The organism is Enterobacter sp. UPMP2060 (assembly GCF_053709655.1).
In genome coordinates this window covers 1019369-1075281 of sequence record NZ_JBSKJQ010000001.1, presented here as the reverse complement: position 1 = coordinate 1075281, position 55913 = coordinate 1019369, and the positions used below count along the sequence as shown (strand labels likewise).

General features: G+C 55.8%; 56 protein-coding genes and 2 pseudogenes (2 of these 58 running past the window's edge). 26 read left to right on the top strand and 32 right to left on the bottom strand.

Annotated elements, in window-relative coordinates; translation table 11 throughout:
- The 4 genes from urtB to ACWKXN_RS05215 all read right to left on the bottom strand — a co-directional run.
- Positions 1–213: the start of an urea ABC transporter permease subunit UrtB gene (gene urtB / locus ACWKXN_RS05230; protein ID WP_454543417.1), read on the bottom strand. The gene continues 1362 nt to the left of window position 1, outside the view; only the first 213 of its 1575 coding nucleotides appear in the window; the start codon lies at positions 211–213; its stop codon lies beyond the left edge, outside the window.
- A 22-nt stretch (positions 214–235) separates the two neighbouring features.
- Complete coding sequence (urtA, locus tag ACWKXN_RS05225; protein WP_033145526.1) at positions 236–1507, bottom strand: urea ABC transporter substrate-binding protein; 1272 nt, start codon at positions 1505–1507, stop codon at positions 236–238.
- 202 nt (positions 1508–1709) lie between these two features.
- On the bottom strand, positions 1710–2813 hold the full coding sequence (locus tag ACWKXN_RS05220) for a cobalamin-independent methionine synthase II family protein (RefSeq protein ID WP_033145525.1): 1104 nt from the start codon (positions 2811–2813) through the stop codon (positions 1710–1712).
- A 156-nt stretch (positions 2814–2969) separates the two neighbouring features.
- A complete protein-coding gene (locus ACWKXN_RS05215) occupies positions 2970–3383 on the bottom strand; it encodes a rhodanese-like domain-containing protein (RefSeq protein WP_047060853.1) in 414 nt (137 codons plus the stop codon).
- A 73-nt stretch (positions 3384–3456) separates the two neighbouring features.
- On the opposite strand from ACWKXN_RS05215, the gene ftrA reads away from it, so the two are divergent.
- Entirely contained in the window at positions 3457–4464 is a 1008-nt protein-coding gene (gene ftrA / locus ACWKXN_RS05210; RefSeq protein ID WP_211438041.1) for a transcriptional regulator FtrA, read from the top strand.
- A gap of 40 nt (positions 4465–4504) precedes the next feature.
- Complete coding sequence (locus ACWKXN_RS05205; protein WP_454543416.1) at positions 4505–5041, top strand: dihydrofolate reductase family protein; 537 nt, start codon at positions 4505–4507, stop codon at positions 5039–5041.
- Positions 5042–5205: 164 nt separating this feature from the next.
- On the opposite strand, the gene ACWKXN_RS05200 is transcribed toward ACWKXN_RS05205, so the two are convergent.
- The gene (locus ACWKXN_RS05200; protein ID WP_039262500.1) at positions 5206–5568 is read right to left on the bottom strand and encodes a hypothetical protein; all 363 of its coding nucleotides are present in this window, start codon (positions 5566–5568) and stop codon (positions 5206–5208) included.
- A gap of 245 nt (positions 5569–5813) precedes the next feature.
- On the opposite strand from ACWKXN_RS05200, the gene ACWKXN_RS05195 reads away from it, so the two are divergent.
- Positions 5814–6044: a DUF2554 family protein gene (locus ACWKXN_RS05195; RefSeq protein ID WP_039262502.1), complete on the top strand. Its 231-nt coding sequence runs from the start codon at positions 5814–5816 to the stop codon at positions 6042–6044.
- Here the strand turns inward: ACWKXN_RS05195 and ACWKXN_RS05190 are convergent, their stop codons facing one another.
- A complete protein-coding gene (locus ACWKXN_RS05190) occupies positions 6045–8009 on the bottom strand; it encodes a peptidase U32 family protein (protein WP_454543415.1) in 1965 nt (654 codons plus the stop codon). It lies immediately after the preceding gene.
- An 80-nt stretch (positions 8010–8089) separates the two neighbouring features.
- Positions 8090–8617, bottom strand: a complete 528-nt coding sequence (locus ACWKXN_RS05185) for a helix-turn-helix domain-containing protein (protein ID WP_454543414.1) — start codon at positions 8615–8617, stop codon at positions 8090–8092.
- Between the two features lie 92 nt (positions 8618–8709).
- Here ACWKXN_RS05185 and ACWKXN_RS05180 point away from each other — a divergent pair, with 92 nt between their 5' ends.
- Positions 8710–9876, top strand: coding sequence for a benzoate/H(+) symporter BenE family transporter (locus ACWKXN_RS05180; RefSeq protein ID WP_224978888.1), 1167 nt, complete (start codon positions 8710–8712; stop codon positions 9874–9876).
- Here the strand turns inward: ACWKXN_RS05180 and ACWKXN_RS05175 are convergent.
- On the bottom strand, positions 9856–10728 hold the full coding sequence (locus ACWKXN_RS05175) for a helix-turn-helix transcriptional regulator (RefSeq protein WP_454543413.1): 873 nt from the start codon (positions 10726–10728) through the stop codon (positions 9856–9858). The genes ACWKXN_RS05180 and ACWKXN_RS05175 overlap by 21 nt on opposite strands.
- Before the next feature lie 173 nt (positions 10729–10901).
- Here ACWKXN_RS05175 and ACWKXN_RS05170 point away from each other — a divergent pair, with 173 nt between their 5' ends.
- A complete protein-coding gene (locus ACWKXN_RS05170) occupies positions 10902–11798 on the top strand; it encodes a DMT family transporter (RefSeq protein ID WP_048974714.1) in 897 nt (298 codons plus the stop codon).
- 34 nt (positions 11799–11832) lie between these two features.
- On the opposite strand, the gene ACWKXN_RS05165 is transcribed toward ACWKXN_RS05170, so the two are convergent.
- On the bottom strand, positions 11833–12507 hold the full coding sequence (locus ACWKXN_RS05165) for a DUF3313 domain-containing protein (RefSeq protein WP_454543412.1): 675 nt from the start codon (positions 12505–12507) through the stop codon (positions 11833–11835).
- Positions 12508–12642: 135 nt separating this feature from the next.
- Positions 12643–14238, bottom strand: a pseudogene (locus tag ACWKXN_RS05160) (ABC transporter substrate-binding protein).
- Positions 14239–14349: 111 nt separating this feature from the next.
- Between ACWKXN_RS05160 and pepT the strand changes: the two are divergent.
- Positions 14350–15579, top strand: coding sequence for a peptidase T (pepT, locus tag ACWKXN_RS05155; RefSeq protein ID WP_182072348.1), 1230 nt, complete (start codon positions 14350–14352; stop codon positions 15577–15579).
- On the opposite strand, the gene tehB is transcribed toward pepT, so the two are convergent.
- Positions 15576–16172 carry a tellurite resistance methyltransferase TehB gene (tehB, locus tag ACWKXN_RS05150; RefSeq protein ID WP_155739938.1) on the bottom strand — a complete coding sequence of 199 codons (597 nt, stop codon included), beginning with the start codon at positions 16170–16172 and terminating at the stop codon, positions 15576–15578. The genes pepT and tehB overlap by 4 nt on opposite strands.
- Before the next feature lie 132 nt (positions 16173–16304).
- Between tehB and ydcK the strand changes: the two genes are divergently transcribed.
- Entirely contained in the window at positions 16305–17285 is a 981-nt protein-coding gene (ydcK, locus tag ACWKXN_RS05145; RefSeq protein ID WP_454543411.1) for a YdcK family protein, read from the top strand.
- Here ydcK and rimL read toward each other — a convergent pair.
- The 4 genes from rimL to ACWKXN_RS05125 form a co-directional block, all read right to left on the bottom strand.
- Positions 17280–17828, bottom strand: a complete 549-nt coding sequence (gene rimL, locus ACWKXN_RS05140) for a 50S ribosomal protein L7/L12-serine acetyltransferase (protein ID WP_196354404.1) — start codon at positions 17826–17828, stop codon at positions 17280–17282. The two genes, ydcK and rimL, sit on opposite strands and share 6 nt — an antisense overlap.
- A gap of 45 nt (positions 17829–17873) precedes the next feature.
- Entirely contained in the window at positions 17874–19529 is a 1656-nt protein-coding gene (locus tag ACWKXN_RS05135; RefSeq protein ID WP_033145508.1) for a glucan biosynthesis protein D, read from the bottom strand.
- Positions 19530–19885: 356 nt separating this feature from the next.
- The gene (locus tag ACWKXN_RS05130) at positions 19886–20659 is read right to left on the bottom strand and encodes a transporter substrate-binding domain-containing protein (RefSeq protein WP_025756391.1); all 774 of its coding nucleotides are present in this window, start codon (positions 20657–20659) and stop codon (positions 19886–19888) included.
- Positions 20660–20669: 10 nt separating this feature from the next.
- Positions 20670–21839, bottom strand: a complete 1170-nt coding sequence (locus ACWKXN_RS05125) for a pyridoxal phosphate-dependent aminotransferase (protein ID WP_039262516.1) — start codon at positions 21837–21839, stop codon at positions 20670–20672.
- A 115-nt stretch (positions 21840–21954) separates the two neighbouring features.
- On the opposite strand from ACWKXN_RS05125, the gene ACWKXN_RS05120 reads away from it, so the two are divergent.
- The gene (locus tag ACWKXN_RS05120) at positions 21955–22797 is read left to right on the top strand and encodes a LysR family transcriptional regulator (protein ID WP_039262517.1); all 843 of its coding nucleotides are present in this window, start codon (positions 21955–21957) and stop codon (positions 22795–22797) included.
- Here ACWKXN_RS05120 and ACWKXN_RS05115 read toward each other — a convergent pair.
- Together ACWKXN_RS05115 and hglS are read right to left on the bottom strand one after the other, a co-directional pair.
- On the bottom strand, positions 22784–24289 hold the full coding sequence (locus ACWKXN_RS05115; RefSeq protein ID WP_454543410.1) for a carboxylesterase/lipase family protein: 1506 nt from the start codon (positions 24287–24289) through the stop codon (positions 22784–22786). The genes ACWKXN_RS05120 and ACWKXN_RS05115 overlap by 14 nt on opposite strands.
- A gap of 43 nt (positions 24290–24332) precedes the next feature.
- Positions 24333–25676, bottom strand: coding sequence for a 2-oxoadipate dioxygenase/decarboxylase HglS (gene hglS / locus ACWKXN_RS05110; RefSeq protein WP_454543409.1), 1344 nt, complete (start codon positions 25674–25676; stop codon positions 24333–24335).
- A 529-nt stretch (positions 25677–26205) separates the two neighbouring features.
- Between hglS and ACWKXN_RS05105 the strand changes: the two genes are divergently transcribed.
- The 8 genes from ACWKXN_RS05105 (at position 26206) to ACWKXN_RS05070 (ending at position 32743) form a co-directional block, all read left to right on the top strand.
- Positions 26206–26391 (top strand): con-10 family general stress protein, encoded by a 186-nt coding sequence (locus ACWKXN_RS05105; protein ID WP_004150795.1) that lies wholly within the window; start codon positions 26206–26208, stop codon positions 26389–26391.
- A gap of 94 nt (positions 26392–26485) precedes the next feature.
- A complete protein-coding gene (locus tag ACWKXN_RS05100; protein WP_008502272.1) occupies positions 26486–26980 on the top strand; it encodes a YciE/YciF ferroxidase family protein in 495 nt (164 codons plus the stop codon).
- Between the two features lie 23 nt (positions 26981–27003).
- Positions 27004–27207: a hypothetical protein gene (locus tag ACWKXN_RS05095; protein WP_008502273.1), complete on the top strand. Its 204-nt coding sequence runs from the start codon at positions 27004–27006 to the stop codon at positions 27205–27207.
- Positions 27208–27232: 25 nt separating this feature from the next.
- Positions 27233–27739, top strand: a complete 507-nt coding sequence (locus ACWKXN_RS05090) for a ferritin-like domain-containing protein (protein ID WP_014831871.1) — start codon at positions 27233–27235, stop codon at positions 27737–27739.
- Between the two features lie 15 nt (positions 27740–27754).
- A complete protein-coding gene (locus tag ACWKXN_RS05085) occupies positions 27755–28627 on the top strand; it encodes a manganese catalase family protein (RefSeq protein ID WP_008502274.1) in 873 nt (290 codons plus the stop codon).
- Positions 28628–28695: 68 nt separating this feature from the next.
- On the top strand, positions 28696–30099 hold the full coding sequence (locus tag ACWKXN_RS05080) for a cytochrome ubiquinol oxidase subunit I (protein WP_033145500.1): 1404 nt from the start codon (positions 28696–28698) through the stop codon (positions 30097–30099).
- A complete protein-coding gene (gene cydB / locus ACWKXN_RS05075) occupies positions 30099–31109 on the top strand; it encodes a cytochrome d ubiquinol oxidase subunit II (protein ID WP_454543408.1) in 1011 nt (336 codons plus the stop codon). The genes ACWKXN_RS05080 and cydB overlap by 1 nt, the downstream gene beginning before the upstream one ends.
- Before the next feature lie 8 nt (positions 31110–31117).
- Positions 31118–32743, top strand: a complete 1626-nt coding sequence (locus ACWKXN_RS05070; protein WP_454543407.1) for an alpha-amylase family protein — start codon at positions 31118–31120, stop codon at positions 32741–32743.
- Here the strand turns inward: ACWKXN_RS05070 and ACWKXN_RS05065 are convergent, their stop codons facing one another.
- From ACWKXN_RS05065 to ACWKXN_RS05050, 4 genes are read right to left on the bottom strand one after another with little or no spacing between them, the layout of a single operon-like run.
- The gene (locus ACWKXN_RS05065; protein ID WP_454543406.1) at positions 32744–33730 is read right to left on the bottom strand and encodes an SDR family oxidoreductase; all 987 of its coding nucleotides are present in this window, start codon (positions 33728–33730) and stop codon (positions 32744–32746) included. It abuts the gene before it with no gap.
- A gap of 17 nt (positions 33731–33747) precedes the next feature.
- Positions 33748–34266 (bottom strand): 2-oxo-tetronate isomerase, encoded by a 519-nt coding sequence (locus ACWKXN_RS05060; RefSeq protein ID WP_045888406.1) that lies wholly within the window; start codon positions 34264–34266, stop codon positions 33748–33750.
- A gap of 11 nt (positions 34267–34277) precedes the next feature.
- Entirely contained in the window at positions 34278–34724 is a 447-nt protein-coding gene (locus ACWKXN_RS05055) for a DUF421 domain-containing protein (protein ID WP_023311671.1), read from the bottom strand.
- Between the two features lie 9 nt (positions 34725–34733).
- Complete coding sequence (locus ACWKXN_RS05050) at positions 34734–35237, bottom strand: hypothetical protein (RefSeq protein ID WP_240608459.1); 504 nt, start codon at positions 35235–35237, stop codon at positions 34734–34736.
- Between the two features lie 139 nt (positions 35238–35376).
- Between ACWKXN_RS05050 and ACWKXN_RS05045 the strand changes: the two genes are divergently transcribed.
- The 4 genes from ACWKXN_RS05045 (at position 35377) to ACWKXN_RS05030 (ending at position 40913) form a co-directional block, all read left to right on the top strand.
- A complete protein-coding gene (locus ACWKXN_RS05045; protein WP_039262530.1) occupies positions 35377–35766 on the top strand; it encodes a YdeI family stress tolerance OB fold protein in 390 nt (129 codons plus the stop codon).
- A gap of 64 nt (positions 35767–35830) precedes the next feature.
- Positions 35831–36715 carry an SDR family oxidoreductase gene (locus ACWKXN_RS05040; RefSeq protein ID WP_023311668.1) on the top strand — a complete coding sequence of 295 codons (885 nt, stop codon included), beginning with the start codon at positions 35831–35833 and terminating at the stop codon, positions 36713–36715.
- Between the two features lie 181 nt (positions 36716–36896).
- Positions 36897–37820, top strand: coding sequence for a LysR substrate-binding domain-containing protein (locus ACWKXN_RS05035; protein ID WP_033145495.1), 924 nt, complete (start codon positions 36897–36899; stop codon positions 37818–37820).
- A gap of 711 nt (positions 37821–38531) precedes the next feature.
- A complete protein-coding gene (locus ACWKXN_RS05030) occupies positions 38532–40913 on the top strand; it encodes a glucose/quinate/shikimate family membrane-bound PQQ-dependent dehydrogenase (RefSeq protein ID WP_454543405.1) in 2382 nt (793 codons plus the stop codon).
- A 49-nt stretch (positions 40914–40962) separates the two neighbouring features.
- Here ACWKXN_RS05030 and ACWKXN_RS05025 read toward each other — a convergent pair whose 3' ends face one another.
- The 7 genes from ACWKXN_RS05025 to ACWKXN_RS04995 form a co-directional block, all read right to left on the bottom strand.
- On the bottom strand, positions 40963–42654 hold the full coding sequence (locus ACWKXN_RS05025) for a methyl-accepting chemotaxis protein (protein WP_454543404.1): 1692 nt from the start codon (positions 42652–42654) through the stop codon (positions 40963–40965).
- A gap of 160 nt (positions 42655–42814) precedes the next feature.
- Positions 42815–43933 (bottom strand): S-(hydroxymethyl)glutathione dehydrogenase/class III alcohol dehydrogenase, encoded by a 1119-nt coding sequence (locus tag ACWKXN_RS05020; protein WP_167819251.1) that lies wholly within the window; start codon positions 43931–43933, stop codon positions 42815–42817.
- A 31-nt stretch (positions 43934–43964) separates the two neighbouring features.
- Positions 43965–44240: a metal/formaldehyde-sensitive transcriptional repressor gene (locus ACWKXN_RS05015; protein ID WP_182932021.1), complete on the bottom strand. Its 276-nt coding sequence runs from the start codon at positions 44238–44240 to the stop codon at positions 43965–43967.
- 101 nt (positions 44241–44341) lie between these two features.
- Positions 44342–44527 (bottom strand): hypothetical protein, encoded by a 186-nt coding sequence (locus ACWKXN_RS05010; RefSeq protein WP_454543403.1) that lies wholly within the window; start codon positions 44525–44527, stop codon positions 44342–44344.
- The gene (locus tag ACWKXN_RS05005; protein WP_454543402.1) at positions 44481–45113 is read right to left on the bottom strand and encodes an SDR family NAD(P)-dependent oxidoreductase; all 633 of its coding nucleotides are present in this window, start codon (positions 45111–45113) and stop codon (positions 44481–44483) included. Before ACWKXN_RS05005 ends, ACWKXN_RS05010 begins: the two co-directional genes overlap by 47 nt.
- Before the next feature lie 55 nt (positions 45114–45168).
- Positions 45169–46368 carry an arabinose transporter gene (locus tag ACWKXN_RS05000; protein WP_454543401.1) on the bottom strand — a complete coding sequence of 400 codons (1200 nt, stop codon included), beginning with the start codon at positions 46366–46368 and terminating at the stop codon, positions 45169–45171.
- A gap of 66 nt (positions 46369–46434) precedes the next feature.
- A complete protein-coding gene (locus ACWKXN_RS04995; RefSeq protein WP_454543400.1) occupies positions 46435–47757 on the bottom strand; it encodes an amidohydrolase family protein in 1323 nt (440 codons plus the stop codon).
- A 169-nt stretch (positions 47758–47926) separates the two neighbouring features.
- On the opposite strand from ACWKXN_RS04995, the gene ACWKXN_RS04990 reads away from it, so the two are divergent.
- Positions 47927–48841: a LysR family transcriptional regulator gene (locus ACWKXN_RS04990; protein WP_033145490.1), complete on the top strand. Its 915-nt coding sequence runs from the start codon at positions 47927–47929 to the stop codon at positions 48839–48841.
- A 120-nt stretch (positions 48842–48961) separates the two neighbouring features.
- Here the strand turns inward: ACWKXN_RS04990 and ACWKXN_RS04985 are convergent, their stop codons facing one another.
- The gene (locus tag ACWKXN_RS04985) at positions 48962–49267 is read right to left on the bottom strand and encodes a hypothetical protein (RefSeq protein WP_033145489.1); all 306 of its coding nucleotides are present in this window, start codon (positions 49265–49267) and stop codon (positions 48962–48964) included.
- A gap of 224 nt (positions 49268–49491) precedes the next feature.
- Here ACWKXN_RS04985 and ACWKXN_RS04980 point away from each other — a divergent pair, with 224 nt between their 5' ends.
- Positions 49492–50358 carry an AraC family transcriptional regulator gene (locus ACWKXN_RS04980; protein ID WP_454543399.1) on the top strand — a complete coding sequence of 289 codons (867 nt, stop codon included), beginning with the start codon at positions 49492–49494 and terminating at the stop codon, positions 50356–50358.
- A gap of 51 nt (positions 50359–50409) precedes the next feature.
- Here ACWKXN_RS04980 and ACWKXN_RS04975 read toward each other — a convergent pair whose 3' ends face one another.
- Entirely contained in the window at positions 50410–51336 is a 927-nt protein-coding gene (locus ACWKXN_RS04975) for a LysR family transcriptional regulator (protein WP_320735422.1), read from the bottom strand.
- A gap of 93 nt (positions 51337–51429) precedes the next feature.
- Here ACWKXN_RS04975 and ACWKXN_RS04970 point away from each other — a divergent pair, with 93 nt between their 5' ends.
- From ACWKXN_RS04970 to ACWKXN_RS04960, 3 genes are all read left to right on the top strand, one after another.
- The gene (locus tag ACWKXN_RS04970; protein ID WP_033145486.1) at positions 51430–51906 is read left to right on the top strand and encodes a GNAT family N-acetyltransferase; all 477 of its coding nucleotides are present in this window, start codon (positions 51430–51432) and stop codon (positions 51904–51906) included.
- 124 nt (positions 51907–52030) lie between these two features.
- A complete protein-coding gene (locus ACWKXN_RS04965; RefSeq protein ID WP_454543398.1) occupies positions 52031–52699 on the top strand; it encodes an epoxyqueuosine reductase QueH in 669 nt (222 codons plus the stop codon).
- A 119-nt stretch (positions 52700–52818) separates the two neighbouring features.
- Entirely contained in the window at positions 52819–53091 is a 273-nt protein-coding gene (locus ACWKXN_RS04960) for a DUF883 family protein (protein ID WP_033145484.1), read from the top strand.
- A 28-nt stretch (positions 53092–53119) separates the two neighbouring features.
- Here ACWKXN_RS04960 and ACWKXN_RS04955 read toward each other — a convergent pair whose 3' ends face one another.
- Positions 53120–54583: an EAL domain-containing protein gene (locus ACWKXN_RS04955; protein ID WP_048978817.1), complete on the bottom strand. Its 1464-nt coding sequence runs from the start codon at positions 54581–54583 to the stop codon at positions 53120–53122.
- Positions 54584–54859: 276 nt separating this feature from the next.
- On the opposite strand from ACWKXN_RS04955, the pseudogene ACWKXN_RS04950 reads away from it, so the two are divergent.
- Positions 54860–55745, top strand: a pseudogene (locus ACWKXN_RS04950) (MarR family transcriptional regulator).
- Between the two features lie 35 nt (positions 55746–55780).
- Here the strand turns inward: ACWKXN_RS04950 and ACWKXN_RS04945 are convergent.
- Positions 55781–55913, bottom strand: partial view of an HlyD family type I secretion periplasmic adaptor subunit gene (locus tag ACWKXN_RS04945; protein WP_029740549.1) — the 3' end only. The gene runs 1043 nt beyond the window's last position; only the last 133 of its 1176 coding nucleotides appear in the window; its start codon lies beyond the right edge, outside the window; its stop codon occupies positions 55781–55783.

Here is a 55913-nt window from a genome sequence, read left to right as displayed (position 1 = left end):
GTGCTTTTGGCTGTCGGTATAGAGGTTTTCTTTTTGCAGTGCCTGCAGCAGCGGCAGCCTCGCGGCGTCCGGCGCTTCGGCCCACTGCGTCAGCAACTCCGCCTGCTGGCTGCGGCTGGCGGCAACAAAACGATCGGCATCCGATGCCTGCGCCATCCCTGGCAGCAGTCCGGAAAGCCATACAAGAGCGATGAACATGCGCATGGCGTTCATGACGTTTCTCCCTGGTGATGGCTTAGTTGCTGGCGGTTTTCATCGGCTGGTCGGGCTTTTTATCGTTACCGGCGATGAACGGGCTCCACGGCTGGGCGCGTACCGGCTGTTCCGTCTGCCACACCACGTTGAACTGACCGTTGCCTTCGATTTCACCGATCATGACCGGCTTATGCAGATGGTGGTTGGTGGCATCCATGGTGAGCGTAAAGCCTGACGGCGCCTTAAAGGACTGGCCGGCCATCGCCGCACGCACTTTATCCACGTCGGTTGTGCCCGCTTTTTCCACCGCCTGCGCCCACATATGGATCCCCACGTAGGTCGCTTCCATCGGGTCGTTGGTCACCACGGTATCGGCGTTCGGCAGCTTGTGCGCCTTCGCATAGGCTTTGTAATCCGCCACGAAGGCCTGGTTGGTCGGGTTATCCACGGATTCAAAGTAGTTCCACGCCGCGAGGTTGCCGACCAGCGGTTTGGTGTCGATCCCGCGCAGCTCTTCTTCTCCTACGGAGAACGCCACCACCGGCACGTCGGTCGCCTTCAGCCCCTGGTTAGCCAGCTCTTTGTAGAACGGAACGTTGGAATCGCCGTTGATGGTCGACACCACGGCGGTTTTGCCGCCCGCGGAGAATTTCTTGATGTTAGCGACAATGGTCTGGTAGTCGCTATGACCGAACGGGGTATAAACCTCCTCGATGTCCTTATCCTCCACCCCTTTCGAATGCAGGAACGCGCGCAGGATCTTGTTGGTGGTGCGCGGGTAAACATAGTCCGTGCCCAGCAGGAAGAAGCGCTTCGCCGCGCCGCCGTCTTCGCTCATCAGGTATTCCACCGCCGGGATGGCCTGCTGGTTCGGTGCGGCGCCGGTATAGAAGACGTTTGGCGACATCTCTTCGCCTTCATACTGCACCGGATAAAACAGCAGACCGTTCAGCTCCTCGAAGACCGGCAGCACGGATTTGCGCGATACCGACGTCCAGCAGCCGAATACCACCGCCACTTTATCCTGACTTAACAGCTGGCGCGCCTTCTCGGCAAACAGCGGCCAGTTTGAGGCGGGATCCACCACCACCGGCTCCAGTTTTTTACCCAGCACGCCGCCTTTCGCGTTGATCTCGTCGATGGTCATCAGCGCGACGTCTTTCAGCGGCGTTTCGGAGATGGCCATGGTGCCGGAAAGAGAATGCATGATTCCCACTTTGATGGTATCGGCCGCCTGCACGCCAAAACTCATTCCCATCGTCACGACGGACGCGGATAACGCAAAGGCTTTTAATAAGGTACGACGCTGCATATTTTCACTCCTGAAAAAGAACGCTGTGCGAAAACGTCCGTTACGGCGTGGACGCGGAAAAAAATGTGTCAGCGAAGCAGGAGCAAAAAGGATGCCAGAATGGAGGAAGCGCTATTTCAGGAAGGGGAACGCAGGATGTAAAGAGAACGTCTCAGAATGGCACAGCGCTGCACTTTTATAATGCAGCGCTGTGGATGAGGCTTTACCAGACTTCGCTGGCGATCTGCGTGACCAGACGGACTTTGTCCCACTGCTGGGATTCGCTCAGGCTGTTGCCCTCTTCGGTAGAGGCAAAGCCGCACTGCGGGCTGAGGCAAATTTGCTCTTTTGCCACGTATTTCGCCGCCTCTTCCAGACGGGCTTTAATCCCCTCCGGGTTCTCCAGCTCGCCGTTTTTCGTGGTGATCAGGCCCAGCACCACCTGCTGCTTGCCCGGGCGAATGAAGCGCAATGGCGCGAAATCCCCGCTGCGGTCGTTGTCGTATTCAAGGAAGAACGCGTCAACGTTGACCGTCCCGAACAGCACTTCCGCCACCGGCTCATAGCCGCCTTCGGAAATCCAGGTTGAACGGAAGTTACCGCGGCAGACGTGCAGCCCGATGGTCAGATCGTCCGGCTTGCCTTCCAGCGCCTTGTTCAGGACGCGGGCATAGATGCGTGCCAGCTCATCGGCATCGTCACCGCGCTCGCGGATCTGACGGCGCTGATCGTCCGAACAGAGATAGGCCCAGACGGTATCGTCCAGCTGCAGGTAACGGCAGCCCGCGTCGTAAAATGCGCGGATGGCGTCGCGCCAGGTGGTCGCCAGATCGTCGAAATAGTCATTCAGATCCGGGTAGACCGTCGCATCGATGTCTTTACGGCCGCCGCGGAAATGGAGCACGCTCGGGCTGGGAATGGTCATCTTCGGCTGAGCATTGCCGCTGATGCTTTTCAGGTAACGGAAATCTTCGAGCATCGGGTGGTCGCCAAAGCCCAGCTTGCCGGTGACGCGCACGCCGTGGGCTTTGGTTTGTACCCCGTTGAACTGGATCCCCTGCTGTGAATCGTAACGCTCAACGCCCTGCAGACCGTCAAAGAAGTCGAAGTGCCACCAGGCACGGCGAAATTCACCGTCGGTGACCACATGCAGGCCGCACGCACACTGCTGCTCAACGACGTGGCGAATGGCATCATCCTCTACCGCGCGAAGCTGTCCGGCGTCAATTTCGCCGCTGGCGAACTTCAGGCGAGCCTCTTTGATGGCATCCGGGCGTAAAAAACTGCCGACTACATCGGCGCGGTACGGGGCGTGCTGTCGTTGCATGGAAATCTCCTCAGTCTGCCGGCGATAATTGCCAGCAGTGATAATTCATCATTTGAATCTTTAGACTTCTGGATGTCTAAATGTCCAAAAAAGATGTCATACCTGTCCTGTTCCGGCAAACGAGAAAATTTCACGGGTGTTGAAAAAAATTCATCTTCACAGGGCGACGGCGGTTTCGCTGCTGGCAAAGGCGAACTTTTCATCCTCCCAGCCGGTGATCCCCCCGAGCATGATTTTGACCGGCAGCCCGAGGCGCGCCAGCTTCAGCGCGGCTCTGTCCGCGCCGTTACAGTGCGGCCCTGCGCAGTAAACGACGAACAGCGTGCCTTCAGGCCATTGGGCCATGCGCTCGGCGGTCATCTGGCTCCGCGGCAGGTGCAGTGCGCCGGGCACGTGACGGCGGGCAAACTGCTCCGGGCTGCCCACCACGTGCAGCAGCACGAAGTCCTGCTCATTATTGGCGATGGCGTGATGCACATCCGCGCAGTCGGTTTCAACGCTCAGGCGGCGCAGAAAATGGGTAACGGCTTCCTGCGGCTCGGCAGCCGGAAATTCAGTAACATAGCTCATGATCCTTCCTCATCTTTGGCGTTTGTGTTAACACTACTCTATCCACAAATTCAGCCCGTGAATGCGTTCGTTTATGCCAGAAAACAGCAAAAAGATGACAAACTTAAGACAAATTGCCCGCCCGCAGGTGGTCGTGCTGGCGTATGACGGTCTGTGTACCTTTGAGTTTGGCGTAGCGGTGGAGATCTTCGGCCTGCCGCGTCCCGAGCTTGGCGATGAATGGTATCGTTTTGCGGTGGCGAGCGTGGACAGCGGTGAACTTCGGGCAACTGGCGGGATCCGCATCGTTACCGATGGTGATTTAAGCCTGCTTGCGTCTGCGGACCTGATTGTGGTTCCCGGCTGGCGGGGGCTGGATTCACCGGTTCCGGACGCGCTCTGCGAGGCACTACGCCAGGCCAGCGCGCGAGGATGCCGGCTGCTCTCCATCTGTTCGGGGGTGTTTGTGCTGGCCGCTACGGGGCTGCTGAACGGCCGCAAAGCCACAACCCACTGGCGCTACATCGACGCGCTTAAAGCCCGTTATCCAGACATCGACGTGGTTGAGGATGTGCTCTACCAGGACGAAGGCGATATTCTGACGTCCGCCGGCAGCGCGGCGGGAATCGATCTCTGTCTGCACGTTGTGCGGCGGGATTATGGCATGGAAACCGCCAACAGCGTGGCGCGTCGGCTGGTCATTCCCCCTCACCGGGATGGTTCACAGCCACAACAGCTGAGCCACCCGGTAGCCCAGCTGCGGGAAAGCCAGCGTCTCGGCCAGCTGTTTGACTTTCTGCACACGCATCTTATCGAGGCGCACAGCGTCGACTCCCTGGCGCGTCGGGTCGGAATGAGCCAGCGCACCTTCCTTCGTCGTTTCGAGGCGGCAACGGGGACGACGCCCGCACGCTGGTTAATCAATGAACGCCTGCTGAGAGCAAAAGATTATCTGGAAAGCAGCAGGTTGAGCATCGACAGCATCGCTGAACAGACCGGGTTTGGTCAGGCGTCGACACTGCGTCATCATTTTCGCCAGCAGTTCGCGCTTTCCCCGGCTCAGTATCGCAAACAATTTTCACGTCCGGGTACTGCCCGCTGAGGCGTTATTTTTATGGCTACACTGGCATACGGAGCACCTGATGGTCACTACACACGTTTTTATCGCGGTTAGTCTTGATGGCTACATCGCCCGACAGAATGACGATATCGACTGGCTGCTGCAGCGCGACGATCCCACAGAAGACCATGGCTATGAGGCGTTCATCGCGGACAAAGAGTGGATCGTGATGGGCCGGGGTAGCTATGAAAAGGTACTGACCTTTGACGCATGGCCTTATGAACGGCCCGTGCTGGTACTCTCCCGACAGCTGGCCGGTACGCCCGTGCCGGAGGCGCTGAAGGGAAAAGTGCAGTTCTCTTGCCGCACGCCAAAGGAGGTGCTGGACGATCTCGCTGCGCAGAACGTTCATCGGGTCTATCTCGATGGCGGACAGGTGATCCAGTCATTCCTGCGCGAAGGGCTGGTGGCCGATATGGTGATCACGACCGTTCCTGTCCTGCTCGGAGCGGGAAAACAGCTTTTCGGAACCCTTCCTCAGGATATCGATTTAACGCTTGTATCAAGCCGCAGTTTCCCTTCGGGTCTGGTGCAGTCACATTATCGGCTGAGGCCATAAAACCATCGCGATGGCCTGCGCAAAAAAAAACCGCCAATAACTGGCGGTAAATGCTTGCATGGATAGATTTGTGTTTTGGTCTCTACGTCCCGACACTCCGTGGCCGGGCTGCGGATCCCTTACAACCTAACACCTGTTGTCTTAACGAACGCTAAACAACCTTATTAACCTGCATGGGTATTGATCTGCAAATAACGCATAAGCCCCTGCTCAGCGCTCTGTTTTGCGTCGTCATTAAGGGCTTCAAGATAAAAGGAGCGAGCGACACCATAAGGTGCTTTTTCAGAGGGATACACCGCAAACTGGAATGTTTTTCCTCTTGCCTGATGAGTACAATCTAATTCCCAGCGCCGATCGTTTATTTTTTTGCTGGAGCAGGCAACGCCACCATAATCGCTGGTTAAATAGGAACCCACGCGAATTTCCGCAGAACGAATATATTCTGGTTCGTCATTAGCTGCATAACGAATCCCCGCAGCGGCCACAACAGCAACCGCCAGAAGCGCAAGCGCTATTATTTTTTTCATTTAGAAATGACCTGTTCCTTAGCCAGAGACTTACTATTATATAAGGTTTATCCTTAATGCAAATATCTAATTGAGGTCCAGAAATGGTACTTTACAAAGCGTCATGGTTTTTTTAGGAAATATCTTAACCGTAATTCCGAACCCACATTATTTGACATTTTCTTTTCGCTAATTTTAATTTTTGAATAATAACCCTAAAAAATAATCGACATGATTATCCCGCATTCTTTTTCAGCGGTGAATCCATGATTAAAAAAGGGTTATCTTTCGTCATGCTTATCTGTGCGCTGTTTTCCGGCCAGCTTATGGCCGGGCACAAAGGACACGAATATTTATGGGTCAAGAATGTGGCGCATCAGCTTCGTCATGAAGCCGACAGCGATGAGTTGCGAAGCGCTGCGGAAGAGTCGGCGGAGGGTTTGCGCGAGCACCACCTGTGGCAGAAGTCGCGCAAACCGGACACGCACGTTCGGTAATTAGCTGCCCTTGCGTTTCGGCAGCGTTTTCATCAGATCGTCCGGACTGACGGACGCCACGATACTGCCGGGCTGCGGCATTTTGAAGATGTGGTTTTTCATCTTACCAATCACATGCATTTCACAAGGACGGCAGTCGAACTTGAGGGTCAGAACCTCATCGCCGTTTACCAGCTGCATGGGGGTGGCCTTCCAGCTCTTAATGTTCCCTTTCGCCTGCTTAGGACACAGGTTAAACGCAAAGCGCAGGCAGTGCTTGGTGATCATCACCGGCACATCGCCCTTCTCTTCATGCGCTTCATAGGCTGCGTCGATCAGCTGCACGCCGTGGCGATGATAGAATTCACGCGCTTTATGGTTGTAAACGTTGGCGAGGAAGGATAAATGGGTGTCCGGGTAGACTGGCGCAGGTACGGTTTCCGCTTTACGGCTTCCGCGCGGATACTGCGCCAGGCGCGCGGCATCCAGCATCTCTGCCGTTTCACGGCGGAACTGGTTAAGCAGGCTGTTTGGCACGAACAGCGCGTCCGGCAGCGCCACGCCGATCGCACGCGCGTAATAAATCGTCTGGCCCAGCTTCGCCACGCCATCCTTCAGGCTGTTAAGCGCTTTTTCGGCATTGTTTGCCACCTCGAAATGACCATCGAGCGTATGCGTCACGCTGATGCCGTCTTCGCAGGTCATGGTCAGAATCAGCTGCTCTTCCCAGCCGCCCAGCTCAATGTCCACGGCGATACGACGTTCGCTGGAGGTTTTCAGCAGCGCCTGCTGCCAGTTATGATCGAGATTACGGTTAAGCGCCGCGTTCGGCCGCGCCTTGTAGAGATCGGCGGGCATTTCATTCGGCCAGACGCGGTAGCGGTTCTCGCCGGTTTTCTCGACCGTATTGGCACGGAAGCCTACGACCTCACGCTTAATCATCACGTTAAGGCCATCTCCGTTCGCCAGCGGTTCCGTCACTTCAACATCAAGGTGATCCTTCGCCACTTTCAGCACTTCGCCCACCGGTAAACCGATAAACTTCGGTGAGTCAAACGCGCCGATATCCCCTTTACGGGCATTCACAAAATAGTCCGTGCTGCCGCGGTGGAACGTTTTGTCCGTCGACGGAATAAAGAAATGCTCGGTGCGGCCGGCCGACGCGCGCGCCAGGTCGCCGCGATCTTCGATGATGGCGTCCAGCATCTGGCGATAGTGCGCGGTGATGTTCTTCACGTAGCTCATATCTTTGTAGCGCCCTTCAATCTTGAAGGAACGCACGCCCGCGTCGATCAGCGCGCCCAGGTTGGCCGTCTGATCGTTATCCTTCATGGAGAGCAGGTGTTTTTCGAACGCCACGACGCGGCCCCGATCGTCTTTCAGGGTATACGGCAGGCGGCAGGCCTGAGAACAGTCGCCGCGGTTGGCGCTGCGGCCCGTCTGCGCGTGGGAAATATTGCACTGACCGGAGTAAGCCACGCACAGCGCGCCGTGGATAAAGAATTCGATCGTCGCGTCTGTCGCCTGGTGAATATCGCGGATCTGATTCAGGTTCAGCTCGCGCGCCAGAACGATCTGCGAAAAGCCGACGTCGGAGAGAAACTTGGCCTTCTCGACCGTGCGGATATCGCACTGGGTACTGGCATGCAGTTCAATGGGCGGAATATCCAGCTCCAGAACGCCCATATCCTGAACGATCAGGGCATCAATGCCGGCCTGGTAGAGATCGGTAATCAGACGTCGTGCAGGCTCCAGCTCATCATCATGAAGAATGGTGTTCAGGGTCACGAACACTTTCGCCCCGAAACGGTGGGCGAACGGCACCAGTTCAGCAATATCGCTCAGGCTGTTGCTGGCGTTATGGCGGGCACCGAAGCCCGGGCCGCCAATGTAGACGGCATCAGCACCATGAAGGATCGCTTCACGGGCAATGGCGGCGTCGCGGGCCGGGCTTAAAAGTTCAAGATGATGGGATTGCAGGCGCATACTTCGTCGTTATCCGTTATGGTCAAAATGGCGGCTATTGTAGTCAGAAGTATGCGTCAGCGAAACAGTTTTGCGTAGCGTCAGCGGGGATAATGAATCAGGGAGTGAAAATGCACCGTCCGGTCGCTGCTGTTGCGGTAGGCGTGCGGTTTATCGCCGGCGAAACGGACGCCCGAATCGGCAGAAATCGTCTGCCACGTGCCCTCAATCTTCATATCCAGCTCGCCGCTGACCACCACCACATGTTCAATCACCCCGGCCTCATGCGGCGTGGATTCACTCAGCGCGCCGGGTGCCAGCGTGATGGAGAAATAATCAAACCCGAGCGTCTCGTCCCACGGAAAAAGCGGTTTGACCACCATCGCCTGCTGCTGCGGGTCAAACACCGCCTGCCGGTCCGCCTCTGGCGTGATGAACGCGGAAAACGGCACGTTCAGCCCGGTGGCAATTTTCCACAGCGTCGACACCGTCGGGCTGGATTCATTGCGCTCGATTTGCCCCAGCATCGCTTTTGACACGCCGGTCTCGTCCGCGAGCTTCGATAAACTCCAGCCGCGCGTCTGGCGCAGCGTTTTCAGCGTTGTTGCAAGGTGTAGTGTGATGTCCATAGTCCCTCCTGATGGCGATCAGCATACCACTTGTACGCTATAGCGCACAGTGTTACCTTATATCGGACGTTATAACGCACAACGGAGTTTTCATGCGCCCTTCCTCTCACCTTGTTCCAGTCGCCCTGGCTGGTTTTGTCGCCGTGCTGGTCGGTTACGCCAGCTCGGCCGCCATCATCTGGCAGGCCGCCGCGGCGGCTGGTGCCAGCGCGCAGCAGATCGCAGGCTGGATGACCGCGCTGGGGATTGGGATGGGCGTCAGCACGCTGGCGCTTTCCTGGTGGTACAAAGCGCCGGTGCTGACCGCCTGGTCAACGCCCGGCGCGGCGCTGCTCGCCACCAGCCTGCACGGCGTAACGCTGCCGGAAACGATCGGCGTGTTCATCTTTGCTAACGCGCTCATTTTACTTTGCGGCATCACCGGGCTCTTCGCCCGTCTGATGAGACTGATCCCCCATTCGCTTGCTGCCGCCATGCTGGCAGGCGTGTTGCTGCAGTTTGGCCTGCACGCGTTTGCGCACCTTGAGGGGCACTTTCTGCTGTGCGGCAGCATGATTGCGGCGTGGCTGATCGCAAAAGCGCTGGCACCGCGCTACGCCATCGTGGTCACGCTGCTGGTCGGCGGTATCGTGGCATGGGCCGGCGGTGACGTTGTCACTGACAAGGTTACCCTATCTCTGGTAATGCCTGAATTTATTGCGCCTACGTTCACCTTCACCAGCCTGGTGAGTATTGGCGTGCCCTTCTTCCTGGTGACTATGGCCTCACAAAACGCGCCGGGGTTCGCCACGATGAAGGCCTCCGGTTACCCGCTGGCGGTCTCGCCGCTCATCATCGTTACGGGAGCGCTGGCGCTGCTGTTTTCCCCTTTTGGTGTCTTTTCTATCTGTATCGCGGCCATTACTGCCGCCATTTGTCAAAGCCCGGATGCGCATCCGGATGCCGGTAAACGCTGGCTGGCGGCCACCGCAGCCGGAGGATTTTATCTGCTGGCGGGGATTTTCGGCGGCTCGATTACCGGGCTGATGGCCGCTCTGCCGCTCAGCTGGATCCAGACGCTCGCAGGTCTGGCGCTGCTGGGAACTATCAGCGGGAGTTTATATCAGGCACTGAGCCACGAGGCGGAGCGCGACGCGGCCATCGTCACGTTCCTGATGACCGCGAGCGGCGTCACGATCCTCGGCATCGGTTCGGCATTCTGGGGGCTGGTGCTGGGCGGCGTGTGCTATGCCCTGTTTTCACGCGCTCGCCGCGCGTAGCTGCGAAGGCGTCATGCCCGTCGCGCTGCGAAAGCGGTTGCTGAAGTGGCTGGCGGAGTTAAACCCGCAGGCAAGCGCGATGTCCGTTAGCGGCGTCGCCGTGTTCTGCACAAGGGCCTTCGCTTTTTCCATTCGCCTCTGCATCACGTACTGATGCGGCGCCAGCCCCGTCGACTGGCGGAACATGCGGGCAAAATGGTATTCGCTAAGGGCGGCCTGCGCCGCCAGTTCAGCCAGCGTCAGGGGTTGCCCGAGGTTCTCTTCGATAAAGGCCAGCACGTTACGCAGTACGAATGGCGATAGCCCGCCGGTGACGACCGGCAGCTTCCACTGAACGTTAGAGTAGTTTTGCAGCAGATGGGTCAGGAGCAGCGTAGAGGCCGTACTCAGGGTGAGCTGGTTGGCGTGCTGCTGCCAGTCGCAGCCGAGCAAAAACTGGCGATACAGCGCGGTGATCTTCGGAGCGCTACCAAAAATGCGCTCGTCGAGCGTCAGCGAAAGCGGGCGCTTGTCCCAGATCTTTTCCCCCACGTCGCGCAGGTGTTCATCGGTGCAGTAGAGATGCACAAACGACAGGTCATCACGGATATCCCACGTCGATTCGCTCTCTTTTGGCATCAAGCAGAAGCGGTCCGGCCCCCCGCCGTTCTTCCAGCCGCCCGGCGTTTTTTGGTAGCTTTCGTAGCCGTCCGCCACGTACAGGCTCAGAGTATGGTGGTTACTTTTTACCGTTATCGTATCGTGCTTGTTGTACCACGCTGCCAGCTGAATGCCCGAATTCAGCGAGACGGTTTCCCGCAGGACCGCATTCTGTTGGCAAAGCGTTTCAAAGGTATCGTAAGCGTGAGACATGACCGTAAGCGCGTGATTGACTGGAATATCAGTCTAAGAAGAGTTGTCTCCCGTTGCCAGCCCCCGGGAAAGAAAAAAGCGCAAGATTTTGCAAGTCGACCGCAAGCCGGTGAAAGCCCCTGACCGATCTCAGCGGCATACTGCGGGCTTCCGTGGTTTGAGAAGAGAAAAATATGAACGCATTATTATACGGACTGGTGGTGGTCATCTGGGGAACCACCTGGATTGCGATTTTCCTGCAGCAGGGTCCCGTAGCGGCGCCCGTCTCTATTTTCTGGCGTTTCGCCGTCGCCAGCCTCACGATGATGGTGGTATTAATCGCCCTGCGCCGCCTGCGCAAGCTGGCGCTGCGGGATCACCTTTTTTGTATGCTCCAGGGATGCTGCGTTTTCTGCTTTAACTTCTGGTGTTTTTACGCCGCAGCCTCGCACATCAACACCGGGCTGGAATCGGTGATCTTCTCCATGGCCGTACTCTATAACGCCATTAACAGCTTTATCTTCTTCGGGCAGCGGCCGCCCGCGCGTTTCTGGACGGCGGCGGCACTGGGCCTGACTGGGATCGTCACCCTCTTCTGGGACGATCTGCTGGCCAGCGGCTGGAGCGCGTCGCTCCTGACCGGAATTGGCCTCTCCGCGCTCGGCACCTACGGCTTCTCGCTGGGCAATATGATCAGCATGCGTCACCAGCGCAAAGGCCTTGAAACCATGACCACCAACGCCTGGGCGATGCTCTACGGTACGCTGGTGATGGGCTGCATTGCCCTGGTCAGAGGCGACAGCTTCGCGCCAGAGTGGACCGTCAGCTACATTGGCGCGCTGCTCTATCTGGCCGTGTTTGGTTCGGTGATTGCCTTTGGCGCCTACTTCACGCTGGTGGGACGTATCGGTCCGGGCAAAGCGGCCTACAGTACGCTGCTCTTCCCGCTGGTGGCGCTGTCCATCTCTACGGTGTATGAAGGCTACGTCTGGCATATCAACGGTATCGTGGGGTTATTGCTGATTCTGGGGGGAAATATGGTGATGTTTACCAAACCAGAAACCTGGTTCAGACGCTTACGAACGGCGTAAATAAAAAGGCCTGCATTACGCAGGCCGTTTTATTTTATTTCGCGGTCTTTTTCACATCAAACATGGTGGCGTCCGTCGCCATGTCATCAACAACCTGCTTCAGGGTTGCAAACGTCATCGGCGTACTTTCGTTGTTCAGATCTTTACCTTCGCCTTTACGCACCACCTTCATGACCGGTTTGTTGGTGGCCGCATCGATCAGTTCGCCTTCAAAGAAGAGATGCGTATCCATGGTGCGATGCCCGGTTGCCATCTGCGTACCGGCTACCACCAGCGCGACCGGCACCACTTCATAGAACTGCAGACCTTCTTTCTGCGAACTCACCCCGGTAATTGCACCGCGGAAAATCAGGCTGTGTTTACCCGGCGTGGTCACGACTGGCTTACGGGTACCAATAGCAGTTTTCATTTTGTTATTGGTGTAATTCAACAGCTCATCAAGCGTTTTTTGACCAATTTGAGTGGTCGGTTTAGGCGCGGGATAATAAGTAATCGGCGTCCAGAGAATACTGTCGTAATTAGCTTCGTTATAAGAAGGATCAACCCAACGCAGCGTTGGTTTACCCGTCGCAGACGTCGTCTGCTGCAAGCCTGAATAGTCTTTTAAAAAGCCAGAATATTGTTCGGGAGCCGCGACTTTTGAAGAACAGCCCGCCAACGCCAACAGACCAATAAGCACTGCAACTTTAAAAAAAGTTTGAGTACGCATGATAGTTTTCCATGTTATCTGCAAGTATGCATTTGAAGTTATAGCAAAAGACCGACGGGTTTGTTGTGACAAAAAATGATGCGGAGAGCACAAATTGCGAAAAGACTGCCCGGAAGCGTGCCGGGCAGTGAAAAATTACTGATTTATATCCAGTTGCCAGAACAGATGTTTGCCAAACGGGTCAATTTCATAGCCCGTCACCTCCTTGCGCACCGGTTCGAAAATGGTTGAATGCGCAATCATCACCGCCGGCATTTGATCATGCATCATTTGCTGAGCCTCTTTATACAGCGCCACGCGTTTATCGCGATCGGTGGTTGATTTTGCTTCCGCAATAATGTTATCGAAGGGCTTATAGCACCATTTCGCCGAATTTGAGCCACCGTTTGCCGAGGTACAGGTAAATAGCGGGCCAAAGAAGTTGTCGGGATCGCCCGTTGCGGTCGTCCAGCCCATCAGTGCGGCCTGATGTTCCCCGCCCTTCACGCGCTTAAGGTATTCGCCCCACTCGTAGGTGACGATTTTGGTCTGTACGCCGATTTTCGCCCAGTCGGCCTGAATCATCTCCGCCATGCGTTTCGCATTCGGATTGTACGGACGCTGCACCGGCATCGCCCACAGGTCGACGCTCACGCCGTTGGCAAAACCGGCCTCTTCCAGCAGCGCTTTCGCCTTTTCAGGATCGTAATCGTAATCCTTAAGCTCGCTGTCTGCGCTCCAGACGCCCGGCGGCAGCAGGTTCTTTGCAGCGGTGCCGGTGCCGTGGAAAACCGCATCAATAATGGCCGACTTATTGATGGCCATCGCCAGCGCCTGACGGACTTTTACGTTATCCAGCGGCGGCTTTTGGGTATTAAACGCCAGAAAGCCGGTATTCAGTCCGGCTTTGCTCATCAGGTTGATGTCTTTGTTCGCCTTCATGCGCGGCAGGTCCGCCGGGTTCGGGAACGGCATCACCTGACACTCGTTCTTCTCAATTTTGGCAAACCGCACGGAGGCATCCGGGGTGATGCTAAACACCAGCCGATCCAGCTTCGATTTCCCCTGCCAGTAGTCGTCGAACGCCGTAAATAGGATCCGCGAATCCTTCTGATACTGCGCCAGCTTAAACGGCCCGGTGCCTATAGGCTCCATATCCACCTTCTCCGGCGTGCCCGCTTTGAGCATCGCGTCGGCATATTCCGCAGACAGGATAGAGGCAAAATACCATGCCAGATCGGCGACAAACGGCGCTTCCGGATGTGCCAGGGTAAAGCGCACGGTGTGGTCATCAACTTTATCAATGCCGGTAATCAGGCTGCCAAACTCCAGACTTTCGAAGTTGGAATAGCTGCCGTTAGAGACGTTGTGATACGGATGATTCACGTCTTTCTGGCGCATAAACGAGAAAATCACGTCGTCGGCGTTAAAGTCGCGGGTCGGCGTGAAGGATTTATTGCTCTGGAACTTGACGCCCTTACGCAGATGGAAGGTGTAAACCTTGCCGTCGTCGCTCACCTCCCAGCGCTCCGCCAGGCTTGGCACCAGCTCCGTGGTGCCGGGTTTGAAATCAACCAGCCGGTTATAGACCGGCACGGCGCTGGCGTCCACGCTGGTTCCCGAGGTGTATAGCTGAGGATTAAAGTTTTCCGGCGATCCCTAGGAGCAATACACCAGCGTTTTCGCGGCGACGGTGGAACTGACCGTGAGTACAGCAAGCGCCAGCGTTATAGTTGTGAGTTTGCTTTTCATCATTTATTCCTGTCTTTTTAATTCGACGGCTAATTAATTCTTTTGCCATTTCATAAATAACATTAAAGTGATGTGGCAAACACCTGAAAAATAAATAAGGAATAAATCACTATGGGCTCGCCGCTTTCCAGACAATTAACGCACCGTTTTTTCCGCTATCTCGCGATCACCAGCCAGAGCGACCCCAAAGTCAAAACCCTGCCCTCAACGCCGGGCCAGCACGACATGGCGCGCGAGCTGGCGCAGGAGCTGGCACAGCTGGGGTTAGACGATATTGTGATTGATGAATTCGCCACGGTAACGGCGGTCAAAAAAGGCAACGTGCCCGGCGCGCCGCGCATCGGCTTTATTACCCATATTGATACCGTGGACGTGGGATTATCACCGGATATTCATCCACAAATATTAACCTTTACCGGAGAAGATCTCTGCCTGAATAAAGAGAAAGACATCTGGCTGCGGGTTAACGAGCACCCTGAAATTCTGGCGTATCCGAATGAGGAGATTATTTTCAGCGACGGAACCAGCGTATTGGGCGCGGATAATAAATCGGCGGTCACGGTGGTCATGACGGTGCTGGAAAACCTGACGGCGGAACATCAGCACGGGGATATCGTCGTGGCGTTTGTGCCTGACGAAGAGATCGGCCTGAACGGTGCAAAAGCGCTGGACCTTAAGCGCTTTGACGTCGACTTCGCCTGGACCATCGACTGCTGCGAGCTGGGGGAAATTGTCTACGAGAATTTTAATGCGGCAGCCGCTGAGATCCGCTTTACCGGCGTAACGGCGCACCCGATGTCCGCCAAAGGCGTGCTGGTGAATCCCCTGCTGATGGCGACTGACTACATCAACCATTTTGACCGCCAGCAAACGCCGGAGTGCACCGAGGGGCGTGAGGGCTATATCTGGTTTAACGGCATTCAGGCCGGGCAAAACGAGGCCATTCTTAAGGCCAATATCCGCGACTTTGACAAGGACAACTTTGCTGCCCGCAAGCAGCAAATTGCCGACGTTGCCGCGCTGATTGCCGCCCAACATCCAACGGCCAGGGTGGACTATCGCATTGAAGATACCTACAGCAATATCAGCAATGCGATTGGTGAAGACAGGCGCGCCATCGATCTGATGTTCGAGGCGATGGAATCACTCGGCATCACGCCGAAGCCGACGCCCATGCGCGGCGGTACCGACGGCGCGGCGCTCTCGGCAAAAGGGCTGCTCACGCCGAACTTCTTCACCGGCGCGCATAACTTCCACTCGAAGTTTGAATTCCTGCCGCTGTCGTCGTTCGAGGCGTCTTACAACACCGCCCTGCAGATCTGCCTGCTTGCTGCCCGCTAAGCGGGCTTGCGCGCCAGCATCGTGGCAAAGCGCAGCTTGATGCGGTTGCCGTTTTCGTCGGTGCGGTGCAGTTCGCCAACGTCTTCGTTGTATTTGAGCAACTCCCAGCCTTCGTAGTAGTTGCTCAGCTCACCGCTTTTGAACGCAAACGGGAAGCCGACGGTGCACGGGTAATCCGCCGTATCCATCGCGGCAACAATCAGGTTGTAGCCGCCGGGCCTGGTGCAGCGCTGCATGTTGGCGATAAGTCCCGGGATGGTTTTTGACTCCAGGAACATCAGCACTACGGTGGAGAGAATAAAATCGTACTCGCCGTCAAAACTCAGGTTGTTGAGATCTTTAATCGCCGTGTGGAGGTTATCGATCCCTTCTTCCGCCTTAATGCGCTCGATATTCTCGATGCTCATCGGGTTCTTATCCCACGCGGTCACCTCGTAACCGTTGGCCGCCAGATAAAGGCTGTTGCGGCCGTTGCCGCAGCCCAGATCCAGCGTTTTACCCGGTTTAATTCTTGCCGCACTGAACAGCACCTCTGAATGGGTGCGGGTTAAGCCATATTTCTCTGTGAAGTAATTCTCATCAACGGTCATTATTTTTTCCTGAGCCTGCATAAGTTTAAAGTGCATCCTGAATGCCATTTTAAGGCGTTTACCGTCTGGTTGCCAGCCGCTCGAAAACCGAAAAATTTGCTACGTTTAGTTAAGACGCTTATCAGAGACCTAAAGATGAACAAATATCGCCTTAGCGACGAAACACGCCTCTGGCAATGGAAAAACGGCGACACTACCCGCTCCGTCACGCTGCGGCAGATTATCGCGACAGTGGATTTTAACGACGTGACGGTCGGCACGAAAGGCGGCTGGGTTGACGATGAGCGCGCCCTCGCGCAGGACGGAGACTGTTGGATCTACGACGAAAACAGCGTGGTGTTCGCCGGTGCCGTCGTGTCCGGCAACGCGCGCCTTACCCTGCCGTGCGTCATCAGCCACGATGCGCATATCAGCGGCAGCTGCTGGCTGGACGCGGCAGAAGTCAGCCACGGCGCGCGCATAAGTGACAACGTCACCATTCAGCACTCCTGCGTGCGGGGCGAATGCCATCTCTACGGCGACGCCCGCATTCTGCACAACAGCGTTATCATCGCCGCCAAAGGGCTGACGCCGGACCATGACCAGATCCTGCAAATCTACGACAAGGCGACCGTCAGTCAGTCGCGCATTGTGCACCAGGCGCAAATCTACGGCGAGGCGATGGTTAATTTTGCGTTTGTTGAGCACCGCGCCGAAATATTCGACAACGCCATCCTCGAAGGTAACGACTTAAATAACGTCTGGGTCTGCGACTGCGCAAAGGTCTATGGCAACGCCCGCGTGATTGCCGGTTATGACGACGATGCTATTCCGACGGTGCGCTACAGCTCTCAGATTGCGGAGAATGCCGTGGTGGAAGGAAACTGCGTCATCAAGCACCACGTTCTGATTGGCGGTCAGGCATGGCTGCGCGGCGGGCCGATCATGCTGGACGATAAGGTGGTGATCCAGGGACGCGCGCGGATCAGCGGAGATGTGCTCATTGAGCACCGGGTTGAAATCACCGATGATGCGGTCATTGAAGCCTTTGGCGGGGAGAGCATTCACCTGCGCGGCGAAAAGGTGATTAACGGCGACCAGCGCATCACCCGCACCCCGCTGCTGGGAGCGTTATAGGGCGTAGATCTTCCCGTAGATGTTCACATCGTCAAAGCGGCCATTCAGGTATTCCGCTTCCCGCAGGCACCCTTCCAGCGTAAAACCGTTACGCACGGCAACGCTGTTGCTGTGCTGATTCGCCACCCGACACTTGATCACAAAACGGCGGATCTCCCCGCGTTCGACGTAGTAGCGCATAAACGCCTGCAGTGACCGGGAGAGAATGCCCTGCCCCTGATGGCTTTCATCCAGCCAGTAGCCGATGTACCCGGCTTTGTTGGCTGGTTCAATCGTATTGAACGACAGCACGCCGACCAGTTCATCACTCTTGAATATCAAAAACATTTTGGCGTAGCCGCGCTGATGCAGCATCTGGTTACTTTGCACGTTGCGGCGGGTATCGTCCTCGCTGCCCACGTGCTGCGCCCAGTCAAAGGCGGTTTGCAGAAAGGCTTTGTTTTGGACGACGAGATTATGCAGATCGGCGGTGTAGCGCTCTTCGACGGCGCGAAGCTCGAGAGCGTCAGATACCGGGATAATTTCGGATTTTGCTGCGGTCATTGCCCCTCACCCTAACCCTCTCCCAAAGGGAGAGGGAATCGATCGTTAACGCATTATCCGGTCGTCAACGTAGTTACGTTTATCCGGCGCCGGCGGGAAATACTGGTACAGCCAGGTTTCACTGATGGCATCGCCCTGGCAGCGCAGGAACAGGCGCATATCCACCGGCTCCGTCGAATCCGAGGTTGGGTACCAGTCAAACAGGATGCGATAGCCGTCAAACGGCTCAACGTAGAGGATCTCAACCTGCTTCGCTTCTCCGCTGGAGAGCGTAATCACCGGCTCGATGCCTTTTGGCGCAGCGGCCTTGAGGTCGCCACCGACGAAGTCGATAGCAAAGCGACGGGCCCACACTTTCGGGTAATTTTCGCCCGGTGCCCAGCCTTCCGGGAAGCCGCCCATGCCGGTACGGGTGGCGAAGACGTTGGCCAGCGGAGAACGCACCGGCGGCATGGCGCTCCAGTACAGACGATATTTAAAGTCCAGCTCGTCGCCCGCCTTCACCGCTTTTTCCGGCTGCCAGAAGCAGACCACGTTATCCAGCGTTTCGCCGGTGGTCGGGATCTCCATCAGGCCAACCGCGCCTTTACCCCAGTCGTTACGCGGTTCAACCCACAGGCTCGGGCGTTTGTTATACCAGCCCATCACGTCCTGATAGTGCGAGAAATCGCGGTCGAGCTGCAGCAGGCCGAACCCTTTCGGGTTTTTGTCCATATAGGCGTTAAACTGCAGCTTCTGCGGGTTGTTCAGCGGACGACAGATCCACTCCCCGTTGCCGCGCCACATTGCCAGGCGGTCGGAGTCATGAATTTGCGGGTGAATGGTGTCACACATGCGGCGTTCGTTATTGCCGCAGCTGAACATGCTGGTCATCGGCGCGATGCCGAGCTGCTTGATGTCCTTCCGCGCGTAGAGATGGTTTTCCACCTCCATAATCACCTGGCTCTTCTCGCAGTGGATCACGAATTTATAGGCGCCGGTGATGCTCGGGCTGTCCAGCAGCGTGTAGACGGTAAAAGTCGTGTCGCCGGGCTTGACGGTTTCAAACCAGAAGGCGGTAAAGTCCGGGAACTCTTCCGGCGTGTCGGTAAAGGTGTCTACCGCCAGACCGCGCGCGGAAAGGCCGTACTGGTAGGTGTCATCTACCGCGCGGAAATAGCTCGCGCCCAGGAAAGAGACAATATCGCGACGCGCCAGCTCAGGCGCCTTAAAGGCGCGGAATCCCGCAAAGCCGAGATCGCTTTGCCCTTCAAGCTGCTTGGTATCCACACCCGTTTCGCCGTAGCTGAACAGCTCCGGACGGAAGTGGATCTCGCGCGCCATAGAGGTCGACTGGTCCAGCGAGAACATCCGCACGCGGCGACGGAACCCCATCCCCATATGGAAGAACTGCACGTCCAGCTGACGCCCTTCAATGTTGTTCCACAGTGACTGTTTTTCATCGTAGCGGATGGCGTTGTACGCCTGCGGCGTCATGGTTGCCAGCGTGTCCGGCAGCGGACGCGGCGCGCCACCCCACGGGGTTTTCGCCAGGTCATGCGCCATGGATTGCAGTACGGAGAAGTCGAAACGACGGCTCTGTCCGTCAGCAATGTCAGAGTCGGCAGCGTATGCCGCTTTGGAAAACAGGGAAGCAAGGCCAGATGTGCCGCTCAGGGCTGCCACTGCCAGCGAGCCTTTTAGAAAACGTCTGCGATTCATGCCTGGAAAAACGTCCTTATGGTCGTGTGAATGTGTTTCGCGCTCGGCGAAATGACGGCAAGAAAGAACGCACAGCCTAAACAAAAATGGTTAAGAATCCAATTGTTGGCCGGTGATTATATGAACAAAGTGAGAAATATTTTCTGTCGACCAGAACGGCCCGAAAGTGGTGTAAAAAACAGTAAATACACAAAATCATTCATGCTGGATCAAGGCGGCAAGTCTGAGAATCCCCAGGAGCTTACTTAAGTAAGTGACTGGGGTGAACAGACGTAGCCAACGCAGAGGCAGCTTGAAGGATGAAGTGTATTAAAAATGCCCCGGCGCGACATCGTTCGCCGGGGCTAATGAGGCGGTTATTTTACGCTGACATCGATACCCGGGAAGTACTTATCAGCGAGTTTAGCGATCGTGCCGTCGGCACGTACTTTATCGATCGCGGCATCAAGCTGCTTTTTGGTGGCCTCGTCGCCCTTACGCAACCCAAAACCGATCCCACTGCCGAGGATAGTGTCGTCAGACACCGGTTTGCCGATGAAGCCAAACCCTTTCCCCTGCGGCTTGCTGAGGAAACCTGCCTGCCCGGCCGCGGACATGACCAGCGAGGCGTCGATACGGCCATTCAGCAGATCGCCCCAGGCCATATTCTGATCTTTATAAGACACCACGGTGACACCCTGCTTTTCCCAGTGCTCTTTGGCATAGGTTTCCTGGATGGATCCCTGCAGCACGCCGATGGTTTTCCCCTTCAGCCCTTCTGGGGTTGCCTCAACCGCCGTACCTGCCTTGCCGACCAGCTGCGACGGAATACGGTAGATCGGTTGGGTAAAATCAATGCTCTTGCGGCGCTGCTCGGTGATGTTCATCGCCGAGTTGATGGCGTCAAATTTCTTCGCCACCAGGCCCGGGATCAGCGCATCAAAGGAGGTTTCAACCCAGCTGCACTTCAGCGCTGCCGCTTTGCAGATGGCATTCCCCAGCTCAACGTCAAACCCTTCCAGTTCGCCCGCCGCATTGCGGCTCTCAAACGGCGGATATTCCGCTTCCAGACCGTAACGCAGCTCGGTGGCCGCGAAGGAAGAAAAAGTACACAGCAATCCCATGCCGACAACTAACGCGCGTAATTTCATCTCATACTCCTCAGCGTGGTTTAACCCGACACAGGGCCTGGGCACCTGCCCGTAACGTCGCCTCATCTTTCGCAAAAGAGAGACGAATCAATTTATTATCCGTACCGTCCGCATAAAACGCCGACAGCGGAATGGTGGCAACACCGTACTCAACGATCAGCCGTTTCACCAGCTCGCTGTCGCGCTCGTCGCTGAACTGGCTGTAGTCCGCCAGCATGAAGAACGATCCGGCGCTCGGCAGCAGCGTAAACGGCGAATCGGCCAGCAGGCTGTGCAGCAGATCGCGCTTGCGCTGGTAAAACGCCGAAAGCGACAGCCAGGTTTGCGGGTCGACCATATGCTCAGCAAACGCGTGCTGCATTGGCGTATCGGCAGAAAACATTAAAAATTGATGCACTTTACAAATCTCGTCCATCAGTACCGCCGGTGCAACACAGTAACCCACGCGCCACCCGGTGACGTGATAGGTTTTTCCGAAAGAGGAAATAATCACGCTGCGCTCCGCCAGCTGCGGGTGCGTGGCCATCCCGTGGTGCGGCTCGCCGTCAAAAACGACGTGTTCGTACACTTCGTCAGACAAAATAATGATGTCGGTATTGCGCGTCAGCGCCGCCAGCTGCTGCAGGTCACTAGCGGAGAAGACCTGACCGCTCGGGTTGTGCGGCGTGTTGATGATGATCATGCGCGTGCGCGGGGTGATCGCCGCGCGAACCTCATCCCAGTTGACGGTAAAATCCGGCACGGTGAGCTTGATGGCAATCGGGGTTGCCCCCTGCAGACGGACAATCGGCGCGTAGCTGTCAAAGGACGGCTCAAAGTAGATCACCTCATCGCCCGGATGCACCAGCCCGCTAATCGCCGAATAGAGCCCTTCGCTGGCGCTGGCGGTCACCAGCACCTCGCTGGCAGGGTCGTACTGCGTGCCGTAGAGCGTGGCAATTTTATCGGCAATACGTTCTCTGAGCGGCTGCAGACCGGTCATCGATGCGTACTGGTTATGCCCTGCCTCCATTGCGCGGGTGACGCCCGCAATCAGCTTCGGGTCACAGGAAAAATTCGGTGCGCCCTGAGAAAGGTTAATCGCGTTATGCTGCGCCGAGAGCTGGCCGATAACGGTAAAAATGGTGGTTCCCACATCCGGCAGTTTGGAGCGCGTTTGCACTGGCGTTCGTAAAGTCATCCTCTTTCCCTTCTCATGGACATTGCATAACTATTCAAACAACATCTGTGCTGTCGGGACAATCGAATTGTTGTCATAATAGCCATGAGAAAAATGCATAGCTGAGGTGTTTTCTATGTCACGCCGTTCGCTCCCCCTTAATGCCATCGACGCTTTTTTAGTCACCGCGCGTCACCTCAATCTTACCCATGCCGCGGCGGAACTGTGTCTGACGCAGGGGGCCGTGAGCCGTAAGATTGCCTCCCTTGAGGCGTGGTTTGGCTTTCCGCTTTTTGAACGCCACGCGCGCGGGCTGCGCCTCTCACCGCAGGGTAGCGCGCTGCTTCCGGAGCTGCAGTCCGCTTTCGAGCAGCTGCTGTCCGTGGCCGACCAGGCCCGAAGCCAGCACACCGTGATCCGTCTGAAGGCCCCCACCTGCGCCATGCGCTGGCTGGTGCCGCGCCTGCTGGAGGTGGAGCGCGAGCATCCGGATCTGCAGATCGCGCTGACCACCACTACCGATCACAACGTCAATTTCAAAACTGAGTCTTACGACGCGGCCATCGTGTTCGGCACGCACATGAGCGCAGGCGATCTGCTGTTCGAAGAGGCGCTCACCCCGGTGATAAGCCCGGTGCGGGCGGGTGCTGCGCTGGGTTCGCTGACGTTTCTGCACCCGACAAGGGACAAGACGGACTGGTCGCTGTGGCTGACGAAACAGGAAGGTCCGGGCTTTGCCATGCATAAAAATCAACACTTCGATACGATGGATCTCGCCATTACGGCCGCCATTCAGGGGCTCGGCGTCGCCATCGCCGACGAAACGCTGGTGGCAGAAGATATTCACGCGGGAAGGCTGGTACGGCCCTATGAGACAAGCATAAAAACCGGCGCAAGCTACCGGCTGGTGCTGCGCGAAACGCCAGGCGAGGAAAATGGACTGGCGGCGTTTCGCGCCTGTTTGCTTAATCGAGGCTAACGTGGTGCTTCATCACCCGCTTGAAGAGGCTCATGCGGGCGCGCATAAAGCGGTTTTCAAGCCTGAAATCTGCATGTTTATTCACACCAATGCGTAACAGAACGTCCCGCCCTTTTCGGCACGCGGGCCAGTGCGTCGGCCCGGGCAGGATGTCGCGACGACCCGCGTCACGCGCAAAGCTCACCCAGTAATCCGCCACCTGGGCAGCAAACTGCAGATCTCGCTCATTGACGTACTGTCGTGAAGGCTCCACCTGACCGAGCGTATCGAAGACGTAGGGAACTTCGTTGCCGTGCCAGGCACCGTTGATGTACGTGGCATGTTCCGCCTCTGCGACATAGTCAAACCAGTAACGCCAGCACAACCCACCGACGCGCTGCTGGGCCTGCATCACCACGTAGCCCATCGTGGTAAACGCCATGTCGCGACACACCTGCCTGCCCAGCTCTTCATCGCCCTTCACGCCCGGGTAGAGCAGCTTAATCAGCCCCAGCCCGAAGCGGCGCTCCCGGCGAAGCTTCTGAATTTGTCCGGCGAGATCGATGCCAAACACCGCCATCACGCTGGCTTCATCGCTGTTGGAGCCAATCATCACCGGCACCGGATGCTGACGCGCGGCGAAAAAGACGTCAAGCATGGCTTCCGGCAGAACACAGTCTCCTGCGATAGGCGCCGGAGCGACGTTCAGCGGCGCGGTGAGCGGCCAGAACGCCTCGGGCGTAATGGCGCGCAGCTGCCCGGCGGTCGCATTTTCCAGCCCGAAATGGGCGGCCAGCGCTTCCCCTTTTTGCAGCGCCTGCTCGCGCGGCGTGTCCGGTAAGGTGTATCCGCTTTGCACAATCGCCTTGTGGAACAATCCTGCTGCCAGCGGAGAGGCCAGCAGCGAGAGCACGCTCCGCGCGCCAGCGGATTCGCCAAACAGGGTCACACTGGCGGGATCGCCGCCAAACCCGGCGATGTTATCCCGCACCCATTCGAGCGCGGCGATCTGATCCAGCAGGGCAAAATTATGCACCACGCGCCCTTCCTCGCCCTCCAGCGCGGGATGGGCGAAAAAGCCAAGATGGCCGAGACGGTAATTGATCGTGACCACAACCACGCCGCGCGTGGCCAGCGCTTTGCCGTTATACGGCGGCAGGCCTCCGGCACCAATCGTAAACCCGCCTCCGTGCAGCCAGACCATAACCGGAAGCGTCTCGGCCCGCTCTGCGGGAGACCAGACGTTAAGGTAGAGGCAATCTTCGGAAAACTGGCCCGGATCGCCGCCGCCGAGCTCCTGACAATACTCGCTGCTTTGCCAGCTTGAGGGCGAGAATGCCGTGGCCTCGCGCAGCCCATCCCAGCGTTCAGGCGGTTGGGGCGAGCGCCAGCGCCACTCCCCCACGGGCGGCGCGGCGTAGGGAATACCGCACCAGACGTGGACGTTCTCATCGGTTAAACCAGACAGTGCGCCCTGGCGCGTTTCAACCACAGGGGCGGAAGGATTTTGCATAACGACCTTAATTTTTCCATCACACCCCAGCAGAGTAACGATTTCAGAGCAAACCGCAACGCTGTTTACTGCGCGTTTCAGCCTCCTGGTAGAGCGTAAACTCGTCATACACCGGGCATCCCAGCGCGTCTTCAAACGCATCGCGGCTGGCGTTACCGTGGCTGCGGGCCTGGGTTTCGTTCCCGAGGTTGGACTGGAAAATCCCCGCGGCGCTGACCGGGAGGAAATCTTCGTAGGTGATCGGCTGGGCAACCACCCATCCGCGCTCGATCAGCGGCTGCGGATCGTCGCCCGGACGAAACGCATGCCGATGCGCTTCCCCGGCTGGCGTCAGGCGGTAGCGGAAATAAGCCAGCTCCTGACGGCGCATGAGCATTTCGCTGTCCGGGAAGGCGCTAAAGATCTCCCGCAGATGCAGCTGATGGGTCAGGTTATCTTTACCGGTACCGGCCTGGGCGAGGAGGCTATCGTACAGTTCACGGCCTTTCGGGGTAAGCGCCACGCCGCGCTGTTCAATCTCACCGAAGCGCGCGGTGTGGGTGCCTTTATGTTCACCGGCAAACAGCACCGGCTCTTCCAGCGCCTTGAAGCTGGTTTGACGCAATAAGACGGGCACCTCGCGACGCGGCGGCCCTTCGATCAGAATTTTTGGCTCGATACCGTACTTCGGCATCAGCTCCTGCACCCGGTCAATGTCCAGCGTGCCCGGCGTGAGGTGGTTAATGTGGCAGCCCGGGAAGCAGACCACGTCGGCAATCAGACGGTGCTCGTTGTGCAGCGCCAGATAGGTTTCCTGATCGACCGTCGCATGGCGGTGCCAGCGGAAGGTTTCTAACGCTTCCTGCACAAATTCGTGCGCCTGTGCGTCAGTAAACTGCCCTTCCGACTCGTGGAGGTCGATCAGTTCCAGGCAGCGCGGGGTGAAGATGTTGCGGTGAGACAGGATCTCCGCGGCCCGCTCGCGCAGCGCGACGTTTTCAATCAGCTCAAGACGCAGCAGCGAGGTAAAGATACGAAACGGATTCCGACACAGCGCCGCATCCTCTATCGGACGAAACGCCGTTGAGTGGACGGGCACCCCCGCCTGAGAGAGATCGTAATAGCTGACCGGGTACATACCCATAATGGCAAACATACGGCGCAGGGTTGAAAGTTCCTGTGCCGTGCCGACGCGGATCGCCCCGTGACGCTCCACGTTCAGGCGTGCAAGCTCATCGGCGTTAGCCAGTTGTTCATGTAATAGTGGATTATTTTCCAGAACCGCCAGGTTTACGTCCGCAACCAGTTCAAGCAAGGTGCCGTACTGCGGAACTTCCTGCTGGTACATCGCCGACATAGCCTGCGAAAAGTGTTCCCGAATGTCATCAGCCGTGATGGTGTTCGCCATGATGTCATGCCTCCAGTGAATATTACCTGGAGTGTAGAGAAACCCGTTCCTTCCGGGGGGAAGAATTTCTGAATTGTGATCTTAAGACGACAGTGGTCAAACCGTGTGCTATCAGGCCCCTGAACAGCGCCGAACGGAACCGCCCTTTCAGCCTGAACGCTTTTATCCAGGATTTTCCTTATAATTATTTAGGGTTCCGCTTTCTATCTATAAAGGAGTATTTTTTGGCTCTCTTCTGAGTGCAAATTAACCAATTCGAGTACGCCATTATTTTTATCCTCTTCTTTCAAATTTTTAGCTCGAAGTTAGGATTAATCTGAATGGTTGTTTACAAGTCCTTCCTGTCTATCCATATTTCCCTTTTAAGCGAAGCGCAAATTTACAAACATTTAAAAATAACGCAACCGCAAATAGCAAAACGCATTTGACGGATGACGCACAGCGACTAGAGTTATTACTCGAACGACGAGTGATACGGAATATTTTCGTATCGTACTGACATAACCAATATATGACTATGAGGTTTAATATGGCAGAGCATCGTGGTGGTTCCGGTAATTTCGCTGAAGACCGTGAAAAAGCATCAGAAGCTGGACGTAAAGGTGGCCAGCATAGCGGTGGGAACTTTAAAAACGATCCGCAACGCGCTTCTGAAGCGGGTAAGAAAGGAGGACAGAACAGTCACGGCGGAGGCCGTAAATCTGATAACTCCTGATCTTATTTAATACTCTTTTAATAAAACCAGAGAGCATGCTGCGGGCTGAAAAGCTCGCAGTACCCTTTCTTTATTTTACCGGAGCGTAATTATTATGAATATGAAAAGCGTCGAGGATGTCTTTATTCATCTTCTGTCGGATACCTACAGCGCAGAAAAGCAGCTTACTCGTGCGTTAAGCAAACTTGCCCGCGCCGCCTCCAGCGAGAAGCTGAGCGCCGCTTTTACCGCACACCTTGAGGAGACGCAGGGTCAGATCGAACGTATCGACCAGATCGTCGAGCAGGAAGACGGTATCAAGCTTAAGCGCATGAAGTGCGTGGCGATGGAAGGCTTAATTGAAGAAGCCAACGAAGTCATCGAAAGCACGGAAAAAAATGAAGTACGTGATGCCGCACTTATTGCCGCCGCGCAAAAAGTCGAACATTACGAAATTGCCAGCTACGGTACCCTTGCCACATTAGCAGAACAACTGGGCTATAAAAAAGCCGTTAAGCTTCTTGCCGAAACGCTGGAAGAAGAAAAAGAGACCGACCTTAAACTCACCGACCTGGCCGTAGGAAATATTAACCAAAAAGCGCAGAAATGACGCAATAATACAGGTTAAATAAAATGAGCATCAGTCCCAGGACAATTAAACGGTGCCATTTAGCGGCAGCCATAATATGGTTCATTCTCGCCATCCCTTCCGTAATATGGTGGAAGAACAGCGTGCTATGGGTCATTATCATCAGCATTTACGCCAATATTGTCGGCCATTTATCTGGCTACAGTGCCGCGCGTGCCGATCAGGCAGCTGAAAGTGAGACCAAATAAGCGAACCCCTAATGAGGATACAATGATGAATCACGTAGAACACTACCATGACTGGCTACGCGATGCCCATGCGATGGAAAAGCAAGCCGAATCTATGCTGGAATCCATGGCCAGCCGTATCGATAATTATCCTGATGTTCGCGCCAGAATTGAGCAGCATATTAATGAGACAAAACGGCAAATTACATTGCTGGAAGAAATCCTCGACCGTAATGATATTTCTCGTTCGGTTTTAAAAGATTCGATGAGCAAAATGGCGGCGCTCGGCCAGTCCATCGGCGGCATGTTCCCGTCGGATGAGATCGTGAAGGGTTCGATCAGCGGCTATGTTTTCGAACAGTTTGAAATAGCCTGTTATACCTCCCTGCTCGCGGCGGCTAAGAAAGCAGGCGACACGGCCTCGGTACCTGCCATCGAGACGATTCTGGCCGAAGAACGCGAAATGGCCGACTGGCTGATTCGCCATATTCCGCAGACCACGGAACAGTTCCTGCTGCGTTCAGACGCATCGGGCGTCGAAGCAAAAAAATAATCAGGGAGAATCGCCATGTTCCGACACGTCAAACAGCTGCAATATACGGTTCGCGTTGCCGAACCGAACCCAGGCCTCGCCAACCTTTTACTGGAACAGTTCGGTGGGCCTCAGGGCGAACTGGCTGCCGCCTGCCGGTACTTTACGCAAGGATTGAGCGATGACGATCCGGGCCGTAAAGATATGCTGATGGATATCGCGACCGAGGAGCTAAGCCACCTCGAAATCATCGGTACCCTGGTCGGCATGCTGAATAAAGGTGCCAAAGGCGCGCTGGCGGAAGGGGTGGAAAACGAGGCCGAGCTGTATCGCTCCATGACCGAAAACGGCAATGACAGCCACATCACCTCCCTGCTCTACGGTGGCGGCACCCCGCTCACTAACTCGGCGGGCGTGCCCTGGACGGCGGCCTACGTCGACACCATCGGCGAGCCGACGGCGGACCTGCGCTCAAACGTGGCAGCAGAGGCCAGAGCGAAAATCATCTATGAACGGCTGATCAACGTGACCGACGATCCCGGCGTAAAGGATGCGCTGGCGTTTCTGATGACGCGCGAGGCGGCGCACCAGCTCTCCTTTGAGAAGGCGCTGCAGTCCATCCGTAATAATTTCCCACCGGGAAAATTGCCGCCAATCGAGGAATTCACCAACAAGTACTACAATATGTCTGAAGGTGGAGAGGTTCGCGGAAGCTGGAACAGCGATAAACATTTCGATTACGTTGAGTCCCCCCAACCTGCGGTTGACGGCGGCGATGGCAGCGCAAGCGTCACGCTCACGACCGAACAGGCAACCCTGGTCAAGGCGATGTCTGCCCGCACGAAGTCCGATCCACATTCTGACCCGCTGACCGGTGCCGAGCTGGGTGCCGGTAAGACTAAACCGTAATCGGTTTTGCCGGGCAGCCATAAACTGCCCGGCAATTCTCGTGCCCCATCGTTTCAGAGGTACGGACCATGTTCGAACTCGACGCGTTCCATCTGGCCAGAATTCAGTTCGCTTTTACCGTCTCGTTTCATATCCTTTTTCCTGCGATCACCATCGGCCTCGCCAGCTATCTGGTGGTGCTGGAGGGCATGTGGCTGCGCACCAAAAACGACGTCTGGCGATCGTTGTACCATTTCTGGCTCAAGATATTTGCCGTTAACTTCGGGATGGGTGTCGTTTCCGGCCTGGTCATGGCGTACCAGTTTGGCACCAACTGGAGCGGGTTCTCACAGTTCGCGGGCAGTATTACCGGCCCCCTTCTGACCTATGAAGTGTTAACCGCCTTCTTCCTTGAAGCCGGTTTCCTTGGCGTCATGATGTTCGGCTGGAATAAGGTCGGCCCGGGCCTGCACTTCTTTTCTACCTGCATGGTGGCGCTCGGCACGCTGATGTCGACCTTCTGGATCCTCGCGTCCAACAGCTGGATGCATACGCCGCAGGGCTTCACTATCGAGAACGGACAGGTTATCCCGCAGGACTGGCTGGCGATCGTCTTTAATCCCTCCTTCCCTTACCGCCTGATTCATATGGCTATCGCCGCGTTTCTGAGCAGCGCGCTGTTTGTCGGCGCGTCGGGCGCATGGCACCTGCTGCGCGGTAACGATACCCCCGCCGTCCGCACCATGTTTTCCATGGCGATGTGGATGGCGCTGCTGGTCGCTCCCATCCAGGCGGTCGTGGGCGATATGCACGGCCTGAACACGCTAGAGCATCAGCCGGCCAAAATTGCCGCCATTGAGGGACACTGGGAAAATCCGCCGGGCGAGGCCACCCCGCTGCTGCTGTTTGGCCTGCCGGATATGGAGGAGGAGCGCACCAAATACGGTCTGGAGATCCCCGCGCTTGGCAGCCTTATCCTGACCCACAGTCTGGATAAGCAGGTCCCGGCGCTGAAGGATTTTCCGAAAGAAGATCGCCCTAATTCGACCATCGTCTTCTGGTCGTTCCGCGTCATGGTCGGGATGGGGCTGCTGATGATTACCCTCGGGCTGATTAGCGTCTGGCTGCGCTATCGTCATCGACTTTTCCACTCTCGCCCGTTCCACTGGTTTGCCCTCTGCATGGGGCCTGCCGGGCTGCTGGCGCTGCTCGCCGGCTGGGTCACCACCGAGGTGGGCCGTCAGCCATGGGTGGTCTACGGCTATCTGCGCACCATCGACGCGGTATCGCTGCACAGCACCCTGCAGATGAGCATCAGCCTGCTGGCGTTCTTCGTCGTCTACTCGTCGGTGTTTGGGGTGGGCTATGTTTACCTCATCCGGCTGATTAAGAAAGGACCGCAGCCTGTCGATACGCTGACGTCAAACACCTCGGGCACACCCGCCCGTCCGCTGTCTGCCGCTGAGTCTGTTCCTGAACAGGAGAGAAACTGATGGGCGTCGATATCTCAGTTATCTGGTTTGCCATCATCGTCTTTGCCACGCTGATGTACATCATCATGGATGGCTTTGATTTGGGCATCGGCCTGCTGTTTAACTTCGTGGGCGATGCGAAGGAGCGCGATGTGATGGTCAACAGCGTGGCGCCGGTCTGGGACGGCAACGAGACCTGGCTGGTGCTCGGCGGCGCGGGCCTTTTCGGCGCTTTTCCGCTGGCCTATGCGGTGATTATTGATGCGCTCACCATTCCTCTCACCGCGATGCTGATCGGCCTCATCTTCCGCGGCGTCGCCTTTGAGTTCCGCTTCAAAGCCACGCCGTCGCACCGCAAATTCTGGGATTACTCCTTTGCCGGCGGCTCTCTGCTCGCCACCTTCAGCCAGGGCGTGGTGGTGGGCGCCGTGATTAACGGCTTCGACGTTGAGGGGCGGCGTTTCGTCGGCTCGGCGCTTGACTGGCTCACCCCCTTTAACCTCTTCTGCGGCATCGGGCTGGTTGTGGCCTACACGCTGCTGGGCACTACCTGGCTCATCATGAAAAGTGAAGGCGCGCTGCAGGCCCGCATGCGCGAGCTGACCCGCCACGCGCTGCTGGCGCTGGTCGTGGTGATTGCGGTAGTGAGCATCTGGACGCCGCTCGGCTGGCAGTACGTGGCCGACCGCTGGTTTACCCTGCCCAACTTCTTCTGGTTCCTGCCGGTGCCTCTGCTGGTTGCGCTTTTCAGCGTGCTGATCTGGCGCCTGACCCGCAACCCGGCCAGCCACTCCCGCCCCTTCCTGCTGACGCTGGGGCTTATTTTCCTCGGGTTTAGCGGGCTCGGCATCAGCCTCTGGCCGAATATTATTCCGCCGCGCATCACCCTGTGGGAAGCCGCGGCCCCGCCAGCAAGCCAGCTGTTTATGCTGGTAGGCACGTTGTTGATTATTCCGGTGATCCTGGTGTACACCGCCTGGAGCTACTACGTCTTCCGGGGCAAAGTGTCGGATACTGAAGGCTATCACTGAGGAACGCTATGACCGACTGGCATACACGAGCCATTATTTATCAGATTGATACCGCGCTATTTTATGATTTGAACGGCGATGGCTGCGGGGACATCGCCGGGATCGCGGCCAAGCTGCGCTATATACGCCGCATGGGGGCGACGGTCATCTGGATCACCCCGTTTTACCTCACGCCCTTTCTCGATGAAGGCTACGACGTCAGCGACCACCTCCAGGTGGATCCCCGCTTCGGAAAGCTGGCCGATATCATCGCCTTTATCGAGCAGGCCCGCGAGCTGGGCATGCAGGTCATTATCGAGCTGCTGATCCAGCACACGTCGGACGCGCATCCCTGGTTCCAGCAGGCCCGCCGCAACCCGGCGTCACCCTATCGTGATTACTACCTCTGGTCGGATAACGACGAGGACGATACGCCCCCCATGTTTCCCGGCGTGGAAAAGAGCATCTGGACCTGGGACGACGAGGCGGGACAATACTACCGGCACATGTTCTATCGCCACGAGCCGGATCTGAACCTCACCTCGCCCGCAGTGCTTAAAGAGATTGAAAACATCATCCTCTTCTGGCTCAAGCTGGGCGTGTCGGGATTTCGCCTCGATGCCGCGTCCCACCTCACCACCCAGGCAGGAAATGGTGATGAAAAAAAGGGTCTGTGGATCCTGGAACATATGCGGCATCTTATCGAACAGCGCAATCCGAACGCGATCCTGCTGGGCGAAGTTGACGTAGACGTTGAGGCCTATAAAGACTACTTCGGCAATAACGACCGTCTGAATCTGGTGCTCAATTTCTGGCTCAACAAGTATTTCTACGTCAGCCTGGCCCGCAAAAGCGCCCGCCCGCTGCGCAATGCGGTGAAAAAGATGATCGTCCCGCCTGACTCCTGCTGTTTTGCCAACTGGCTGCGCAATCACGACGAGCTGGATCTGGAAGGCATCAGTCAGAAAGACAAACAGTTTGTCCTCGATACCTTCGCCCCTGATGAGGAGATGAACGTCTATCAGCGCGGGATCCGCCGCCGCCTGGCCCCGATGCTCAACGGCGATCGGAAGCGGCTGGCGTTCTGCCACGCGGTGCTGTTTTCCCTGCCGGGTGTCCCGGTGATGCGCTACGGCGACGAGATAGGCATGGGTGATGACCTGGATCTGGAGGAGCGCTACGCCGTCCGCACGCCGATGCAGTGGGCAGGTTCGCAAGGAGGCGGTTTCTCTGCAGCCGACCCGGAAAAATTTATCGCGCCGATTATCGACCATGGCCCTTACCGCTATCAGAAAGTCAACGTCGCCGATTCGCTGCTTCACCACAACTCGCTTCTGCACCGGATCATCGATATTGCCACTACCCGCTCGGAGTTCCCCGAAATAGCCGTTGCGCCCTTTCGCCTGATCGCAATCGATGATGACGCGGTGCTGGGGCTTTATTACGAGACCGACGAGCGCAGCATCCTGACCTTCGTCAACTTCAGCGACCAGCCGGTGCATTTCACCGCCAAAGGGATCCGCAACGCCACCTGGACCGCCTGTCTCGAGGACAAGCGCTACGATGACGCGCTGATTTGCGGTAAAACCGTTCAGCTCAGCCTTGGCGGCTACGGCTATCGCTGGTTCTGGACGCACCGTAGCGCGCTGCGCTGACTACGGTTTCCGGCGAGTTATCAGACGCGTCAGCACTATTCCCGCCACCGCGAGGGCGCCAAGGGCCACTTTCCCCGGCATGCCGGAGGTGACGGACGGCGCGCGGGTTTTCGCCTCGTCAGTAAAGCGGCCATGGATTTTATGCAGATCGTTAACCGGCTGGTCGAGGTAGTCCCGGCGATCCGGCGCGTTGAGATCGTCGGTCATCTGGCCTTCCCACGCCTTTTTCACCATCAGCCGGTCAAGAAAACCGGGGAAGAAAAATTGCCCGACGATTGACTGGATGGTGCTGCTGCCAACCCACAGCTCGCGCACCGGCTTTTGCGCCACCCTGAAGATGGCGCTGGCGGCCACCTCAGGCTCAAAGACCGGCGGCACCGGGCGCATCGCCCAGGCGAACTTGTTCCTCGCCCATTCGAACTGCGGGGTATTGAGCCCCGGCATCTGGACCATCGAAAGCTGAACCCGGCTGTTCTCATGCATCAGCTCGGTACGCACCGCATCGGTGAACCCGCGGATCGCCGCTTTTGCCCCGCAGTAGGCTGACTGCAGCGGAATGGAACGGTAGGCCAGCGCGGAGCCCACCTGGATAATCACCCCCCTGTCGCGCGGAACCATTAGCTCGAGCGCGGCGCGAGTGCCGTTCACGTAGCCGAGGTACGTCACGTTAGTCACGCGGCGGAACTCTTCCGGCGTGAGGGTTCGAAACGGTGCCAGCACGGCCCCCATCGCGTTGTTCACCCAGACATCAATCGCGCCGAGGCGATACTCAATTTCGTTAGCGGCATCCACCACCGCCTGGCTGTCGGCGACGTCCGCCTGCACGGCGTGGGCATTAACGCCAAAGCGCCGTAGCTCCTCCTGGGTAGAGTGCAGGCTGGCCTCATCGCGGGCGATGAGCCCCACGTCGTAACCCGCCTTTGCAAAGTGCAGCGCCGTGGCTTTTCCCACGCCCGCCGTCCCGCCGGTAATCACTATGACAGCCATAGAACCTCCACGTGAGTTTATCCGTTATTCCCGTCTGACAAGGTTGTCACCAGTTCAGCCAGCGAGTAATGCACCGCTTTTTCGACCACATCCTGACAGTCACCGGAGAAAAGCACGGTGCGGGTCTTCGTCTCGCCGCGTATGTTCCACGCGAAGCAGACCGTCCCCGCCGCCGTGCCGTCGTCGCCCCCTTCCGGGCCCGCGTAGCCGCTGATGGCGATGCTGATATCGGCCTGGGCGATGTCTCGGATACTGGCGGCCATTTCGGTTACCGTCTGCTCGCTCACGGCCGTAAACCGCTCCAGCGTCTCGGGACGCACGCCGAGGATCCGCGCTTTAGCTTCATCGCTGAACACGACCAGCCCAACATCATAAAATTCGGCGGTGTTTTCCTCTGCGCAAAGCGCCACCGAGAGCTTTCCGCCCGTGCAGGATTCCGCGGTGGTTAAGCGAAGCCCGAGATCGGTTAATTTGCTCGCCACCTTTTTCGTCAGTTCACCCACGGTATTATTGCTGTCGTGAAAAAGATTGCTCATCTTGCCGCCTCTTATTTCTCGAAAGGAATGATTGAAATATGCCCATTGCGCTCAAGTATGGCATATTTAATGTCGCTTATTTCCGTAATGCCATTATTTTGACGCGCTGACACCAGAATATCATCACAGGACACGTCAACTTTTTTCAGTTTATCGGCTAACGGCACGCCGTTCTCAACAAGAATAACAGGAGTGCCATCCAGAATATTCTCCACCGGCGAGAAATATTTCTTCATCAACCCGAATATAATATCGACCACCACCAGCGTGGTAATGGTAATCATCGCACCGGTAACGGAAAAATCCTGTCCGAGAAGCGCCTGCTGCGTGGCTTCACTAATTATCAGAAGCAGAATGAGATCGAAGCTGGTCATCTGCAGCAGCGCGCGACGCCCGGCCACTTTAAAGACCACCACCAGAAACAGATAAATAGCCAGCGCGCGAAAGACCATATCCATATCAGCCTCCTAGGGGTAAATAAATTGCCAGATGTTAATTTCCGGCTCGCTGTTGACGCGGATGACGGTGTTCCATTTACCGGCTCTGGAAGGTGTCGTGAAGAGTAACACGGAGAAACTGTCTGTTTTTTTCAGATTGTTATAGACAAAAAAGAGGGTCTTCCCGCGGCTGAACATAGCGTCCGGCTGCGGCCAGACGCTGCCGGGCTCATACGCATCGCTGCTCTCGCTGGTCATGCTGAGGACATACTTCCCCTCGTCCTGCACCGGAAACGCGAGCGCCATCCGCGTCTCTGTCTCCCGTCGTCCAAAGCGTTCATAGTCTATGGTGAGTGATTTAGCGGAATTCGTTTTGACCGTGTCGCTAACCATTCCGCTGGAAAACAGACCGGCAATCGCCGCGACGATAATACCCAGCAGAACAATAAAACCCACCTGACGAAACGCGTATTCAAACGTCAGCAAACGGTAACTCTCATCTATCCCGGGTAACTTTTCATTTTCACGCTTCATGGTCATCGTCACCGTTTCGCTTATTATCCGATAATTTTGATTTCTAACGCGAATGTTTTTAGGACTTATCACATTTGCCACATAAAGGAATAGCAACAATACTTAATAAGTCAAGACACGCAAAAATGAAGGATATCGGATGAAATTATCACTTATTTCCGCTTTATTGATATTTCTGGTTCCGGCCGCATGGGCAGATAATAACGGGGGTTTACAAAAAGGCGAAGCGCCACCGCCTCCCCACGCGCTTGATAGCGGATATCGCGGAACCGACGACGCGCGTATTATGACCATCAGGCAGGCAAAAGAATTGCACGATGGTGCGACAATTTCATTACGCGGTAATCTTATTGACGGTAGCGGCGATAAGTTTGTATTTCAGGATAAAACCGGAAAAATCGACGTTATTATTCCCCAGGCAGTCTTCGACGGCAGAACGGTAAAACCCGACCAGATGATCAGTATCAACGGTTCGCTTGATAAAAAATCATCTCCTGCCGTCGTCCGTGTTGATCGTTTGCAGAAATAATTCAGCGAAGCGTTAACGCTGCAGTTATCCATCAAATCTCACCCCTTGGCTTAAGGAGTCAGCTATGAGTGATACTAAACAACGTACGAACGCTTACCCGCAGCCCCCGTTCCCGGAACAGCCGCAAACGCCGCCGGGACTGGCATCCGAAATGCAGCCTGTACCCGACCACGGGGAAACAAGCTACAAAGGACATGGCCGCCTGGCCGGCAAAAAAGCGCTGATTACCGGCGGTGACTCCGGGATTGGTCGCGCGGTCGCTATCGCCTATGCTCGCGAAGGCGCTGACGTTGCCATTAACTACCTGCCCGAAGAGGAAAAAGACGCCGCTGAGGTCATCGACCTGATTGAAGCGGAAGGCCGCAAGGCTATCGCGCTGCCGGGGGACGTCCGGGACGAAACCTTCTGTCAGAATCTGGTCGAAGAAGCCGTGTCGAAACTGGGCGGACTGGACATTCTGGTCAACAACGCCGGCCGTCAGCAGTTCCGTGAATCGCTTGAGGAACTGACCACGGAAGATTTTGACGCAACGTTTAAAACCAACGTTTACGCCCCGTTCTGGATCACCAAGGCGGCCCTGCGCCACCTGAAAGCGTCGTCCGTTATCATTAATACCTCCTCCGTTCAGGCGGTGAAGCCTAGCCCCGTGCTGCTGGACTACGCCCAGACGAAAGCCTGTCTGGCGGTGTTTACCAAATCCTTAGCCAAGCAGCTGGGTCCGAAAGGCATCCGCGTCAACGCGGTTGCCCCTGGCCCTTACTGGACGGTACTGCAGTCCAGCGGCGGGCAGCCGATGGAAAAAGTGAAGGAGTTCGGTGGCGACACCCCGCTGGGACGTCCGGGCCAGCCCGTCGAGATTGCCCCGCTGTACGTCACGCTGGCCTCGGATGAATGTTCATTTACGTCCGGCCAGGTGTGGTGCTCCGATGGCGGCGACGGCGTGATCTAAACCGTTAAACGCCCCCCCTCCGCAATGAGCAATAAATGAACAAGGATGTTCGCTTTTATTCCCCCGCCAAAAAACATGTTGTAACTCAAACAGATCAAATGTTAAAAATATTTTGCTATCAGGTTATCAAAATTAAACAACTTAACTTGTCACCCGCATCGCTCTGTTTTTAACATCGCCTATGGAAAAAAATGGTCTGTTCAGTCAGCGCATACGCTTGCGCCATTTGCATACATTTGTGGCCGTCGCTCAACAGGGAACGCTGGGGCGTGCGGCTGAAACTCTCAACCTGAGCCAGCCTGCGCTCTCAAAAACCCTCAACGAGCTGGAACAGCTGACCGGTGCCCGCCTTTTTGACCGAGGCCGGCTGGGGGCGCAGCTTACCATTGTGGGCGAACAGTTTCTCACGCACGCCGTGAAAGTGCTGGATGCGCTCAATACCGCAGGCCAGTCCCTGCACCGAAAAGAAGAGCAATCCAGTGAGGTGGTGCGCGTGGGCGCTCTGCCTACCGCGGCGCTGGGCATTCTTCCGCCCGTTATCGGCCAGTTCCACAAGCAGCAGCGGCATACCACGATTCAGGTCGCCACCATGAATAACACCATGCTGCTCGCGGGGCTGAAATCCGGCGAACTGGATCTCGGAATCGGTCGCATGTCCGACCCTGAGCTGATGGGCGGCCTCAACTATGAACTGCTGTTCCTGGAGTCTCTGAAGCTGGTGGTTCGTCCCGATCACCCCCTGCTGCAGGACACGGTAACGTTAAGCCGCGTGATGGAGTGGCCGGTAGTGGTCTGCCCAAAAGGGACCGTTCCCCGCCAGACCGCCGAAACCTTGCTGCAAATGCAGGGGTGTACGCTGCCCTCAGGGTGTATCGAAACGCTATCGGCCTCGCTTTCACGGCAGCTTACGCTGGATTATGACTACGTCTGGTTCGTCCCCTCCGGTGCGGTGAAAGATGATTTACGTCAGGGAACGCTGATCGCCCTGCCGATTACCTCCCCCGGCCCCGGTGAACCTATCGGCATTTTGACCCGCGTAGACACGCCGCTTTCAACGGGCGCGCAGACGCTGCTGAGCGCTATTCGTAAATCAATGCCGGTCTGACAACTTTCGCCCTCCTCATCCTAACCCTCTCCCCAACGGGGCGAGGGTTCACCAGCCATTTTTCCACCCGAAGCGATAAATATTGCCTCAGGAAAATGAAGAACTTACAGCGACGCTCTGGTCCGGCTGTAAATCGCCGAAGCGTTTCCGCAAGGCCGGGGCGAGGCGCAGGGATGCGCCGAGAGGGCGTGGCCTGCAGGGATGCAGGCTCATGCCCGACCCGATAGCCTGGAGGAATAAGCTGAGGACAAAATTGCCGGGAGCAATTTTGGACAGCGCCTGCGCTGGCCCTGAAAGGGTGAGCCCCAGGGATGGGGCGAGCAATCCGCGAAGCGGCGATTTACCGCCGGGAGCCCGGGTTGCCAGGGCGGTGGCGATTGAGCCGCCCTGGCACGTTCACAGGCCATGTCGTTACAGAGTAGCAAGAAACATAAAGTGAACGGAATGACCACCACAGCCGTATGTTCCCCCTCACCCCAGCCCTCTCCCTCAAGGGAGAGGGGCCGTCTGCGCCCTAATCAATTAATGCGAAATCATTCATTAACAATTGCGTAAAACAATTTAACAGTTTTATCATAGCGACGAATTCACCAAATGGTTCGTAAATAATTTTACAACCCCGAATTCACCCGTATCAATCATTCTTCCCTCCGCATTTATTACCCAACTGGTACACACCCAGCACGACGGGGGGATCTTAAGGAGACAGAAATGGCATTTGGCAGCGCGCCACGTGGGATACCGCGTATCCTGCAGTGGCTCCTTGCCGGACTGATGTTGCTCATCGGTCTGGCAGTCGGCGGGCTGGGCTTTAAGCTCGTCACCGTAGGCGGAAACGGATACTTCCTGATCATGGGCGTGGTGATGGTGATTGCCGCGATCCTGATTTTCCTCAATCGCAGCAGCGGGATCGTGCTTTACGGCATCGCCTTTATTGCCTCGCTGTTCTGGGCGGTAGGCGATGCGGGCTGGGATTTCTGGCCGCTCTTCTCTCGCCTGTTTACCTTTGCCGTACTGGCCTTCCTCTGCGCCATCGTCTGGCCTTTCCTGCGCGCGGCAAACCACAGCGTTGCGAACAAGGCGCCCGCTTTTGGCGTCGCGGCCGTGCTCGCGGTGGCGATGCTGGTCAGCCTGGGCTGGATGTTTAAGCCGCAGACCCTCGTGGCAGCGAACGAGCCCGTTCCGGTGAAACCCGTCGCCCCCGGCGAGCAGCAAAAGAACTGGGCGCACTGGGGTAATACCACCCACGGCGACCGTTTCGCCGCGCTGGACCAGATTAACAAGCAAAACGTCCGCGATCTGAAAGTCGCGTGGGTTGCGCACACAGGCGATATTCCGCAGAGCAACGGCTCCGGCGCGGAAGATCAGAACACGCCATTGCAGATTGGCGACACGCTGTACGTCTGTACCCCGTACAGTAAAGTGCTGGCGCTGGACGTGGATTCCGGCAAAGAAAAATGGCGCTACGATTCCAAAGCCACGGCGCCTAACTGGCAGCGCTGCCGCGGTCTGGGCTATTTTGAAGACCATTCCAGCGTGACAACGTCACAGGCAGAGACACAGCCTGCGGCATGCCCTCGCCGCCTGTTCCTGCCGACCACCGACGCCCGCCTGATTGCCATCAACGCGGATGACGGCAAGGTCTGCGAAGACTTCGGCGACCATGGCACCGTGGATCTGAGCGTCGGCATGGGCGAGATCAAGCCCGGATATTATCAGCAGACCTCTACGCCGCTGGTCGCAGGCAATGTTGTCGTCGTCGGCGGTCGCGTCGCGGATAACTACTCCACCGGCGAACCGCCGGGCGTGGTGCGCGCCTACGACGTTCACACCGGTAAGCTGGCGTGGGCGTGGGATCCGGGTAATCCGAACCTGACCGGCCTGCCGCCGGAAGGCCAGACCTACACGCGCGGCACGCCGAAAGTCTGGTCAGCAATGTCTTACGACGCTAAGCTGAACCTGATCTACCTGCCAACCGGCAACGCCACCCCGGACTTCTGGGCGGGCGAACGTACCGCGCTGGACGATAAGTACAGTTCCTCCATCGTCGCCGTCGACGCGACCACCGGTCAGGTGCGCTGGCATTTCCAGACGACCCACCACGACCTGTGGGACTTTGACCTGCCTTCCCAGCCGCTGCTGTACGACCTGCCCGACGGTAAGGGCGGCACCACGCCCGTGCTGGTGCAGACCAGCAAGCAGGGCATGATCTTCATGCTTAACCGCGAAACCGGCAAGCCGGTGGCGAAGGTAGAAGAACGTCCTGTCCCGGCGGGTAACGTTGAAGGTGAACGCTACTCGCCGACCCAGCCGTATTCCGTGGGCATGCCGATGATTGGCAACCAGACGCTGACCGAATCCGACATGTGGGGGGCGACGCCTGTTGACCTGCTGCTGTGCCGCATTCAGTTTAAAGAGATGCGTCATCAGGGCGTCTTCACCCCGCCGGGTCTCGACCGTTCCCTGCAGTTCCCTGGCTCACTCGGCGGGATGAACTGGGGTAGCGTCTCCGTTGACCCGAACAACAGCCTGATGTTCGTCAACGATATGCGCCTGGGCCTGGCAAACTACATGGTGCCGCGCGCTAACGTGGCGAAAAACGCCAGCGGCATCGAGATGGGCATCGTACCGATGGACGGCACACCGTTCGGCGCGATGCGCGAACGCTTCCTGTCGCCGCTGGGCATTCCGTGCCAGAAGCCGCCGTTTGGCACCATGTCGGCCGTTGACCTGAAAACCGGCAAGCTGGTGTGGCAGGTGCCTGTTGGCACGGTGGAAGATACCGGGCCGCTGGGCATTCGTATGCACATGCCAATCCCAATCGGCATGCCGACGCTGGGCGCATCACTCTCTACCCAGTCCGGCCTGCTGTTCTTCGCCGGCACGCAGGATTTCTACCTGCGCGCGTTTGATACCGCCACCGGGAAAGAGATCTGGAAAGACCGTCTGCCGGTCGGCAGCCAGTCCGGCCCGATGACCTACGTGTCGCCGAAAACCGGTAAGCAGTACATCATCATCAACGCCGGGGGCGCCCGACAGTCGCCGGATCGCGGGGATTACGTTATCGCGTACGCGTTACCCGATAAGCAATAAGATGTGAAAAAGGGACCGAAAGGTCCCTTTTTTTTTGCCCGGTGGCGACTCAGAACGTCTCCCAGTTATCCCCGGAAACCGTCGCCGCCGGACGCAACGGCGCGTTCTTCGCCACTGGCGCAGACATCACCGCGCGGCCTGGCTTTGTACTGCTCAGACGAAACGCCCCAACCGCCTCGGTCAGACGCGCGCCCTGTTCTTCCAGAGACGCGGCGGCCGCAGAGGCTTCTTCCACCAGCGAGGCGTTCTGCTGGGTCACTTTATCCATCTCAGAAATCGCCTGGCTCACCTGCACGATACCGCGGCTCTGCTCATCGGACGCGGCGGCAATCTCCAGCATGATGTCGGTCACGCGTTTAACCGCTTCGACGATTTCATTCATGGTGTTACCGGCAGCCACAACCTCACCGGAGCCCTGGTCGATCAGCGAGACCGATTCGTTAATCAGGCTTTCGATCTCTTTTGCGGCATTCGCACTGCGGCTTGCAAGGGTTCGGACTTCGCTTGCCACCACGGCAAAACCGCGCCCCTGCTCGCCCGCCCGCGCCGCTTCTACCGCCGCGTTAAGCGCCAGGATATTGGTCTGGAACGCAATGCTGTTGATGACGGCGGTGATCTCGGAGATTTTTTTCGAACTGGTGGAGATATTGCCCATGGTTTTGACCACGCCTGAGACCATCTGGCCGCCGCGGCTGGCTTTCCCGGAGGCATCTTCCGCAAGCTTGCTGGCATGATGGGCGTTATCGGCGTTCTGTTTGACCGTCGCGGTCAGCTGTTCCATGCTTGCGGCGGTTTGCTCAATGGCCGCAGCCTGCTGTTCGGTACGCGAAGAGAGATCGGTGTTACCGGCGGAAATCTCGCTCGTGCCGCGGTAGATCTCCTCCGCCCCCTGACGTACGGTGCCTACGGTGTTTTCAAGCGAGTGCTGCATGGTTTGCAGATCGCGCGTCAGGCGGCCAATTTCGCTGCGCCCGGCCACGTCGTCCGGCATCGTCAGGTCGCCTTTGGCGATATTCTCGATACGTTTCGCTGCACGCTGCAACGGATTAATGACCGTGCGGCGCAGCACGACAAAGGTCATTGCCGTCAGCACCAGCGCCAGCGCAAACGCGCCCACCATAAACATCAGGCCCAGCTGCGTGCGGCTGTGCGCCTGCGCCGTCAGCGCATTGGCACGCTCGGTGCGGATCTTAATCGCCTTCAGCAGCACGGCGTTGTATGCGTCATCCAGCGGACGCGCCGTTTCGTTTTCGTGGTTGATAATCGCTTCGAACATGCCGTTTTTGGCGAATTTCACCATCGGCTGCATGCCCGCAATATAGGCGTCGTACCGCGCCTTGAGATCTTCATCCAGCGCTGCACCCTCAGCGGTACGCACGGCACGATTCATATAGGCGGTAAAGCTCTCCTGGGACTGCTTAATACGCGTTTCCGCCTCGCTGATGTTCTGCTTCATCGCATCCATCTCCGCGATACGGCTTGCCGCACCGGCGTGGATCAGATTGATACGCGCGGTACGCAGATGGTTTGAGCTGTTCGACAGCCCCATACGCACCTGAATTTCGGACGTGACATCCTGCTGATCGTTATCGGCCTGCAGCAGGAAATACCCCGCCAGACCCGAGCTCAAGGCGAACAGAAGAATAATGCCACCGAGAATGGAGGAAAACAGCGGAACCAGCCTGATGTGATGCAAGAAGCTCAGCTTGCGCTGCGCCTGCATCGAAGTAGTGTTGTCCATGACCGTCGACTCTCTTATAGGTAAGATGCGTAAAAACATGCGTGTTAAATAGTCATCGGCACGGTGGGGATTTAGATTACGGCTAAAAACGCCGCACTGGTCACACTTTAGAGAAGATTATTAAAGAAACGCCAGCGGTGAAAAACCGCTGGCAGAAGAGTTACTTGTCGCCGAAATGAATGACGGTACGGATGGATTTTCCTTCGTGCATCAGATCGAACGCGTCGTTGATCTGCTCCAGCGGCAAACGGTGGGTAATGAACGGATCGAGCTGAATCTTGCCGACCATAGCATCTTCAACCATACCCGGAAGCTGGGTACGGCCCTTCACGCCGCCAAACGCGGAACCGCGCCATACGCGACCGGTGACCAGCTGGAACGGACGGGTTTTAATCTCCTGGCCCGCGCCGGCCACGCCAATGATGATGCTCTCGCCCCAGCCTTTGTGGCAGCATTCCAGCGCGGAACGCATCACGTTCACGTTGCCGATACATTCGAAGCTGAAGTCAACGCCGCCGTCGGTCATCTCAACGATGACGTCCTGAATCGGTTTATCGTGATCTTTCGGGTTAACGAAATCGGTCGCGCCCATTTCACCCGCCAGCCTGAATTTCTCCGGGTTGGTGTCGACCGCGATGATACGCCCGGCCTTCGCCTGTACCGCGCCCTGAATCACCGCCAGACCAATGCCGCCGAGACCGAACACCGCCACGGTGTCGCCCTCTTTGACTTTTGCCGTGTTATGCACCGCGCCAATACCTGTGGTCACGCCGCAGCCCAGCAGGCAGACTTTATCCAGCGGCGCCTGCGGGTTCACCTTCGCCAGGGAAATTTCCGCGCAAACGGTGTACTCGCTGAAGGTGCTGGTGCCCATGTAGTGATAAACAGGCTCGCCGTTATAGGAGAAACGGGTGGTACCGTCCGGCATCAGCCCTTTCCCCTGAGTGGCGCGAACCGCCTGGCAGAGGTTGGTTTTACCGGATTTACAGAACTTACACTCGCCGCACTCCGCGGTGTACAGCGGGATAACGTGATCGCCAGGCTTCAGGCTGGTCACGCCCTCGCCCACTTCCACCACAATCCCGCCGCCTTCATGACCCAGCACTGCCGGGAAGACGCCTTCCGGATCGTCACCCGAGAGCGTAAACGCATCGGTATGGCACACGCCGGTATGGGTGATTTTGATCAGCACTTCGCCTTTCTTCGGCGGTGCCACGTCGATTTCAACGATTTTCAGCGGCTGGCCGGGACCAAATGCAACTGCAGCGCGAGATTTCATCATGTCTTCCCTTTTTGTCAGGTGTGTGGGTTTATTTTAGATAAGAGCGCAGCAAATGGCCGACTTCTGCCATGCGTAAGGCTCGCTGATCCGGCGTGGTTTCCCCCGTCACCAGCTCATCTTTGAGGTGAATTTCAACCATTTCGCCCATCAGGCCATTGGCAGCCCCGCGCACGGCGGCGATTTGCTGCAAAATGGCCAGACAGGGGTCGCCCGACTCCAGCGCGCGTTCAAGGGCATCAACCTGGCCCCGAATGCGGCGGACGCGAGTAAGAATACGTTTTTTATCTTCGGGTGAATGCGGCATACGCTCTCCTGATACTATAGGGGGGTATAGTACCTATTTTATCCTTAAGATGTAAACACTCTGTTTTTTATGGTTAATGCGCACTTCGGTAACGTTACGTATTACTCCGGCAGCGCTATCCCTGAAATCTCGGTACAAATATCAATGAGACGCTCCTGCAATACAACGTCGTGCGCCTGCGTATTAGCCGTCATGCGCTTCATGTGGTAGAAATATTTCCCCGTTACGTCAGCCGCAGAATCACGGCTGGCGGCAAGCCAGGCCTGGGTCAGGTGTGCCTGGTCCATATCGTCCGGGGCATGCGGCCCCCCCCATCTTTGTCGGCACCCAACCAGGCTCGAGGCTGTTACTACGCACATCACGCCAGCGACGCGCCAGAGCAAAAGCCAGCATAGCGTCGTGCAATTTGCTCTCCGCATAGGCGTCTGAGCCATTCCAGCGACGTTTGCGCCAGAGAATATCATCCAGGTTTGCCCGGGCATGATGATGCATACCCGAACTCAGATAGACGAGGCGCTGTGGACGTTCAATCAACGCGGTGAGGATGTAAGCCGAGAGCGTATTGATCGCGAAAACATGCGGCAGCCCGTCACGGGTCAGGCGATACGCTTCATTGTAGCCAACGGCAGCATTGTGGATGACGGCATCGAAGCGTCCCAGGGCGTTGACACGTGATGCCGTTTGCCTGGCACCTTCCATTGTCTCCAGGTCACCGACAACGACGGCTTCAGCCTGCGGTAAGGCGCGTTGGGCATCTTCTGCACGGTTCGCATTACGCGCGTGCAACACAACCTGATGTCCTTGTTGAACCAGCAGTTCGGCTGCCATCAGACCCAGGCCTGTGGACGAACCGGAGATGAAAATGCGTGACATATAATTTCTCCAGATTAGTAAACCGACAGCAAGCGCTGCCGGCTCGAATATTTATTCAGGATTGCTGCATGCGAGACGCGCTCGCAATCAGCGCCCCCAGCAGCGCACAGACCGCACCAGACAGATACACAGCGGCATAACTAAACTGACCGGCGATCAGGCCAGCGACTGGCCCGGCGATTCCATAAGCGACATCCAGAAATGCAACGAATGCGCCCATTGCGCTGCCGCGGTTGGCTTGTGGAACACGTCTTAAGGCTTCGACGCCCAGTGCGGGGAAAACCAGCGCACAGCCCAGTCCGGTAACCAGAGCACCTGCAAGTGCCATCCATTCGTTTGAACCCAACCACAGCATTGCCTGGCCTAGCGCTTCAACCACCAGTGACCAAACTGCAACGCGATAGCCGCCTATTTGGTCTGGCAGATGCCCCAGGGCGAGGCGAACGAAAATAAAACCCAGACCAAACGCAGTCATCACCAGGCCGGCGTTCTGCCAGTGATGTGCCGCAAAGTACAGCGAGGCAAAAGCGGTTAGTCCTGACAACCCAACGCCCTGCAGCATTAATCCCAGCCCTTCGCGCCAGATGCGCCCTACTACGCGATGGAATGGCAGTCGCGGACCTCCAGGCGATATATATGATGGGGTACAAAATGCAACCAGAGCGGCCAACATCGGTGCAGCAATACAGGCAATCATCGCCATTGCGAGGCTGTAATGCTGATATAACGCCATGCCAGCAGGAGCACCAATCGACAGCGCCGCGAACATCGCGATGCCGGTCCAGGACATGGACATACCGGCGCGCTGAGGGCCAACTGAAGCAATTGCCCAGGAGACACATCCCGTCACGAACTGACTTTCGCCAAAACCGGCCATCAGACGACCTGCGATAACAATGCAAAGGGTTGCAGCAGGCGATAAATCCGTTACCGAAGCCACCAGATACAGCGCCCCTGCTATCGCTGAAAGGATTGCTCCCTGGAGAGCAGAACGTTTACCGCCCTGCTGGTCTGTAACCCGTCCGGCATAGCCGCGGGTCAGGACGGTGGCCAGAAACTGGATGCCGATCGCCAGTCCCACCACGAGGTTACCGAAGCCGAGATGGCCATGGATGAACAATGGAATCACCGGCAGCGGCAGTCCGACTGCCAGATAGCCAAAGAAAAGTGCGGCAATAACGCCCCTTGCCGGGCGGGGAAGCAGGACGCGCGGGGTGTTATCCTCCGCGAACCGCTTAGTGGCGAGGGCTCCCATGTCATTATCCTTTATGAAATATGATTAAGAGGGTTGAACGGCCCGGTGTATCAGGCCGCTCTGTCATCAGGATGCTTTAAAAAGATCGATGTGATAGCCGCTGGCGTTGAGCAGGTAATCACGAGAAACGGTTATCTCTGTACTGAGCTCCGCCAGATCGATATCCACCAACTTGCCCGCACGTTTACGAAGCTGGCCGGCCACCATCACGGTATCCACATCAGACCGCTCTATCGCCTGCACGACGGTACCAATGACGTTGGTTACCGGGAAAACAGCGGCTCCGCTGGTGCGAACCATAATAATGTCGGCCTGCTTGCCTGGCGTTAGGGTGCCAATCTGGTCCTCCAAACCGGCCGCACGCGCGCCATTAACCGTTGCCGCTTTCAGGACGTCCTCGGCCGTGATGGGAGACGGCACATTGTCCTCACCACGGAAGCGACGGTAGCGCATAGCCGATCGCTGTTGCCCGAACAGAGCATGCATTTCCCCGAACATATCGCTGCCAAAGGCAGTATCAAGATCAATGCCCAGTGCCGGGGTCAAGCCGCGATCGACAGCCTGCTGGTAGGCAAAACTTTCATCGTCGAAGCCAAATAGCGCATCCGACCGTGGATTGACCGTGATGTTCACTCCTGAATCGGTCAGGAGCTTCCACGTATCCTGAGGAACCCTTGAACAGTGGTTGAAGATGTTATGTGTGCCCAGTACGCCCGGCGTGGCAAACTCAGGGCCGAGATTGGCGAGATCGCCGATGAATTCGGTCAGAATGCGCATGTCGAGTTTGCGCGCGACCTTCCACCAGTCAAGATTGAGCTGACCAAACAGACCAACGTGCACCAGGCTGTCATTTGTATTCCAGCTTCGCGACAGCCGCTCCAAATCCGCAGGCAAATGCGCCGACGAAGCTTCTTTATCCATTGCTGCACCGACCATATGTAACGCACGGATGCCGCTTTCCTTTAGAGCATCTAATGCTGCATCAGTATGCTCGGGGCTGCGCGAGTTGTGGCAGGCATCAATGATGGTAGTAATACCAGCGTCCAGTGAGGCAAGTGCCGTGAGCCTGGTACTCAGGTACATGTCCAGAGGACGATAATGTTTGCCCAGTTTCTCTGCGACCACATCAATGTAAGCAAAAAGATCGTCGACATTTGGCATCATGCGGCGCATCACGCCAAGCCACATATGGTGGTGAGCATCCACCAGGCCGGGCATTACAATATGGTCAGTTGCATCGATCACCTGGGCATCATCCGCCTGCAGATCCGGACCCACTGCTGCGATACGGTCGCCATGGACGAGAACATCGCCCACGGAGAGGTTGGGAATATCGGCATCCAGAGTAAGGATGATGCCGCCTTTAAAAAGAGTGCGCGTCGTTGTCATTTCGTATTCCTCAGGGTTAAGTGATGCCGTTCGTTGCGAGGTTTGCCCAGCCGGAGACAGGTAAAATAGCGCCCGGCAACGAATTGGCTGACACAATAGGTTGCGCACCATTTTTGATAAAGGTAGTTTTATGCAAATTATATTTGAATAAATTCAAAGGTGAGTCTCTATGAGTTTTGACGGAAGGCTACTGTCAGGATTGAGCGTGTTGGCCGCAGTTGTCGAGGCGGGTAGTTTCAGTCGCGCTGGCGAGGTGCTGGGACTGTCCGCTTCTGGCGTGAGCAGATCGATAGATCGTCTTGAAGAGAGGCTCGGAGTGCGCTTGCTAAACCGTACGACGCGTACGATGAACCTGACGAACGAAGGCCGGGCTTTGTATGAGCGCGCCTCGCCACACCTTGAAGGTATTGAGGTTGCGGCAAGCTACGTATCCGGTGCCGCCATTGCTGTACGAGGATCATTGCGTGTCAGCGTTAATCCAATCTTCGCTCGTTATATTTTGGCCCCGAAACTGCCTCTTTTGCGCGAACGTCACCCGGAACTGGAACTTACAGTAGTGCAGCAGCCTGACGTGGGGGATCTTGTGACAGAGGGTATAGATGTTGCGGTGCGTTTCGGACCACAGCTCCCCTCAACTATTTCTTCGAAATTGCTCTTTCAGACGCGCGTACTCACTGTGGCATCACCGGCATATCTGAAACGGCATGGTCGACCTGCGCATCCTGAAGAACTAGTCACGCATGAGTGCATCCAGTATATCGATCCTCGCCGCGGGAAACCGTTTGAGTGGGAATTCCGTCGCGATCGCGAAGTACTGGCTATTGATACTCATGGTCATTTGACGACAACCGATGTAGATCTGATGGTGCAATCCTGCGTAAGTGGTGTTGGCATTGCTCAGGTACTTTCACTCAGCGTCACGCAATTGATCGCTGACGGAATGCTGGTCGAACTTTTTCCGGAATGGCCAGGCGAAACCTATCCGCTGTATATCACGCGGCCATCTCGTCGACTGCCCCCCGCTGCTGTCGAAGCCTTTATGGAATTTTGCGCTGAAATTTGTGCAAATCATGAAGCGAACTGAAAAAAACTATCAGCTGTTGGACGTACTTTAGCGGCGAGCAGCTGATAGCCTCAGCGATACTCACGAAATTTGTCTGTTCACAAACATGACCCCATTCATTTATTCCTTATTCGATATTATTTACTCTGCCTCAACATGTACGCTGATATTCAGCCGTTTTGCTTCCATGGATATCATTTTTTGGGCAAGAACCATATTGCCGCCATGTACTTGATCTATTAAGTGTTGAACAAGAGTCATCATCAAATAATCCTTATTAGCCGGATAAAATTCGGTCATATCAATCCCGCTATCCTGCAGCTGCTGGTGCGTAGATCTCTCTGTTTCAGCAACTATTTCGGCTACTCTGGCCTGCATCTTGTCGATTTGCTCAAATACAATACGGTTTATGATTTCGATTTGTTCTGGCTTTAAGTCCTTTTCCATCATTACCTCTCATAAAATTTTGTAGCTTAGAAAATTTGGATTATGACAAACCTAATATAAGTATAGGAAGTGAGTCTTCATTCATCATTCAGCAGTATCATAGGTACGACGGAACGATTAATGCCGCACAATGATATACCGCCAGTCTACCCTCTCCATAATCAGCAAGATCGGTCAGGATTTTGGCCGTTCGGTGAGGCAAAGTAGGTCATCAGGAGGATGCAATGAACGATGCAATCAAAACGGCTTACCGCGAGCGCTTCACGACGGTGTGCGACTATATCGCCCAACATCTCGATGAACCGCTTACGCTGGAGTTGCTCAGCGCGTTAGCCTGCTGTTCGCCTTATCATTTTCACCGGCAGTTCCTGGCGTTTAGCGGCCAGCCTTTGTATCGCTATATTCAGTGGTTGCGCCTGCGTCATGCGTCCTGGCGACTGGCGTTTAATCCTCAGGATAAGGTGGTTGATATTGCGCTCGATGCCGGGTTCCAGAGCCCTGAATCGTTCAGTCGCGCCTTCAGAAACGCGTTTGGAAAAAGCCCGCGTCAGTTTCGGCAGCAGCCGGACTGGCTGAACTGGCACCAGCGCGTACCGAAAATGACCTTCCAGGAGCAAAAAACGATGGAAATTAAAATTGTTGATTTCCCACAGATCCAAGTGGCAATGCTGCAGCACCGTGGTAGCCCGGATCGGGTTAATGACAGCGCGGCGAAATTTATTGCATGGCGTAAAACCACGGGCTTATCGCCAGTACACGAAAGCAGCACGTTTGGCATTGCCTGGGATGACCCGGCAACCACACCCGCAGACGCCTTTCGTTTCGATATCTGCGGCAGTATCTCTGAAGCGATACCAGAAAATGAATTCGGGGTTTGCAGTGGCGAAATCGACGGCGGACGTTACGCTGTTGGCCGTCACACGGGGTCTCTGGATACCATTTCCGCCACGGTGTGGGCGATGTTTCGCGACTGGCTACCGGCCAGCGGCGAAACGCTGCGCGATGCCCCGGTATTTTTCCACTACCTCAACTTTATTCACGAAGTGCCGGAACATGCGCTGCAAACCGATATCTACCTGCCGTTAAAGTGACTATCTCTTATTGACCGCCATTTCTGCCGGGCGGCACAGCGCTTGCCCGGCCTACGGTTCCCTGCCAGCCTGCGCCAGCGTTTGCAGCTCATCCTTAAGCCAGCGCGTTGCGCCCCGCTGGCCGCTGCGTTTATGCGAGTAAATTTTCACTTCAAACGTGCGTATCGAAAACGGTAAAGGAAAAATCCTCAGGTCCGCTGCCGCAGCCAGCTTCTCAGCGGCAAAACGGGGGATCGCCATCAGCAGGTCGCTTTCGGCAACGATAAACGGCGCGCTCAGCATCGACGGCGTTTTGATCGCGATTTGTCGGGTATAGCCCAGTTGTTCCAGCCGCACGTCCAGAACGCCCTGCTTCTCATTCCATGGCGTCACCACCAGATGTCGGGCCGCGAGATAATCCTCCAGCGTCAGACGCGTCCGCCGCGCGTTGCCGATGACCACATACTCATCTTCAAACCAGTCGATCTCTTCCAGCTCCGGGTGCCGGATATCATCCTGAGTGCTGAAACCCAGCGCGAGATCCACTTCGCCCGCCAGCAGTTCCGTCAGCGCCGGGCTGTGCGGCAGATAGCGCAATTCGAAACGCAAACCCGGGGCAGCAAGCTGCAGTTTGTGCATCAGCGCCGGGAAAATGCACAGCGCGGTAAAGTCCGTAATCCCAATTTGTAAGCTTTCGGTACTGCTGGCCGGGTCAAACTCCGGCTGCGGGGTCAGCTCATGATTGAGGAACGACAATGCGGAAGCAATGGAAGGCGCAAGCTGAGAGGCATACACGCTGGGGGACATGCGATGCCCTTCCCGAAAAAAGAGCGGGTCATTCAGGGTGATGCGCAAACGCGACAGCGCATGGCTCAGTGCCGATGTGCTCATCGCCAGCTCATCAGCGGCCAGCCGAACGGAACGATGGCGGTAAATCGCGTCGAAAACGGGCAGCAGGTTTAAATCAAGACGCCTCAGTACCGGATGCATAATATTCATCTTTTGTTGATTTCATTGCACTTAATTCTTCGGACAATACTCCGTATGCTTAACGCCATCAATCGAAACACAGGCTAAAACACAGGGAAAATAATGAGCATCACCATTCGTCAGGCCCGCCCCGAAGATGCGGCGGCGATATACGCCATGATCTACGAGCTGGCGGTGTATGAAAAAGCGCCGGAAGAAGTGGTTACCACGCCGGAGGAGATCCGCGAAACGCTCTTTGGCGCAGGCACAAAAACCGAAGCGTTGATCGCGGAGTGTGAAGGCAAGACTGCCGGCTATGCCGTGTTCTTCACCAGCTATTCGACCTGGCTCGGACGTAACGGGATTTACATGGAAGACCTGTACGTATCCCCGGAGTATCGCGGTAAAGGCGCGGGAAGAGCGCTGCTGAAACATATCGCGCAGCTCGCGGTAAAACGTCAGTGCGGCCGCCTTGAATGGAGCGTGCTGGACTGGAACCAGCCCGCGATTGATTTTTACCTGAGCATAGGCGCGCTGCCGCAGTCCGAATGGGTTCGCTATCGTCTTGATGGCGACGCGCTGCTGAAATTTGCCGAATAACGACACGTGGTACCCGAGATGATCCCGCCCCGCGGGGTCGCTCTGTCCTGCCTTGATCCCGTCTCAACAGATGATGAATTTATGCTACCCTTCCATAAATTTCATAAACATATTGCAGAACGCCATGACGACAGCCCCTTTTATCCGACCACAACTTTCCCTGCCAGACGGTGCCGACAGGCTGCTGTTGCACTCCTGCTGCGCCCCCTGCTCGGGTGAAGTGATGGAGGCTATCCAGGCTTCGGGGATTGACTACACGATTTTCTTCTACAACCCCAATATCCATCCACAAAAGGAATACCTCATTCGTAAGGAGGAGAATATTCGCTTTGCGGAAAAACACGGCGTGCCGTTTGTTGATGCCGATTACGATACCGATAACTGGTTTGAGCGCGCGAAAGGCATGGAATGGGAACCCGAGCGCGGCGTCCGCTGCACCATGTGCTTCGATATGCGTTTCGAGCGTACGGCGCTCTATGCGGCAGAAAATGGATTCCGCGTCATCAGCAGCTCGCTGGGGATCTCACGCTGGAAAAACATGCAGCAGATAAATGACTGCGGCCAGCGTGCTGCCGCGCGCTATCTGGGTATGGTTTACTGGGACTATAACTGGCGTAAACAGGGCGGCTCCTCTCGCATGATTGAGATCAGCAAGCGGGAGCAGTTTTACCAGCAGGAATACTGCGGGTGCGTTTATTCGCTCAGGGACAGTAACCTGCATCGTAAGTCTCAGGGCCGCCCGCTGATTCGCATAGGGAAACTGTATTACGGTCAGGATGACAATGAGAAATAACGGGCTCCCGGTATAGAGATATATCCGAAAACAACCCTGATATGTACCGAATTTAGCCTAACGTCTCCCACATCCACAAAGAGCGGCTATCCTTTAATAATCAACAAAAGGAGACAAAAATGTCTGATTTCGGTACTGATAAAAACACCCAGTTTGCTGAAGATAAAGCTAAAAATAAATTTGACGAGCTTACAGGTTCAGCGCAGCAGCAGTTTGGTGAATTCGTTGATTCACCAAAGCATCAGGTAAAAGGTGCGGCCAGAAAATATGCCGCGCAGGCCAGCGATGCCGTTTCCGACGTCACTGAAGCTGTCAGAAATAACCCCCTCACCGGCCTCGTCGCAGCGGGTGCGGTCGGTATTGTTCTCGGCCTTCTGCTGGGTCGAAAATAATAAAAGGCCCTTCGGGGCTTTATTTTTCTTAGCTAAACATTCTGACCATGCGGTCTAACTCCTCCTCTTTCACGGCACGCGATAAATAATACCCCTGAAAGTTTTTGACGCCCAGCGCGACTAATTTTTCAAACTTTTCTTCACTATCAACCCCCTCGGCAATACAGTCCGTACCGGTCATGTCGCTATAAATCTGTATCGCTTTAATCAGGTTATAGTCATTGTCGTTTGCCACAAAATGCTCAACGATGTCGCGATCCAGCTTGAGTCCATCAAAATGCACCTGCCGCACCGGGAACATGGTTTGATGGTTAGAGAAGCAGTCATCCAGAAACAATCGACACCCCGTATTACGCAAATGCCGCATGGTTTCTGGGATCCTTTTGTCCTTCGTCACGTCAATATCTTCAGCAAATTCAAAGACCAGCTTCTCGGCCCACTGCGGCTTGAGCAGCATGTCGATAGCTTTCTTTGCCATATCAGGCAATGCATTTCCGGAAGCCAGACGAGGCGGAATATTCACAGAAAAATAGTATTTTCCATTATACTTATTAATCCCTGACACGGCGGCATGGATGACTAACGCCGTTATTTTCAACCATATTTCATGATTTGAAATATCCGTGAGAAAACTGGCCGGCTTGACAATTTTACCGTTTTTATTCCAGCGGATCAGTATCTCAAAGCCTACGCCCTTTTTGTCACGATCGGTAATGATCTGATAAGCGGGGAAGATCTCTTTTTTATATAATGCATTAAAAATTTCTGATTCTTTATCCGTAAAATCCGTATGTTGGCTCCGCCGCTTGATACGTCTTTCCGCGCTGAAATTGTGCGAATCGTGTAACCACCGCTTAATTAAGCGTAATTTCAGCACGCCTTCCTTACGGTGGGTATAAACCGTTTTATTAGAAAGCCCCATTTCGTCGCACATTTCTTTTACGGACATGCCGCGGTAGAAATTTAATAAAACGTCAATTTCTCTTTTTGTTAGCCACTTTACGGTTTCTTGCGAAGAATTATCCTTGTAGCGATCGCGTAATACGTACGAACGATCTTTAAAAACATGATGGTGTGTATGAATACAGGTTATGACATCTGAAACGCGGGCCAGTCGAATCAATGATAATTGATAGCTATTATTTAAAAGCGTGCCCAGGGTGCGATATAGCCAGCCATCCGGCAGGTCGCCATACAGGGTGACGCGTCGAATAACGGGAAGTGCATTGAGTACGGACGCCAGTCTCTTCAGGCTCTCCAGGAGACTGACGATACCTTTTCCGAGAAACACCACAATATGAGCACTCTGATTTATAAGGATATTTTCAAGATCCTGTTGGGATACCTCATCCCCGTCAAAGTGAATATGCGAAGCCTGTATTCCGTACTGGTTAAGGATCAGACGATATCCCTGGAACGTAAAACCGCAGGCGGAGATGACAAATTTATGTTCATCGCACGCCTCATTTCTGAGAGAAATTGTGTGGGTCATAAACTGCTCCTGGGCACTGAGGCACCATTTCCATTTGTGAATACGTAAAATTTAACGCACCTGTTATAAACATTAATTTTACAGTACAGCCTCAGGGTAAGAAACAGTTATCCGCTGAACTCACAGGAACATCTTTGCGTTAATCACCGTCGTTTAAATATACTTTTCTTTGCAAATAACAACGGCGAATATCTTATTCTCAGGGTATAATGAAAATTCCGAAAAAGAAGAGTGGACACTTCATCTATCGGCTCATTCAAATACGAGAAAAATGCTATGGATAATCACATCTCATCCAGGGCCTTGCTACATCGAAGGGATGTTATAAAGAACAATCCGCGATTCGGTGAGGCAATATTAGAGCACTACACAATTAATGACACCATCTACAAAAAACAACCTTTGTTCTACAAGACAATGCTGCAGGAATCACGGTTTAACATTATCCTCTCCATGTGTTGTTTTATTTTTTGGAAATCAGGCCGAGTCAGTTTCAGAGATTAAAGAGTTATGCTCTCGCTATAAAATAGCCAGCCCCAACAGCGTGATTGCGATCATTACGATACTGAGAACCACCGGGCGCATCAGGACCTGGCGCTGCACGGATGACCGACGCAAAACGAGAATCGCGCCAACCGAAAAAGGACTCAATGAACTTAAGCGCTATATGTCCGGCGCTTTTTTGCCCGTCAGCATTCTTTATCCGGCATTTAATATTAATGTTAACCTGCTGGATAATGATATTTTGAGAAACAACTTTTTCCGCCGCGCGGCTGAATATCTTTTTCGGGGATTAACGTTCAGAAAGGTGTTGCCTGAGGTGGGGTTATTTATCGATAAAGATGGCGGCCGTATGATTATGCTTTATATCTATCTGCAGGCCATGAAAAATAAATCCGCTCACGGCGCGGTCATTGACTATTCAGCCAGCACGCTCGCAAAGGAATTTTTTGTTTCGCGCATCCACGTCAACCGAATTATCAAATCGGCACAAGAGGCGGGTTATCTTAAAGATCGTGGTGATGGTCGGATGTCGATATACCCGGCGTTTATCGACCTTGTCGAAAATTATGCCGGTTTATATTTTGCGTATGTTACGCATTACATCAACGTTGTGCCTAAAGAGCGACGCCACGCTCACAACGTGACGTCAACCGTATAATCCAGCAGGCGTTCGGAGTTCCGAACGCCATTCCCCTATCGTTCCCGCAGCGCCTCTTTCGCCTTGTTCAGCGGTTTCAACAGATAATCCAGAATGGTTTTGCTGCCGGTTTTAATATCAACGGTGGCAATCATGCCCGGAAAGACCGGAAATTCCTGACCCTGCTTA

Coding starts and splice junctions, on each gene's coding strand:
- ACWKXN_RS05040 (WP_023311668.1), top strand. CDS start 35,831: ATGAGTGATACTAAACAACGTACGAACGCTTACCCGCAGCCCCCGTTC.
- ACWKXN_RS05170 (WP_048974714.1), top strand. CDS start 10,902: ATGAACGCATTATTATACGGACTGGTGGTGGTCATCTGGGGAACCACC.
- ACWKXN_RS04960 (WP_033145484.1), top strand. CDS start 52,819: ATGTCTGATTTCGGTACTGATAAAAACACCCAGTTTGCTGAAGATAAA.
- ACWKXN_RS05020 (WP_167819251.1), bottom strand. CDS start 43,933: ATGAAATCTCGCGCTGCAGTTGCATTTGGTCCCGGCCAGCCGCTGAAA.
- ACWKXN_RS05190 (WP_454543415.1), bottom strand. CDS start 8,009: ATGCGCCTGCAATCCCATCATCTTGAACTTTTAAGCCCGGCCCGCGAC.
- ACWKXN_RS05215 (WP_047060853.1), bottom strand. CDS start 3,383: ATGAGCTATGTTACTGAATTTCCGGCTGCCGAGCCGCAGGAAGCCGTT.
- ACWKXN_RS05010 (WP_454543403.1), bottom strand. CDS start 44,527: ATGGACCAGGCACACCTGACCCAGGCCTGGCTTGCCGCCAGCCGTGAT.
- ACWKXN_RS04980 (WP_454543399.1), top strand. CDS start 49,492: ATGAACGATGCAATCAAAACGGCTTACCGCGAGCGCTTCACGACGGTG.
- ACWKXN_RS04970 (WP_033145486.1), top strand. CDS start 51,430: ATGAGCATCACCATTCGTCAGGCCCGCCCCGAAGATGCGGCGGCGATA.
- ACWKXN_RS05015 (WP_182932021.1), bottom strand. CDS start 44,240: ATGCCGCATTCACCCGAAGATAAAAAACGTATTCTTACTCGCGTCCGC.
- ACWKXN_RS05180 (WP_224978888.1), top strand. CDS start 8,710: ATGCGCCCTTCCTCTCACCTTGTTCCAGTCGCCCTGGCTGGTTTTGTC.
- ACWKXN_RS05175 (WP_454543413.1), bottom strand. CDS start 10,728: ATGTCTCACGCTTACGATACCTTTGAAACGCTTTGCCAACAGAATGCG.
- ACWKXN_RS05085 (WP_008502274.1), top strand. CDS start 27,755: ATGTTCCGACACGTCAAACAGCTGCAATATACGGTTCGCGTTGCCGAA.
- ACWKXN_RS04955 (WP_048978817.1), bottom strand. CDS start 54,583: ATGACCCACACAATTTCTCTCAGAAATGAGGCGTGCGATGAACATAAA.
- ydcK (WP_454543411.1), top strand. CDS start 16,305: ATGAACAAATATCGCCTTAGCGACGAAACACGCCTCTGGCAATGGAAA.
- ACWKXN_RS05100 (WP_008502272.1), top strand. CDS start 26,486: ATGAATATGAAAAGCGTCGAGGATGTCTTTATTCATCTTCTGTCGGAT.
- ACWKXN_RS04990 (WP_033145490.1), top strand. CDS start 47,927: ATGAGTTTTGACGGAAGGCTACTGTCAGGATTGAGCGTGTTGGCCGCA.
- ACWKXN_RS05070 (WP_454543407.1), top strand. CDS start 31,118: ATGACCGACTGGCATACACGAGCCATTATTTATCAGATTGATACCGCG.
- ACWKXN_RS05165 (WP_454543412.1), bottom strand. CDS start 12,507: ATGCGTACTCAAACTTTTTTTAAAGTTGCAGTGCTTATTGGTCTGTTG.
- ACWKXN_RS05205 (WP_454543416.1), top strand. CDS start 4,505: ATGGTCACTACACACGTTTTTATCGCGGTTAGTCTTGATGGCTACATC.
- ACWKXN_RS05025 (WP_454543404.1), bottom strand. CDS start 42,654: ATGGACAACACTACTTCGATGCAGGCGCAGCGCAAGCTGAGCTTCTTG.
- ACWKXN_RS05120 (WP_039262517.1), top strand. CDS start 21,955: ATGTCACGCCGTTCGCTCCCCCTTAATGCCATCGACGCTTTTTTAGTC.
- ACWKXN_RS04985 (WP_033145489.1), bottom strand. CDS start 49,267: ATGGAAAAGGACTTAAAGCCAGAACAAATCGAAATCATAAACCGTATT.
- rimL (WP_196354404.1), bottom strand. CDS start 17,828: ATGACCGCAGCAAAATCCGAAATTATCCCGGTATCTGACGCTCTCGAG.
- ACWKXN_RS05035 (WP_033145495.1), top strand. CDS start 36,897: ATGGAAAAAAATGGTCTGTTCAGTCAGCGCATACGCTTGCGCCATTTG.
- ACWKXN_RS05220 (WP_033145525.1), bottom strand. CDS start 2,813: ATGCAACGACAGCACGCCCCGTACCGCGCCGATGTAGTCGGCAGTTTT.
- ACWKXN_RS05195 (WP_039262502.1), top strand. CDS start 5,814: ATGATTAAAAAAGGGTTATCTTTCGTCATGCTTATCTGTGCGCTGTTT.
- ACWKXN_RS05200 (WP_039262500.1), bottom strand. CDS start 5,568: ATGAAAAAAATAATAGCGCTTGCGCTTCTGGCGGTTGCTGTTGTGGCC.
- ACWKXN_RS05135 (WP_033145508.1), bottom strand. CDS start 19,529: ATGAATCGCAGACGTTTTCTAAAAGGCTCGCTGGCAGTGGCAGCCCTG.
- ACWKXN_RS05055 (WP_023311671.1), bottom strand. CDS start 34,724: ATGGATATGGTCTTTCGCGCGCTGGCTATTTATCTGTTTCTGGTGGTG.
- ACWKXN_RS05185 (WP_454543414.1), bottom strand. CDS start 8,617: ATGGACATCACACTACACCTTGCAACAACGCTGAAAACGCTGCGCCAG.
- ACWKXN_RS05060 (WP_045888406.1), bottom strand. CDS start 34,266: ATGAGCAATCTTTTTCACGACAGCAATAATACCGTGGGTGAACTGACG.
- ACWKXN_RS04995 (WP_454543400.1), bottom strand. CDS start 47,757: ATGACAACGACGCGCACTCTTTTTAAAGGCGGCATCATCCTTACTCTG.
- ACWKXN_RS05000 (WP_454543401.1), bottom strand. CDS start 46,368: ATGGGAGCCCTCGCCACTAAGCGGTTCGCGGAGGATAACACCCCGCGC.
- hglS (WP_454543409.1), bottom strand. CDS start 25,676: ATGGCGAACACCATCACGGCTGATGACATTCGGGAACACTTTTCGCAG.
- ACWKXN_RS05130 (WP_025756391.1), bottom strand. CDS start 20,659: ATGAAATTACGCGCGTTAGTTGTCGGCATGGGATTGCTGTGTACTTTT.
- ACWKXN_RS04965 (WP_454543398.1), top strand. CDS start 52,031: ATGACGACAGCCCCTTTTATCCGACCACAACTTTCCCTGCCAGACGGT.
- ACWKXN_RS05045 (WP_039262530.1), top strand. CDS start 35,377: ATGAAATTATCACTTATTTCCGCTTTATTGATATTTCTGGTTCCGGCC.
- ACWKXN_RS05115 (WP_454543410.1), bottom strand. CDS start 24,289: ATGCAAAATCCTTCCGCCCCTGTGGTTGAAACGCGCCAGGGCGCACTG.
- ftrA (WP_211438041.1), top strand. CDS start 3,457: ATGCCAGAAAACAGCAAAAAGATGACAAACTTAAGACAAATTGCCCGC.
- ACWKXN_RS05125 (WP_039262516.1), bottom strand. CDS start 21,839: ATGACTTTACGAACGCCAGTGCAAACGCGCTCCAAACTGCCGGATGTG.
- ACWKXN_RS04975 (WP_320735422.1), bottom strand. CDS start 51,336: ATGAATATTATGCATCCGGTACTGAGGCGTCTTGATTTAAACCTGCTG.
- ACWKXN_RS05050 (WP_240608459.1), bottom strand. CDS start 35,237: ATGAAGCGTGAAAATGAAAAGTTACCCGGGATAGATGAGAGTTACCGT.
- ACWKXN_RS05005 (WP_454543402.1), bottom strand. CDS start 45,113: ATGTCACGCATTTTCATCTCCGGTTCGTCCACAGGCCTGGGTCTGATG.
- ACWKXN_RS05105 (WP_004150795.1), top strand. CDS start 26,206: ATGGCAGAGCATCGTGGTGGTTCCGGTAATTTCGCTGAAGACCGTGAA.
- ACWKXN_RS05095 (WP_008502273.1), top strand. CDS start 27,004: ATGAGCATCAGTCCCAGGACAATTAAACGGTGCCATTTAGCGGCAGCC.
- urtA (WP_033145526.1), bottom strand. CDS start 1,507: ATGCAGCGTCGTACCTTATTAAAAGCCTTTGCGTTATCCGCGTCCGTC.
- ACWKXN_RS05065 (WP_454543406.1), bottom strand. CDS start 33,730: ATGGCTGTCATAGTGATTACCGGCGGGACGGCGGGCGTGGGAAAAGCC.
- pepT (WP_182072348.1), top strand. CDS start 14,350: ATGGGCTCGCCGCTTTCCAGACAATTAACGCACCGTTTTTTCCGCTAT.
- cydB (WP_454543408.1), top strand. CDS start 30,099: ATGGGCGTCGATATCTCAGTTATCTGGTTTGCCATCATCGTCTTTGCC.
- ACWKXN_RS05030 (WP_454543405.1), top strand. CDS start 38,532: ATGGCATTTGGCAGCGCGCCACGTGGGATACCGCGTATCCTGCAGTGG.
- ACWKXN_RS05080 (WP_033145500.1), top strand. CDS start 28,696: ATGTTCGAACTCGACGCGTTCCATCTGGCCAGAATTCAGTTCGCTTTT.
- ACWKXN_RS05090 (WP_014831871.1), top strand. CDS start 27,233: ATGAATCACGTAGAACACTACCATGACTGGCTACGCGATGCCCATGCG.